61 protein-coding genes and 1 pseudogene (1 of these 62 running past the window's edge) are annotated in these 56255 nt (G+C 74.3%); 10 read left to right on the forward strand and 52 right to left on the reverse strand.

What is annotated here, in order from left to right; all coding sequences use genetic code 11:
* Positions 1-537: 537 nt before the first annotated feature.
* The 8 genes from dapB to QOZ88_RS10610 all read right to left on the reverse strand — a co-directional run bounded on the left by dapB (position 538) and on the right by QOZ88_RS10610 (position 8819).
* The gene (gene dapB / locus QOZ88_RS10575) at positions 538-1335 is read right to left on the reverse strand and encodes a 4-hydroxy-tetrahydrodipicolinate reductase (RefSeq protein WP_305999741.1); all 798 of its coding nucleotides are present in this window, start codon (positions 1333-1335) and stop codon (positions 538-540) included.
* A 48-nt stretch (positions 1336-1383) separates the two neighbouring features.
* Positions 1384-1731, reverse strand: a complete 348-nt coding sequence (locus QOZ88_RS10580; protein WP_305999742.1) for a VanZ family protein — start codon at positions 1729-1731, stop codon at positions 1384-1386.
* Between the two features lie 8 nt (positions 1732-1739).
* Complete coding sequence (locus QOZ88_RS10585; RefSeq protein ID WP_305999743.1) at positions 1740-3113, reverse strand: M16 family metallopeptidase; 1374 nt, start codon at positions 3111-3113, stop codon at positions 1740-1742.
* Between the two features lie 75 nt (positions 3114-3188).
* Entirely contained in the window at positions 3189-5462 is a 2274-nt protein-coding gene (locus tag QOZ88_RS10590) for a polyribonucleotide nucleotidyltransferase (RefSeq protein WP_305999744.1), read from the reverse strand.
* A 291-nt stretch (positions 5463-5753) separates the two neighbouring features.
* The gene (gene rpsO, locus QOZ88_RS10595) at positions 5754-6023 is read right to left on the reverse strand and encodes a 30S ribosomal protein S15 (protein ID WP_091933787.1); all 270 of its coding nucleotides are present in this window, start codon (positions 6021-6023) and stop codon (positions 5754-5756) included.
* Between the two features lie 255 nt (positions 6024-6278).
* Complete coding sequence (locus tag QOZ88_RS10600; protein ID WP_305999745.1) at positions 6279-7244, reverse strand: bifunctional riboflavin kinase/FAD synthetase; 966 nt, start codon at positions 7242-7244, stop codon at positions 6279-6281.
* Positions 7245-7264: 20 nt separating this feature from the next.
* Positions 7265-8404, reverse strand: coding sequence for a branched-chain amino acid aminotransferase (locus QOZ88_RS10605; RefSeq protein ID WP_305999746.1), 1140 nt, complete (start codon positions 8402-8404; stop codon positions 7265-7267).
* A gap of 76 nt (positions 8405-8480) precedes the next feature.
* Positions 8481-8819 (reverse strand): antibiotic biosynthesis monooxygenase family protein, encoded by a 339-nt coding sequence (locus QOZ88_RS10610; RefSeq protein ID WP_091933781.1) that lies wholly within the window; start codon positions 8817-8819, stop codon positions 8481-8483.
* Between the two features lie 71 nt (positions 8820-8890).
* Here QOZ88_RS10610 and larB point away from each other — a divergent pair, with 71 nt between their 5' ends.
* Entirely contained in the window at positions 8891-9568 is a 678-nt protein-coding gene (gene larB / locus QOZ88_RS10615; protein ID WP_305999747.1) for a nickel pincer cofactor biosynthesis protein LarB, read from the forward strand.
* Here larB and larE read toward each other — a convergent pair.
* The 12 genes and pseudogenes from larE to rimP all read right to left on the reverse strand — a co-directional run bounded on the left by larE (position 9559) and on the right by rimP (position 20202).
* Positions 9559-10395 (reverse strand): ATP-dependent sacrificial sulfur transferase LarE, encoded by an 837-nt coding sequence (gene larE, locus QOZ88_RS10620; RefSeq protein ID WP_305999748.1) that lies wholly within the window; start codon positions 10393-10395, stop codon positions 9559-9561. The genes larB and larE overlap by 10 nt on opposite strands.
* Before the next feature lie 21 nt (positions 10396-10416).
* Positions 10417-11334, reverse strand: a complete 918-nt coding sequence (gene truB / locus QOZ88_RS10625) for a tRNA pseudouridine(55) synthase TruB (RefSeq protein ID WP_305999749.1) — start codon at positions 11332-11334, stop codon at positions 10417-10419.
* Complete coding sequence (locus QOZ88_RS10630; protein WP_305999750.1) at positions 11331-12641, reverse strand: MATE family efflux transporter; 1311 nt, start codon at positions 12639-12641, stop codon at positions 11331-11333. The genes truB and QOZ88_RS10630 overlap by 4 nt, the downstream gene beginning before the upstream one ends.
* A gap of 61 nt (positions 12642-12702) precedes the next feature.
* Positions 12703-13773, reverse strand: coding sequence for a DHH family phosphoesterase (locus tag QOZ88_RS10635; protein WP_305999751.1), 1071 nt, complete (start codon positions 13771-13773; stop codon positions 12703-12705).
* Complete coding sequence (locus QOZ88_RS10640; RefSeq protein ID WP_305999752.1) at positions 13770-14012, reverse strand: hypothetical protein; 243 nt, start codon at positions 14010-14012, stop codon at positions 13770-13772. The genes QOZ88_RS10635 and QOZ88_RS10640 overlap by 4 nt, the downstream gene beginning before the upstream one ends.
* A complete protein-coding gene (gene rbfA / locus QOZ88_RS10645) occupies positions 14009-14530 on the reverse strand; it encodes a 30S ribosome-binding factor RbfA (RefSeq protein WP_305999753.1) in 522 nt (173 codons plus the stop codon). The genes QOZ88_RS10640 and rbfA overlap by 4 nt, the downstream gene beginning before the upstream one ends.
* A 75-nt stretch (positions 14531-14605) precedes the next feature.
* Positions 14606-14899 carry a DUF503 domain-containing protein gene (locus QOZ88_RS10650; protein WP_091933759.1) on the reverse strand — a complete coding sequence of 98 codons (294 nt, stop codon included), beginning with the start codon at positions 14897-14899 and terminating at the stop codon, positions 14606-14608.
* A 153-nt stretch (positions 14900-15052) separates the two neighbouring features.
* Positions 15053-16888, reverse strand: a complete 1836-nt coding sequence (gene infB, locus QOZ88_RS10655) for a translation initiation factor IF-2 (protein WP_305999898.1) — start codon at positions 16886-16888, stop codon at positions 15053-15055.
* A 939-nt stretch (positions 16889-17827) separates the two neighbouring features.
* A pseudogene (locus QOZ88_RS10660) lies at positions 17828-17971 on the reverse strand (translation initiation factor IF-2 N-terminal domain-containing protein); the annotation flags it as partial.
* A gap of 61 nt (positions 17972-18032) precedes the next feature.
* On the reverse strand, positions 18033-18416 hold the full coding sequence (locus QOZ88_RS10665) for a YlxR family protein (protein WP_305999754.1): 384 nt from the start codon (positions 18414-18416) through the stop codon (positions 18033-18035).
* Between the two features lie 8 nt (positions 18417-18424).
* Positions 18425-19576: a transcription termination factor NusA gene (gene nusA / locus QOZ88_RS10670; protein ID WP_305999755.1), complete on the reverse strand. Its 1152-nt coding sequence runs from the start codon at positions 19574-19576 to the stop codon at positions 18425-18427.
* The gene (gene rimP, locus QOZ88_RS10675) at positions 19573-20202 is read right to left on the reverse strand and encodes a ribosome maturation factor RimP (RefSeq protein ID WP_305999756.1); all 630 of its coding nucleotides are present in this window, start codon (positions 20200-20202) and stop codon (positions 19573-19575) included. Before rimP ends, nusA begins: the two co-directional genes overlap by 4 nt.
* 269 nt (positions 20203-20471) lie before the next feature.
* On the opposite strand from rimP, the gene QOZ88_RS10680 reads away from it, so the two are divergent.
* Positions 20472-20960: a hypothetical protein gene (locus QOZ88_RS10680; RefSeq protein ID WP_305999757.1), complete on the forward strand. Its 489-nt coding sequence runs from the start codon at positions 20472-20474 to the stop codon at positions 20958-20960.
* Positions 20961-20972: 12 nt separating this feature from the next.
* Positions 20973-21434 (forward strand): ferritin-like domain-containing protein, encoded by a 462-nt coding sequence (locus QOZ88_RS10685; RefSeq protein ID WP_305999758.1) that lies wholly within the window; start codon positions 20973-20975, stop codon positions 21432-21434.
* Between the two features lie 10 nt (positions 21435-21444).
* On the opposite strand, the gene QOZ88_RS10690 is transcribed toward QOZ88_RS10685, so the two are convergent.
* The 4 genes from QOZ88_RS10690 to QOZ88_RS10705 all read right to left on the reverse strand — a co-directional run bounded on the left by QOZ88_RS10690 (position 21445) and on the right by QOZ88_RS10705 (position 26406).
* A complete protein-coding gene (locus QOZ88_RS10690; RefSeq protein WP_305999759.1) occupies positions 21445-23334 on the reverse strand; it encodes a penicillin-binding transpeptidase domain-containing protein in 1890 nt (629 codons plus the stop codon).
* Between the two features lie 30 nt (positions 23335-23364).
* Complete coding sequence (locus QOZ88_RS10695) at positions 23365-24216, reverse strand: GNAT family N-acetyltransferase (protein ID WP_305999760.1); 852 nt, start codon at positions 24214-24216, stop codon at positions 23365-23367.
* A 3-nt stretch (positions 24217-24219) separates the two neighbouring features.
* Positions 24220-25380, reverse strand: coding sequence for a flavodoxin-dependent (E)-4-hydroxy-3-methylbut-2-enyl-diphosphate synthase (ispG, locus tag QOZ88_RS10700; RefSeq protein WP_305999761.1), 1161 nt, complete (start codon positions 25378-25380; stop codon positions 24220-24222).
* Between the two features lie 87 nt (positions 25381-25467).
* The gene (locus QOZ88_RS10705) at positions 25468-26406 is read right to left on the reverse strand and encodes a LysR family transcriptional regulator (protein ID WP_305999762.1); all 939 of its coding nucleotides are present in this window, start codon (positions 26404-26406) and stop codon (positions 25468-25470) included.
* A gap of 71 nt (positions 26407-26477) precedes the next feature.
* Here QOZ88_RS10705 and QOZ88_RS10710 point away from each other — a divergent pair, with 71 nt between their 5' ends.
* Complete coding sequence (locus QOZ88_RS10710) at positions 26478-27383, forward strand: EamA family transporter (RefSeq protein ID WP_305999763.1); 906 nt, start codon at positions 26478-26480, stop codon at positions 27381-27383.
* Here QOZ88_RS10710 and QOZ88_RS10715 read toward each other — a convergent pair.
* Complete coding sequence (locus QOZ88_RS10715) at positions 27367-28758, reverse strand: M50 family metallopeptidase (RefSeq protein WP_305999764.1); 1392 nt, start codon at positions 28756-28758, stop codon at positions 27367-27369. The two genes, QOZ88_RS10710 and QOZ88_RS10715, sit on opposite strands and share 17 nt — an antisense overlap.
* Entirely contained in the window at positions 28739-29935 is a 1197-nt protein-coding gene (gene dxr / locus QOZ88_RS10720) for a 1-deoxy-D-xylulose-5-phosphate reductoisomerase (protein WP_305999765.1), read from the reverse strand. The genes QOZ88_RS10715 and dxr overlap by 20 nt, the downstream gene beginning before the upstream one ends.
* Before the next feature lie 144 nt (positions 29936-30079).
* Between dxr and QOZ88_RS10725 the strand changes: the two genes are divergently transcribed.
* On the forward strand, positions 30080-30382 hold the full coding sequence (locus QOZ88_RS10725; RefSeq protein WP_305999766.1) for a DUF2631 domain-containing protein: 303 nt from the start codon (positions 30080-30082) through the stop codon (positions 30380-30382).
* Positions 30383-30410: 28 nt separating this feature from the next.
* On the opposite strand, the gene QOZ88_RS10730 is transcribed toward QOZ88_RS10725, so the two are convergent.
* Complete coding sequence (locus QOZ88_RS10730; protein ID WP_305999767.1) at positions 30411-31127, reverse strand: VIT1/CCC1 transporter family protein; 717 nt, start codon at positions 31125-31127, stop codon at positions 30411-30413.
* Positions 31124-32302, reverse strand: a complete 1179-nt coding sequence (gene rlmN / locus QOZ88_RS10735) for a 23S rRNA (adenine(2503)-C(2))-methyltransferase RlmN (protein ID WP_305999768.1) — start codon at positions 32300-32302, stop codon at positions 31124-31126. Before rlmN ends, QOZ88_RS10730 begins: the two co-directional genes overlap by 4 nt.
* 94 nt (positions 32303-32396) lie before the next feature.
* Here rlmN and QOZ88_RS10740 point away from each other — a divergent pair, with 94 nt between their 5' ends.
* Positions 32397-33167: a polyphosphate kinase 2 family protein gene (locus QOZ88_RS10740; RefSeq protein WP_305999769.1), complete on the forward strand. Its 771-nt coding sequence runs from the start codon at positions 32397-32399 to the stop codon at positions 33165-33167.
* 178 nt (positions 33168-33345) lie between these two features.
* Here QOZ88_RS10740 and QOZ88_RS10745 read toward each other — a convergent pair whose 3' ends face one another.
* Positions 33346-33996: a TrmH family RNA methyltransferase gene (locus QOZ88_RS10745; protein ID WP_305999770.1), complete on the reverse strand. Its 651-nt coding sequence runs from the start codon at positions 33994-33996 to the stop codon at positions 33346-33348.
* Positions 33997-34013: 17 nt separating this feature from the next.
* Between QOZ88_RS10745 and QOZ88_RS10750 the strand changes: the two genes are divergently transcribed.
* On the forward strand, positions 34014-35117 hold the full coding sequence (locus tag QOZ88_RS10750) for a GNAT family N-acetyltransferase (RefSeq protein ID WP_305999771.1): 1104 nt from the start codon (positions 34014-34016) through the stop codon (positions 35115-35117).
* Here QOZ88_RS10750 and QOZ88_RS10755 read toward each other — a convergent pair.
* The 5 genes from QOZ88_RS10755 to rpsB form a co-directional block, all read right to left on the reverse strand.
* Complete coding sequence (locus QOZ88_RS10755; RefSeq protein WP_305999772.1) at positions 35114-35971, reverse strand: phosphatidate cytidylyltransferase; 858 nt, start codon at positions 35969-35971, stop codon at positions 35114-35116. The two genes, QOZ88_RS10750 and QOZ88_RS10755, sit on opposite strands and share 4 nt — an antisense overlap.
* A gap of 244 nt (positions 35972-36215) precedes the next feature.
* Positions 36216-36773, reverse strand: coding sequence for a ribosome recycling factor (gene frr, locus QOZ88_RS10760; protein ID WP_091933723.1), 558 nt, complete (start codon positions 36771-36773; stop codon positions 36216-36218).
* Between the two features lie 70 nt (positions 36774-36843).
* Positions 36844-37614, reverse strand: coding sequence for a UMP kinase (gene pyrH / locus QOZ88_RS10765; RefSeq protein ID WP_454970716.1), 771 nt, complete (start codon positions 37612-37614; stop codon positions 36844-36846).
* Between the two features lie 155 nt (positions 37615-37769).
* On the reverse strand, positions 37770-38585 hold the full coding sequence (tsf, locus tag QOZ88_RS10770) for a translation elongation factor Ts (protein ID WP_305999773.1): 816 nt from the start codon (positions 38583-38585) through the stop codon (positions 37770-37772).
* A gap of 86 nt (positions 38586-38671) precedes the next feature.
* A complete protein-coding gene (gene rpsB, locus QOZ88_RS10775; RefSeq protein ID WP_305999774.1) occupies positions 38672-39589 on the reverse strand; it encodes a 30S ribosomal protein S2 in 918 nt (305 codons plus the stop codon).
* A gap of 303 nt (positions 39590-39892) precedes the next feature.
* On the opposite strand from rpsB, the gene QOZ88_RS10780 reads away from it, so the two are divergent.
* From QOZ88_RS10780 to QOZ88_RS10790, 3 genes are all read left to right on the forward strand, one after another.
* Positions 39893-40486 (forward strand): hypothetical protein, encoded by a 594-nt coding sequence (locus QOZ88_RS10780; RefSeq protein WP_305999775.1) that lies wholly within the window; start codon positions 39893-39895, stop codon positions 40484-40486.
* 86 nt (positions 40487-40572) lie between these two features.
* Positions 40573-41133: a M23 family metallopeptidase gene (locus QOZ88_RS10785; protein WP_305999776.1), complete on the forward strand. Its 561-nt coding sequence runs from the start codon at positions 40573-40575 to the stop codon at positions 41131-41133.
* A 66-nt stretch (positions 41134-41199) separates the two neighbouring features.
* Positions 41200-41883, forward strand: coding sequence for a DUF4262 domain-containing protein (locus QOZ88_RS10790; RefSeq protein ID WP_305999777.1), 684 nt, complete (start codon positions 41200-41202; stop codon positions 41881-41883).
* Positions 41884-41916: 33 nt separating this feature from the next.
* On the opposite strand, the gene whiG is transcribed toward QOZ88_RS10790, so the two are convergent.
* The 18 genes from whiG to QOZ88_RS10880 form a co-directional block, all read right to left on the reverse strand.
* Positions 41917-42717: an RNA polymerase sigma factor WhiG gene (gene whiG, locus QOZ88_RS10795; protein WP_091933709.1), complete on the reverse strand. Its 801-nt coding sequence runs from the start codon at positions 42715-42717 to the stop codon at positions 41917-41919.
* Positions 42718-42809: 92 nt separating this feature from the next.
* On the reverse strand, positions 42810-43748 hold the full coding sequence (locus QOZ88_RS10800; RefSeq protein WP_305999778.1) for a tyrosine recombinase XerC: 939 nt from the start codon (positions 43746-43748) through the stop codon (positions 42810-42812).
* Positions 43749-43779: 31 nt separating this feature from the next.
* Positions 43780-45030 carry a DNA-processing protein DprA gene (gene dprA / locus QOZ88_RS10805; RefSeq protein WP_305999779.1) on the reverse strand — a complete coding sequence of 417 codons (1251 nt, stop codon included), beginning with the start codon at positions 45028-45030 and terminating at the stop codon, positions 43780-43782.
* Entirely contained in the window at positions 45027-46547 is a 1521-nt protein-coding gene (locus QOZ88_RS10810; protein WP_305999780.1) for a YifB family Mg chelatase-like AAA ATPase, read from the reverse strand. The genes dprA and QOZ88_RS10810 overlap by 4 nt, the downstream gene beginning before the upstream one ends.
* Positions 46544-46903 carry a YraN family protein gene (locus tag QOZ88_RS10815; protein WP_305999781.1) on the reverse strand — a complete coding sequence of 120 codons (360 nt, stop codon included), beginning with the start codon at positions 46901-46903 and terminating at the stop codon, positions 46544-46546. The genes QOZ88_RS10810 and QOZ88_RS10815 overlap by 4 nt, the downstream gene beginning before the upstream one ends.
* Before the next feature lie 78 nt (positions 46904-46981).
* Positions 46982-47302 carry a DUF2469 domain-containing protein gene (locus QOZ88_RS10820; RefSeq protein WP_029432918.1) on the reverse strand — a complete coding sequence of 107 codons (321 nt, stop codon included), beginning with the start codon at positions 47300-47302 and terminating at the stop codon, positions 46982-46984.
* Positions 47299-48087 carry a ribonuclease HII gene (locus QOZ88_RS10825; RefSeq protein WP_305999782.1) on the reverse strand — a complete coding sequence of 263 codons (789 nt, stop codon included), beginning with the start codon at positions 48085-48087 and terminating at the stop codon, positions 47299-47301. The genes QOZ88_RS10820 and QOZ88_RS10825 overlap by 4 nt, the downstream gene beginning before the upstream one ends.
* A gap of 109 nt (positions 48088-48196) precedes the next feature.
* Positions 48197-48919, reverse strand: a complete 723-nt coding sequence (locus QOZ88_RS10830) for a response regulator transcription factor (RefSeq protein ID WP_305999783.1) — start codon at positions 48917-48919, stop codon at positions 48197-48199.
* A gap of 147 nt (positions 48920-49066) precedes the next feature.
* A complete protein-coding gene (lepB, locus tag QOZ88_RS10835; protein WP_305999784.1) occupies positions 49067-50014 on the reverse strand; it encodes a signal peptidase I in 948 nt (315 codons plus the stop codon).
* A 79-nt stretch (positions 50015-50093) separates the two neighbouring features.
* Entirely contained in the window at positions 50094-50450 is a 357-nt protein-coding gene (rplS, locus tag QOZ88_RS10840) for a 50S ribosomal protein L19 (protein ID WP_091933693.1), read from the reverse strand.
* Positions 50451-50596: 146 nt separating this feature from the next.
* A complete protein-coding gene (locus QOZ88_RS10845; RefSeq protein ID WP_305999785.1) occupies positions 50597-51094 on the reverse strand; it encodes an NUDIX hydrolase in 498 nt (165 codons plus the stop codon).
* A complete protein-coding gene (gene trmD / locus QOZ88_RS10850) occupies positions 51087-51824 on the reverse strand; it encodes a tRNA (guanosine(37)-N1)-methyltransferase TrmD (protein ID WP_305999786.1) in 738 nt (245 codons plus the stop codon). The genes QOZ88_RS10845 and trmD overlap by 8 nt, the downstream gene beginning before the upstream one ends.
* Positions 51821-52366 (reverse strand): ribosome maturation factor RimM, encoded by a 546-nt coding sequence (gene rimM / locus QOZ88_RS10855; protein WP_305999787.1) that lies wholly within the window; start codon positions 52364-52366, stop codon positions 51821-51823. The genes trmD and rimM overlap by 4 nt, the downstream gene beginning before the upstream one ends.
* Positions 52367-52378: 12 nt before the next feature.
* A complete protein-coding gene (locus tag QOZ88_RS10860) occupies positions 52379-52615 on the reverse strand; it encodes an RNA-binding protein (protein WP_091933685.1) in 237 nt (78 codons plus the stop codon).
* A 3-nt stretch (positions 52616-52618) separates the two neighbouring features.
* Positions 52619-53086, reverse strand: coding sequence for a 30S ribosomal protein S16 (gene rpsP, locus QOZ88_RS10865; RefSeq protein ID WP_305999788.1), 468 nt, complete (start codon positions 53084-53086; stop codon positions 52619-52621).
* A 293-nt stretch (positions 53087-53379) separates the two neighbouring features.
* Positions 53380-55128 (reverse strand): proline--tRNA ligase, encoded by a 1749-nt coding sequence (locus QOZ88_RS10870; protein ID WP_305999789.1) that lies wholly within the window; start codon positions 55126-55128, stop codon positions 53380-53382.
* A gap of 180 nt (positions 55129-55308) precedes the next feature.
* Positions 55309-55599, reverse strand: a complete 291-nt coding sequence (locus QOZ88_RS10875) for a hypothetical protein (protein ID WP_091933677.1) — start codon at positions 55597-55599, stop codon at positions 55309-55311.
* Position 55600: 1 nt separating this feature from the next.
* Positions 55601-56255 carry the 3' end of an RHS repeat-associated core domain-containing protein gene (locus QOZ88_RS10880; RefSeq protein WP_305999790.1) on the reverse strand. Its footprint extends 2315 nt past the window's final position, so only the last 655 of its 2970 coding nucleotides appear in the window; the start codon falls outside the window, past its right edge; it ends in the stop codon at positions 55601-55603.

Consider the following 56255-nt stretch of genomic DNA (forward strand, 5'->3'; position numbering starts at 1 on the left):
GAACCGAGAGCTGACACTCTCGATATCAATCAACCAAAGGAATCCCAGCCGATCCGAAGACCGGCACGGGGTATTACTTGGCACTGACTTTCGGCACGCTGTTGAGTTCTCAAGGAGCGGACGCGCAGAAACTCGACCCTTCCGGGCTTCGTCCCTGGCTGGATGTCCAACTCTACGCCGGTTTCCAGCAGCCCGTCTAGCGGGGGCTGGTCCGGCGGCCCTCCCGGGCCGCGCGGCGCATGGAGAAACATACACGACCTCGCGGGCCCGTGCGCAAGTCCCCGGAGAGCGGTCCGCGTCACACCGCCGGGTCGTCCCGCGCAGCCCGCCGGCCGAACCCGGTCCTGCGCTGGGCGAGGACCCGCGTCGAACCCCGTGCCAGCGCTGGTGGCTGCCCTGCGGGGTCCCGCGCCGGACCCCGCGCCGGTCCCGGGCGGCCGCCTTGCCAGGGCTCACGCCGAGCGCAGGACGTGCGGGAACGGCCCTGCTCTGCAGGGGCGCGTCGGGGCTCACGCGCGGCGGGGGGAGCAGGTCCTCCTAGAGCCCCAGGAACCCTTCGATGCCGACGGTGAGACCGGGGCGCCGGCTGATCTCCCGAACCGCCAGGAGCACGCCGGGCATGAAGGACGCGCGGTCGAACGAGTCGTGCCGCAGGGTCAGCGACTCCCCCGCGGCTCCGAGCAGCACCTCCTGGTGGGCGACGAGGCCGGCCAGCCGGACCGCGTGCACGCGCACGCCCTCGACGTCGGTGCCCCGGGCGCCGGGCAGCTCGTCGGTGGTGGCGTCCGGCACCGGCGGCAGGCCGGCCGCCCGCCGGGCCGACGCCACGAGGCGCGCGGTGCGCACCGCCGTCCCCGAGGGCGCGTCCACCTTGTTCGGGTGGTGGAGCTCGACGACCTCGACCGACGGGAAGAAGCGCGCCGCCTCCTGGGCGAAGCGCATGAGCAGGATCGCCCCGATGCCGAAGTTGGGGGCGATCACGACGCCCAGCTCGGGCTTGGGCTCGAGCCATTCGGCGACGGTGGCCAGGCGGGCCTCGTCGAAGCCGGTCGTCCCGACGACGCAGTGGATGTTGTTGTCGATGCAGAACCGGATGTTGTCCATCACCACGTCGGGGCGGGTGAAGTCGACGACGACCTGCGCGCCGGCGTCGGCCACGTTGAACAGCCAGTCGCCGTCGTCGACCATGGCCACGAGCTCCAGGTCGTCGGCGTCGTTCACCGCCTTGACCACCTCGGTCCCCATCCGGCCGCGGGCGCCGAGCACCCCCACCGGGATGAGGAGGGACTCCCGATCGGCGGGGGCGGGCTGCTGGTCGGTCGCGGTCGTCGTCACGCGGTCAGGTTTCCCGGCCCGGCGCCCGGACGCAAGACAGGCGCCGGGTCAGCGCGCCCGCCGGCTGAGGGCTGCCCACGCGAGCAGTCCCAGCAGGATGCCCGCGATGTCGGCCACCACGTCGGCGAGGGACATCGACCGGCCCAGCGGGGTCAGCCCCTGCACCAGCTCGCTGCCCAGGGCGTAGACCGCGAGACCGGCCCCGAGCGGCAGGTGGGGCAGGCCGGCCCACCGCCCGGCCACCGCCAGGGCGGCGAAGACGAGCAGGTGGACCGCCTTGTCGGTGCCCGGGGGTGCGGTCGGCACCCCCGAGGCCGGCAGGAACAGGACGACGACGGAGACCAGCAGCGCGACCGCGAAAGCCGCCTGCGGCAGCCCGGTCCGCGTCGTCCGCATCCGTCGGGTCAGAGCCGGTCGAGGTCGGACTCGCGGTAGGGGCCCACCACGGCCAGGCAGGTCTCCTGGCCGAACAGCTCCCCCGCCACCGACCGCACCTGGGTCTCGTCGACGGACTCGATGCGCGCCAGCACGTCGCGCACCGGCACGTACTCGCCGTAGGACAGCTCGCTCTTGCCGAGCCGGCTCATGCGCGAGCCGGTGTCCTCCAGGCCGAGCACCAGCCCGCCCTTCAGCTGGCCGCGCGCCCGGGCCACCTCCTCGGAGGTCAGCCCGTCGGCGGCGACCCGCCCCAGTTCCTCGCGGACCAGGCGGAGCACCTCGGGCACGCGCTTCTTCGAGCAGCCGGCGTACACCGAGAAGGCGCCCGCGCCGGCGTAGTGGGTCAGCGCTGACCCGACGCTGTACACCAGGCCGCGCTTCTCCCGGATCTCCTGGAACAGCCGGGAGCTCATGCCACCACCGACGGCGGCGTCCAGGACGGCGGCGACGTAGCGGCGCTCGTCGAGCCGGCCCATCGCGGGCGTGCCGAGCAGCAGGTGGGTCTGCTCGGTACGGCGGGAGATCAGCCCCGTGCTGCGTGCCGGCCGGACGAGGTCCACGTCACCGGTCCGCAGCGGTGCGGGGCGAGCGGTGCCGGAGAGCCGGTCGCCGAACGCCGCCGTCACCAGGTCGAGCACCTGCCGGTGGTCCACCCGCCCGGCCGCCGTCACGACGATCGACGGGGCGGCGTAGCGGGAGCGGTACCAGCCGTCGACGTCGTCGCGGGTGAGTCCCTCGATCGACTCGACGGTCCCCAGCACGGAGCGACCCAGCGAGGTGTCGCCGTAGAGCGTCTCGGCGAACAGGTCGTGCACGGCGTCCGAAGGCTCGTCGTCGCGCATGGCGATCTCCTCGAGCACCACCGTCCGCTCGGACTCCAGGTCCGCCGCCGTGTTGGTCGCCTCGGTGACCAGGTCAGCCAGCAGCGTCACCGCGAGCGGGAGGTCGCTGGCGAGCACGTTCGCGTAGTAGCAGGTGTGCTCCTTGGCGGTGAACGCGTTCATCTCACCGCCGACGGCGTCCATGGCGGTCGCGATCTCCAGCGCCCCGCGCGACGTCGTCCCCTTGAACAGCAGGTGCTCGAGGAAGTGCGACGCCCCGGCGACGTCCGGAGTCTCGTCGCGCGAGCCCACGGCCACCCAGATGCCGAGGGTCGCCGACAGCACGCCCGGCATCGTCTCGGTGAGCACGCGGAGCCCCCCGGGGAGCTCCGTGCGTTCCACCCGGCCGCCGACCTCGTCGAGGTCGAGCAGCGCGGTCGTCCCGACGGGAACCGGGGTGGGGGCCGCTCCCGGAGAAGCGGCGCCCACCCCGGCCCGGATCAGATCGGTCGTGGTCACGGAGCCTTCCTCGCTGGCGCTCGTCAACTCCGTGCCCACAGGTGCTGCATCCTCGGAGTGACCTCGCAAGCTCGGTCACTCACCCGCAGGGGCGGCCTCGGCCGGGGCGTCGGCGGGGGCCTCGGCACCGTCGGCACCCTCGGCGGCGACCGGCGCGAGGCTGATCTTGCCGCGGGCGTCGATGTCGGTGATCTCGACCTGCATCTTGTCGCCGACGTTCGCGACGTCCTCGACCTTGCCGATGCGCTTGCCGCCACCGAGCTTGCTGATGTGGACCAGGCCGTCCTTGCCCGGGAGCAGGGAGACGAAGGCGCCGAACGGCGTGGTCTTGACGACCGTGCCGAGGAAGCGCTCGCCGACCTTGGGCATCTGCGGGTTGGCGATGGCGTTGATCCGGTCCACCGCGGCCTGGGCCGAGGGGCCGTCGGAGGCGCCGACGTAGATCGTGCCGTCGTCCTCGATGGTGATGTCGGCGCCGGTCTCGTCCTGGATCGCGTTGATCATCTGGCCCTTGGGGCCGATGACCGCGCCGATCTTGTCGACCGGGATGCGCACCGTGGTCACGCGCGGGGCGTACGGGCTCATCTCGTCCGGGGCGTCGATCGCCTCGTTCATCACGTCGAGGATGTGCAGCCGGGCGGCGCGGGCCTGGGTCAGCGCCTGGGCGAGCACGTCGGACGGGATGCCGTCGAGCTTGGTGTCCAGCTGCAGCGCGGTGACGAACTCCCGCGTGCCGGCGACCTTGAAGTCCATGTCACCGAACGCGTCCTCGGCACCGAGGATGTCGGTCAGCGCCACGTACTCCGTCTTGCCGTCGACCTGGTCGGAGACCAGGCCCATCGCGATGCCCGCGACCGGCGCCCGCAGCGGCACACCGGCGTTGAGCAGGGCCAGCGTCGAGGCGCAGACGGAGCCCATCGAGGTGGAGCCGTTGGAGCCCAGCGCCTCGGAGACCTGCCGGATCGCGTAGGGGAACTCCTCGCGGTCGGGCAGCACCGGCAGCAGGGCGCGCTCGGCGAGCGCGCCGTGGCCGATCTCGCGCCGCTTGGGCGAGCCCACGCGGCCGGTCTCGCCGGTGGAGTACGGCGGGAAGTTGTAGTTGTGCATGTAGCGCTTGCGGTTGTCCGGCGACAGCGTGTCCAGCTGCTGCTCCATGCGGAGCATGTTCAGCGTGGTGATGCCCAGGATCTGGGTCTCGCCGCGCTCGAACAGCGCCGAGCCGTGCACGCGGGGCACGACCTCGACCTCGGCCGACAGCGGCCGGATGTCGGTGACGCCACGGCCGTCGATGCGGACCTTGTCACGCAGGATCCGCTGCCGGACGACCTTCTTGGTGACGGCGCGGAAGGCGGCGGAGACCTCCTTCTCACGACCCTCGAACTGGTCGGCGAGCGCAGCCTTGACCTCGTCCTTGAGCGCCTCGGTGGCGTCCTCGCGCTCCTGCTTGCCGGCGATGGCCTGCACCTCGCCGAGGCGGGTCAGCGCGGCGGACTCCACGGCGGCGTACACGTCGTCCTGGTAGTCCAGGAAGCGCGGGAACTCCGCGACCGGCTTGGCGGCCTTGGCGGCCATCGCGCTCTGCGCCTCGCACAGCGCCTTGATGAAGGGCTTGGCGGCCTCGAGGCCCTGGGCCACGACCTCCTCGGTCGGGGCGCTGGCGCCACCGGCGACGAGCTCGATCGTCTTCTCGGTGGCCTCGGCCTCGACCATCATGATCGCGACGTCGCCGTCCGGCAGGAGGCGGCCGGCGACGACCATGTCGAAGACGGCCTCCTCGAGCTCCGCGTGGGTCGGGAAGGCGACCCACTGGCCGCGGATGAGCGCGACGCGGGTGCCGCCGACGGGGCCGGAGAACGGCAGGCCCGACAGCTGGGTGGAGGCCGACGCGCCGTTGATGGCCATGACGTCGTAGAGGTGCTCGGGGTCCAGGGCCATGACGGTGATGACGACCTGGACCTCGTTGCGCAGGCCCTTGGCGAAGGTCGGCCGCAGCGGGCGGTCGATCAGCCGGCAGGTGAGGATCGCGTCCTCCGACGGCCGGCCCTCGCGGCGGAAGAACGAGCCGGGGATGCGACCCGCGGCGTACATCCGCTCCTCGACGTCGACGGTCAGCGGGAAGAAGTCGAAGTGCTCCTTGGGCTGACGGCCGGCCGTGGTGGCCGACAGCAGCATGCTGTCGCCCATCGTCACGACGACGGAGCCGGCGGCCTGCTTGGCCAGCCGGCCGGTCTCGAAGGTGATGCTGCGGCTGCCGAAGCTGCCGTTGTCGATGACCGCGGTGGCGGTGGTGACCCCGTCCTCGGGGTCGAACTCGGCGGCGATCGGGCCGCTGGTGGTGGGTGCGGACACGCTGTCCTTCTCTCGTCTGGTCGCAGCCGGCCCCTTGCCAGGTGCGACTTCCTCGTACGGCGGTGCACGCCGTCGGCGTCCGGGGCGACCGGTCTTCGATCGAAGCCCTCGGGCGGTGCTGGTTCCCCGTCGGGCGGAGGACCACTCCCCGTGCTCGGGGTGTCCCGGGGGCCACTACCGAGGACCGGCCCTCTGCGACGGACGCGTCGGGCTGCTCACCGTGGCCCGTGCGGCGGGTGCCGCACGAGAGAGGGGACCGTCCCGGTTACCCGGAGCGGTCCCCTCGACGTGCTATCGGCGCAGGCCGAGCCGCTCGATCAGCGACCGGTAGCGGTTGATGTCGGTCTTCGCCAGGTAGTTCAGCAGCCGGCGGCGCCGGCCGACCAGCAGGAGCAGGCCCCGCCGGCTGTGGTGGTCGTGCTTGTGGTGCCGGAGGTGCTCGGTGAGGTCGCTGATCCGGCGGGACAGCATCGCGACCTGCACCTCGGGCGAACCGGTGTCCTTGTCGACCGTCGCGTACTCGGTCATGATCTGCTGCTTCGTCGCGCTGTCGAGCGCCATGGTTCGCCTCCTGGGCGGGTCACGTGTGGCCCCCGGTCTGACTCACGAGGGCAGCTCTCACACAGCCGTGCATGCACGGCTGGCGACGAGACTACCAGCGGTGATCGGCCGGTCGGACCGAGTGGGGGCCGGAGGCCATGTCCGGCGTCGTCCTCCGGACTCCGACCGCCACCAGATGCCGTCCCCACGGTGCTTAGCCGCTGCGTCGTCCCTGCGCGGAACCCTCCGGGTCCCACTCGGTGCGACCTGCTCCCGTCAGTTCGTCAACCCCAGGACGTGGCGGGTGTCCTCGACGTCCTTGGCCATGGCGGCGAGCAGGCCCTCCACGTCGGCGAAGGCGGCCATGGGCCGGAGCCGCAGGGCGAACTCGACGCCGACGTGCTCGCCGTAGAGGTCGCCGTCGTAGTCCAGCACGTAGGCCTCCACCGTGCGGCGGCTGCCTTGGAAGGTGGGGTTGGTGCCCACCGAGATCGCCGCCGGGAACCGCTCGCGGCTGGCCCCGCTGCGCGGGTCGCGGGTGACCAGGTGCCCGGCGTAGACACCGTCGGCGGGGATCGCGGTGTACGGCGGCGTCTCGACGTTCGCCGTCGGGTAGCCGAGGTCGCGGCCGCGGCGGTCCCCCCGCACCACCACGCCGTCGACCCGGTGCGGCCGGCCGAGCGCACGGGCCGCGGGCACCAGGTCGCCGGCGGCGACGCAGGCGCGGACGTAGGTCGAGGAGATGGTCACCTCGCCGTCCTCCGAGGCGTCCTGGGCCAGGGACACCCCCTCGACGGCGAAGCCGAAGCGGCGCCCCTCCGCGGTCAGCGTGGTGACGGTGCCGGCGGCGCGGTGCCCGTAGGTGAAGTTCTCCCCCACCACCACCTGCGCGGCGTGCAGCCGTTCGACGAGCACGGTGTGGGTGAACGTCTCCGGCGGGAGCTTCATGAACTCCGCGGTGAAGGGCAGCACGCACATGGCGTCCACCCCGAGCTCCGCGACGAGCTCCGCCTTGCGGTCCAGGGAGGTCAGGATCGCCGGGTGCGATCCCGGCCGCACGACCTCGGCCGGGTGCGGGTCGAAGGTCAGCAGGAGGCAGGGACGCCGCATCGCCCGGGCCCGCGCGACGGCCGCCCCGATGAGCTTCTGGTGCCCGCGGTGCACGCCGTCGTACATCCCGACGGTGACCACGGTCCGCCCGAGGTCACCGGGGGTGGCCTCCAGCCCCCGCCAGCGCAGCACGCGACCGTCCCCCGCCGCGGTCAGGAGACCTGGTGCAGCCAGCCGTGGGTGTCGGCCACCCGCCCGTGCTGGATGTCGAGCAGCGTCTCGCGCAGCCGCATGGTGACCGGCCCGGGCTCGCCGTCGCCCACGGTGAAGTCACCGGTGCGGGCACGGATCTGGCCGACCGGCGTGATGACGGCGGCCGTCCCGCAGGCGAAGGTCTCGGTGATCGAGCCGTCGAGCGCGCCGCTGCGCCACTCGTCGAGGGTCACCTTCCGCTCGGTCACGCGGTGCCCGAGCTCGCGGGCGACGGTGATCAGCGAGTCACGGGTGATGCCCGGCAGCAGCGTGCCGGAGAGCTCGGGGGTGACCAGCTCGGCGTCCTCGCCGGACCCCAGGACGAAGAACAGGTTCATCCCGCCCAGCTCCTCGATGGAGCGCCGCTCCACGGCGTCGAGGTAGACGACCTGGTCGCAGCCGAGCTCGCTGGCCTGCTGCTGGGGCCGCAGGCTGGCGGCGTAGTTGCCGGCGCACTTGACGTCGCCGGTCCCGCCGGGCGCGGCCCGCACGTAGTCCTCGGAGACGAAGACCGAGACGGGGTGCACGCCGCGCGGGAAGTAGGCGCCGGCCGGGCTGGCGATGACCAGGAAGAGGTACTCGTGCGCCGGCCGGACGCCGAGGAAGGACTCGCTGGCCAGCTGGTACGGGCGCAGGTACAGCGTCTGGTCCGGCCCGGTGGGCACCCAGGCGCGGTCGGCGTCGACGAGCGCGTCGACGGCGGCGAGGAAGGCCTGCTCGGGCACCGGTGGCATCGCCAGCCGCTCGGCGCTGCGGACGAAGCGCGCGGCGTTGGCCTCGGGGCGGAAGGTGGCCACGCTGCCGTCGGGCTGCGCGTAGGCCTTGAGCCCCTCGAAGATCGACTGCGCGTAGTGCAGCGCGGCGGTGCCGGGGTCCATCGGCAGCGGGCCGTACTGCGTGAGCCGGGCGTCGTACCAGCCGCGGCCGACCTGGTACCGGGCCACGAACATGTGGTCGGTGAAGTAGCGGCCGAAGCCGGGGTCGGCGAGCAGTTCCTCGCGCTCGGTGGTGGAACGGCGCTGCACGTCCTCCACGACCACCGGCACGCCGTCGACGAACGTCCGGGACGAGGTGCGGCTGTCGGCGAGCGTGTCGGTCATGGCTCCTACCCGGGCGTGCGAGGGATCGGCACCGGCCCGCGGGCGTGCGGGGCCGGTGCCGTCACACTAACCCGGCTCAGGCCTGCCCCTGGTGCTCGCCCTTCGGCCCGGCGGTCTCGAGCACCTCGTAGGTCCAGACGTGCGCCGAGTGCGGGGCGGCGGAGGCGAGGGTGTCGCCGCCGCCGTCGTGGGCGCGGTCGAAGTCCTGGCTGGACTGCCACGCCTCGTAGGCCTCCACGCTGCTCCACCGCGTGTAGACGAGGTACTGGTCGGTGCCCTCGACCGGACGGAGCAGCTCGAACCACTCGAAGCCCGGCGTGCTCTCCACGGCTCCGGCGCGCCCGCGGAACCGCTCCTCGAAGCGCTCCTGCTTGTCCTTCGGCACGGTGATCGCGTTGATCTTGACGACGCTCATGGTCGGTCCCCTTCCCGGACGGCGTCCGCGCCAACCGCCCGACCGGCCGCGCGTGCGGCACGCTGGTGCGGGTGAGCGCACCCCGCACCGCAGACCTGGGCTTCGCCCGCCTGGACCTGGACCGCGAGGCCCGTACGGGCACCCCGGAGGTGATCTTCGCGGCCGGCAAGACCGCCGACCAGACCGTGGCGTGCCTGGCCGCGCTGCTCGAGGGGTCCCCGACGCCGTTCGCCTGGGCGAGCCGGGTCGACGGCGCCACCGCGGCGGCGATCCGCGAGCGGTGGCCGGACGCCGTCGTCGACGAGGAGGCGGGGTGCGCCTTCGTGGGGGCGGTGCCGGACCCGGTCGGCGAGGTGCTCGTGCTCACCGCGGGCACCTCCGACGGTCCGGTGGCCGCGGAGGTCGCCGCCACGCTGCGCGCGTGTGGCGTGGGCTGCCGGCGGGTCGACGACGTCGGGGTGGCGGGGATCCACCGGGTCCTCGCCGTCGCACCGGACCTGGGCGCGGCCGACGCCGTGGTCGTGGTCGCCGGGATGGACGGTGCGCTGCCCAGCGTCGTCGCCGGGCTGACCGACCGCCTCGTCGTCGCCGTCCCCACGTCGGTGGGCTACGGCGCCGCCTTCGAGGGGCTGGCCGCGCTGCTCACCATGCTCACGGCCTGCGCGCCCGGCGTGCTCGTCGTCAACATCGACAACGGGTTCGGAGCCGGGGTCGCCGCCGCCCGGATCGCCCGCTCGGCTCAGCGGTAGCGGACGGGATCGGGCAGCAGCTCGTTCATCGAGCCGGACCGGAAACCGCGCGGGTCCACCTCCACGGCGGCGAACCCGGCGACCGCCGACAGGAGCTCCGGCCGCGCCGCCACGTCGGCCACCAGCGCGGCGTCGACCTCCACGCGGGCGCGGTCCTCCCCCAGGTCCCGCACCCGGAGGTCGCGCACCGGCAGCCCCGCGCCCGCGAGCGCGGCCCGGAGCGCCGCCTCGGCGTGCTCCACCCGTGCCAGCCCCGCGGCCGACACCGGCACCCCGTACGCGATCCGGCTGGCCAAGCAGGCCGCAGCGGGCTTGTCGGCCAGCGGCAGCCCCCAGCGGCGGGCGGCGGCGCGGACGTCGTCCTTGCCCAGCCCGGCCCGCGCCAGCGGCGTCCAGGCGCCCCGCTCGGCCGCCGCGCGGATGCCCGGCCGGAAGCCGGCCACGACGTCGTCGGCGTTGGTCCCGGTGACGACGTCGTCGATGCCCAGCCGGTCGGCCAGCGGGCGGAGCACCTCGACCAGCTCGGTCTTGCAGAAGGCGCACCGGTCCCCGGCGTTGGCGCGGTACCCGGGACGGGACAGCTCGTCGGTGCGGGGCCGCTCGTGCCGGACGCCGAGCGACGCCGCGAACTCCCCCGCACCCGCGAGCTCGCCGGCCGGCAGGCTGGCCGAGACGGCGGTGGCCGCGACCACCCGGCCGGTCCCGAGCGCGCGCACCGCGGCGGCGAGGAGCACGCCGGAGTCCACGCCTCCGGAGAACGCGACGAGCACCCCGGGCAGCGGGCGCAGCAGCGCGTCGAGGTCGGCCAGCCGGGCGTCGAGGGTCACGGTCGCCAGGCTGCCACCGGCTCAGGCCGGCGGGAAGCCGACGACGACACGCGCCGTGCGACCGGCGTCCTCGACCAGGGCCGACAGCCGGCCATCGGGGTCCACGGCGGCGTGCAGGCCGGCCGCACCGGTGGCGGGGATGCGCTGGCCGTAGCCCAGCGCCCGCGCCTCCTCGGCGGTGAGCGGGCGCTCGGGGAAGACCAGCCGGGCGGCCTCGGTGAGACCCAGGAACCCGGGACCGCCGCCGGCGACCAGCGAGGCGGCGGCGTCCTCGACGGTTCCCGCCTGCGCGATCGCGAACGGGCCCGACGCGGTGCGGCGCAGCACGGTCAGGTGGCCGCCGACGCTCAGCGCCGCACCGGCGTCGCGGGCGATGGCGCGGATGTAGGTGCCGGCGGTGCAGTCGACCGTGACGTCGACGTCGAGCACGTCGTCCTCGGGACGGGCGGTGCGGTGGACCTCGAGCCGGTGCACGGTGACCGAACGCGGGGCGAGCTCCACGGCCTCCCCCGCCCGCACGCGGTCGTAGGACCGGCGACCGTCGACCTTGACCGCGCTCACCGCCGACGGCACCTGCTGCAGCGGCCCGGTCTGCGCGGCCAGGGCCGCCCGGACGTCGTCGTCCCCGAGGTGCGCCGCGGAGGTGGAGCTCAGCACCTCGCCCTCGCGGTCGTCGGTGACCGTCGCCTGCCCGAGCCGGATCGTGGCCTCGTAGGTCTTGTCGTGGCCGCCGACGTACCCGAGCAGCCGGGTCGCGGTGCCGACGCCCAGGACCAGCAGCCCGGTGGCCATGGGGTCGAGCGTGCCGGCGTGCCCGATCTTGCGCACCGACAGCGCCCGGCGGGCGCGGGCGACGACGTCGTGGGAGGTCATGCCGCCGGGCTTGTCCACGAGCAGCAGACCGGGCGGCACGTCGGCGTCAGGGCGTCGGGGGCTCACGTCCTCACCGTCTCAGGTGCCCCCAGCCACCGGTCACCCGCCACCCGCACCAGGACGGCGAGCAGCCGCAGCGCGATGAACAGCGTGAGGCCGGTCCAGATGCCGGCGAGGCCCAGCCCGAGCGGCCCGGCGAGCAGCGACAGCGGCAGGAAGCCGACCAGCGCGGCCGCGATCGTGACCGTCCGCAGGTACCCGACGTCGCCGGCGCCCATCAGCACGCCGTCCAGGGCGAACACCACGCCCGCCAGCGGCTGGAAGCACGCGAGGAACCACCAGACGACGGCGGCCTGCGCGAGGACCGCGGGGTCGTCGGTGAACAGCGGCGGCAGCACGTCGCGGAGCGCGAGCAGCACGACCGCCACGAGGCAGCCGGTGCTCAGGCCCCACAGGACCACCCGGCGCGCGGTGGCACGGGCCTCGTCGGGGCGTCCGCCGCCGAGCGCGTGACCGACGAGCGTCTGCGCGGCGATCGCGTATGCGTCCAGGACCAGCGCGAGGAAGAAGAACAGCTGCAGGGCGATCTGGTGCGCCGCCAGGGCGGCGGTCCCGGCGCGCGCGGCGACACCGGCGGCGACGAGGAACGACAGCTGGAGCACCGCGGCCCGCAGCAGCAGGTCCCGGCCGATGACCAGCTGCCGGACGATGGCGCGCGGACGCGCCCCCCAGGTGGCGCCCTCGCGCAGCAGCGCGCGCACGAACAGGGCGGCGGTGAGCGCCTGCCCGGCCACGTTCGCCACCGCGGAGCCGACGAGGCCCAGCCCTGCCGGGTGCACCAGCAGGGGGCACAGGACGAGGCTCAGTAGGCTCCCCGCGACGACGTAGCGCACCGGGCGGCGCAGCTCCTGCACCCCGCGCAGCCAGCCGTTCCCGGCCAGCGAGACCAGCAGCAGGGGAGCTCCGAGCGCGGCGACCCGCAGCCACTCCTCCCCCGCCGTGGCGACCGGTCCCGCCCCACCGGCGAGCGCCCGGGTCAGCGGCCCGGCCAGCACCTGGAACAGGGCCAGCACGAGCACCCCGAGGCCGAGCGCGAGCCAGGTCGCCTGCACGCCCTCCTCGACGGCGCCGGCCCGATCACCGGCGCCGGCGCGGCGGGCTGCGCGCGCGGTGGTGCCGTAGGCCAGGAAGTTCAGCAGCGCGGCGGCCCACGCCAGCAACCCGCCCCCGACGGCGAGCCCGCCGAGCGCGACGGTCCCGAGGTTGCCGACGACCGCGGTGTCCACCAGCAGGTACAGCGGCTCGGCCGCGAGCACGACCAGCGCCGGCAGCGCGAGGGAGAGGACGGACGCCGGCCGCGACGCCGTCCCCACCGGATCGCTGTCGTCGGTGCGCGGGCGCCGGAGGCTTCCCGACGCGGCGGCCGGGTCCGGCTCAGCGCCCGTCGGGGACGGCACCTGGTCGCGGGGGGAGGCCGGAGGCCGACAGGGAGAACAGCTCGGTGCGGAGTGCCTCCACGGTCTTCGCCCGGTCGAGGTGGGAGGTGTAGCCGGCCGCCGCGCGGTGGCCGCCCCCGCCGAGCGCCGTGGCCACCCGGGACACGTCGGTGGCGCCCCGGGAGCGCAGCGACACCGACCACGACCCGTCGTCCTGCCCCTTCAGCACGCAGGCGACGTCGGCCTCCGCGGTGGAGCGGACGACGTCGACGAGCGCCTCGAGCTGCTCCCCGGGGAGGCCGTGCTCGGCCGCCTCGGCGGTGCTGGACCAGGTCCAGACCAGCCCGGCGCCCACCTCCCGCTCGAGCGCTGCGCGGCCGGCGACGACCGAGAGCAGCCCGAGCCAGCCGAAGGGGGCGGTGTCGAACAGCCGGCGGCTGATCGCGGCGTGGTCGATGCCCGTGGCGAGCAGGCGGGCGGCGAGCTCGTGGGTCTCCGGCCGGGTGCTGCCGAACCGGAAGGAGCCGGTGTCGGCGGCGAGCCCGGCGTAGAGGCAGGTGGCCAGCCGGGCGTCCAGCGCCACGCCCAGGCCGTCGAGCAGGTCGGCGACGAGCGTGACCGTGGCGGGGGCGGCCGGGTCCACCAGGCGCACCCGCCCGAAGCCGGGGTTGCTGGCGTGGTGGTCGACGACCACGGAGGTACCGGCGCGGTCGAGCAGCGGGGCCAGCTCGCCGAGGCGTCCGGGCGAGGCCGCGTCGAGGCTGACGAAGACGTCCGGGGACGACGGGACGGCGTCGGCGGGCACCAGGCCCTCGGCACCGGGGATCCACCCGAGCGAGGCGGGCAGGGTGAACGGACCGGGGAAGGTGGCGAGCACCCGGGCACCGCGCCGGCGCAGCCCCTCGGCCAGCGCGAGGGTGCTCCCGAGGGCGTCGGCGTCGGGCTGGACGTGCCCGGAGAGCACCACGGTCGCCCGTTCCCGGGCCGCCTCGGCGAGCACCGCGGCGGCCGACCGCGTGGCGGTGGCGAGGTCCTCGGCCGCGCCACCGATCGGGAGCCGGGGGGTCACTCGGTGGGGTCGGGGTCGGCGACCCGGCCGCCCTGCCGTTCGGTGATGTCGCCGCCGCCCACCGGGTATCCCGGGCCGCCGTCGTCCGGCTCGTCCCGGGCGATGCTCGGCACGTCACCGATCTGGCCGCGCTGGCCGCCCTGGGTCGGGTCGCCCGCATCGGGCGCCGGCCGGCCACCCAGCTCGGAGCGGCCCTGACCCTCGTCGGGCAGGTTCGGGTCGGGATCGATCTCGCTCACAGGGTGCTCCTCGTCCGGGGCGTCAGGTCCTCGCCGCCGTCATCGGCAGGTCCGCGGTCGGCCGGGGCGTCCACGTCGTGCTCGTCGTCGTCCTCGTCCTCCGCGGGCCGCCGGTAGGGGTCGGCCTCGCCGGCGTAGCTGGCGCCCTCCCGGGCGCGGGCGAGCTCTGCGTCGGCGTGCCGGGCCCGCTCGAGCGCCTCCTCGAGCTCGCGCGCCGTGTCGGGCACGATGTCGGCGACGAACGTCAGCGACGGGACGAACTTGATGCCGGTCTGCCGACCCACGGTGGACCGCAGCACCCCGGTGGCGCTGGTGAGCGCCTTCGCCGAGTCGGCGACCTGGGTCTCGTCGCCGTACACGGTGTAGAACACCGTGGCCTCGCGCAGGTCGCTCGTCACCCGGGCGTCGGTGACGGTGACCATGCCCAGGCGGGGGTCCTTGATCTGCGACTCGATCGCCGCGGAGACGATCTGCCGGATGCGCACCGCCAGCTTGCGTGCACGGGCCGGATCGGCCATCGGGACCTCCAAGGTTCGTGGGTGGAACGGCCCCCTCGCAGGGTCCCGCGGCGAGCCGTGGGGAGAGGGCGTCCTTCAATCGCTGTCGCTGAACAGCTGCCGGTGGGTCGACAGCAGCGTCACCTCCGGCCGCTCCGCCAGCAACCGCTCGCAGGCGTCGAGGACGTCGGTGACCTGGCCGGCCTCCCCCGCGACGGTGGCGATCCCGATCTGCACCCGGCGGTGCAGGTCCTGGTCGCCGACCTCCGCCGCGGCGACGGCGAACCGGCGCCGGAGCTCGGCCACGATCGGCCGCACCACGGCGCGCTTGCCCTTGAGCGAGTGGACGTCGCCCAGCAGCAGGTCCGCGATCAGCGTCCCGGTGAACACGGCGATCGTCCTCTTCCTCCGGGAGCCGCCGAACGCACTCCGCGGCCGAGACGGGCCTCCTGGCTCAGCTGGTGGGGTCCTGGCTCACCGCCGACGGTGAGCCAGGTCCCCTGATGATCAGGTGACCTGATCATCAGGGGACCGCGGGGCCGATCAGTCGCGCGGCTTGTCGCGCAGCTCGAAGGTCTCGATCACGTCGTCGACCTTGATGTCGTTGTACGACCCCAGGCCGATACCGCACTCGTACCCCTCGCGGACCTCGGTCGCGTCGTCCTTGAACCGGCGGAGGGAGTCCACCGACAGGTTGTCGGCGACCACGGCACCGTCACGGATCAGGCGCGCCTTCGAGTTGCGCACGATCGTGCCGCTGCGGACCAGCGAACCGGCGACGTTGCCCACCTTGGGCACCCGGAAGACCTCGCGGACCTCCGCCGTCCCGAGCTGGACCTCCTCGTAGACCGGCTTGAGCATGCCCTTGAGCGCGGCCTCGATCTCGTCGATCGCCTGGTAGATGACCGTGTAGTACCGGACGTCCACCCCTTCGCGGTTGGCGAGCTCGGTGGCCTGGCCCTCGGCCCGGACGTTGAAGCCCAGGACGATGACGTCGTCGGCCAGCGCCAGGTCGATGTCGCTCTTGGTGATCCCGCCGACGCCGCGGTGGATGACCCGCAGCGAGATCTCGTCGTCGACCTCGATCTTCATCAGCGCCTCTTCGAGCGCCTCGACGGTGCCCGAGTTGTCGCCCTTGATGATCAGGTTGAGCTGACGGTTCTCCTTGAGCGCCGCGTCGAGGTCCTCCAGGCTGATCCGCTTGCGCATCGAGGCGTTCTGCGCATTGCGGATGCGGGCCTGGCGGCGGTCGGCGATCTGCCGGGCGACGCGGTCCTCGTCGACGACGAGGAAGGTGTCACCGGCACGGGGCACCGAGGTGAGGCCCACGACCTGCACGGGGCGGGCCGGCAGGGCCTCCTTCAGCTTGTTGCCGTGCTCGTCGAGCAGCGACCGGACGCGACCGTAGGCGTCGCCGGCCACGATCGAGTCGCCCTGGCGCAGCGTGCCGCGCTGGACGAGCACCGTGGCGACGGGGCCGCGGCCCTTGTCCAGCTTGCCCTCGATGACCACACCCTGCGGGTCCTGCTCGGTGTTCGCACGCAGGTCCAGCGAGGCGTCGGCGGTCAGCAGGATCGCCGCGAGCAGGTTGTCGAGACCCTGCCGGGTGATCGCCGAGACGTCGACGAACATCGTCTCGCCGCCGTACTCCTCGGCGACCAGGCCGTACTCGGTGAGCTGCTGGCGGATCTTGGCGGGGTTGGCCCCCTCCTTGTCCACCTTGTTCACCGCGACCACGATCGGCACCTCGGCGGCCTGGGCGTGGTTGAGCGCCTCGACCGTCTGCGGCATGACGCCGTCGTCGGCGGCGACCACGAGGACGACGATGTCGGTGACCTTCGCGCCGCGGGCACGCATCGCGGTGAACGACTCGTGACCCGGGGTGTCGATGAAGGTGACCGGACGCTCGTTGCCGTCGAGCTCGGTGACGATCTGGTAGGCGCCGATGTGCTGGGTGATGCCGCCGGCCTCGCGGGCCACCACGTTGGCGTCGCGCAGAGCGTCGAGCAGCTTCGTCTTCCCGTGGTCGACGTGACCCATGACGGTCACCACCGGCGGACGGGCGGACCAGTCCTCCTCGTCACCCTCCTCGTCACCGAAGGTGAGGTCGAAGGTCTCGAGCAGCTCGCGGTCCTCGTCCTCGGGGCTGACGACCTGGATGACCCAGCCGATCTCGGCACCGAGCAGCTGCAGCGTCTCGTCGTTCACCGACTGCGTCGCGGTGACCATCTCGCCCAGGTGGAACAGGGCGGTGACCAGCGCGGCCGGCTGGGCGTTGATGCGCTCGGCAAGGTCGGTCAGCGAGGCGCCGCGGGGCAGCCGGACGGTCTGCCCGTTGCCGCGCGGCAGGCTGACGCCGCCCATGCTGGGGGCCGCCATGGAGTCGAACTCCTGACGCCGCTGCTTCTTGCTCTTGCGCCCGCGGACCGGACCCCGGCCACCGGGACGCCCGAAGGCACCGGCCGTACCGGCACCGGAGCCGCCGCGACCACGGCCACGGCCACCGCCGCCACCGCGGAAACCACCGCCTGCGGGGGCACCGGCACCGCCGCCGCCACCGGGACGGAAGCCACCGCCGCCGGCACCGGGACCACCCGGCCGGCCGCGGCCGGCACCGCCGGGCCCACCGCCCGGTCGGCCGCCACCGGCGGGACGGGGCGGCATCATGCCGGGCGAAGGACGCTGCGGCATCATGCCCGGGTTCGGGCGCGGGCCACCGGGACCGGCCGCCGGACGGGGACCGCCGGGACCGGCGCCGGGACGGGGACCGCCCGGACCGGGGCGCGGACCGCCCGCACCGGGCGCCGGACGGGGACCGCCCGCGCCGGGCGCGGGGCGGGGCCCACCGGACGGGCCCGGACGGGAGCCACCGGCCGCGGGGCCGGGGCGGGGCGTGCTGCTGAAGGGGTTGTTGCCCGGACGGGGAGCAGGCCGCGGACCGGGACGCGGACCGCCGGGGGCACCGCCACCGGCCGGGGCCGGACGGGACGCACCGGGGCGGGGCGCGGACGGCTGCTGCGGCGGCGCCGCGGGAGCCTGGGCGGCAGGCGCCTGCGGAGCCGGGGCATGCGGAGCCGGGGCCTGCGGAGCCGGGGCCTGGGCGGCCGGCGCCTGCGGAGCGGGCGCAGTCGGGCGCGGACCCGGACGAGGTCCGGGGCCGGCCGGGCGGGCCGGAGCCGACGCGGCCGGGGCCTGCGGAGCAGCCGGCGCCTGGGGGGCGGCCTGCGGCGCCGGGGCGGCCGGTCGGGGCGCGGGTGCGCTCGGGCGCGGGGCGGCGGCCCCGTCGTTGCCGCCGCCGGTGGCGGCGCCGAGCGCCTCGCGCAGCCGCCGGGCCACGGGGGCCTCGACGGTGGAGGACGCGGACTTCACGAACTCGCCCTGCTCCTTGAGCTTGGCGAGCACGGTCTTGCTGTCGACACCGAACTCCTTGGCGAGTTCGTGTACGCGGGCTTTGCCTGGCACGGGTCTCCTCTTGGTGAGGCCGGCGGCTTGCCCGCTCGACCTCGTCGTTAGTGGCGCATGGTCATCGTGAGAACTTCACGGCTGAGTCATCCGACGGTGTCCTGTCGACGTGCGGACCGGCCTGGTGCCGGCCCGACTGGGTACTGCTCCCGCCCTCTCCCGGCCCGGTCCCGGCGGCCCCCGGAGAGGCGCCCAGGACGTGGGCCCGGAGCGGACCGACCTCCACCGGGGCGCTGCTGCGCAGCGCCCGCGGGAAGGCCCGGCGTCGCTCCGCTGCGCGCAGACACCCCGCGGTCGGGTGCAGCGAGGCACCACGACCGGGGAGGCGCCGCCGCGGATCGGGAACCACGTTCCCGGCCACGACGACGACGCGCAGCAGGTCGTCGACCGACGCGCGCTTCCGGCACCCCACGCAGGTGCGGACCGGATTCGACGTTTCGGCCATCCGCAACTCTAGCGCGTGGCCGGTCCGCGTTGTTCCGCGCGGCGGGGAGCCGAGCGCGAACCGCCCGCGGGAGCCTGCGATCGGCCCCCCGGGGCACCGCCGCGCCCCCCGCCCGGGTGAGGGGGCAGGCCGGAGCGCAGCGGCGGGCGGCCCACCCCCGGCGAGGGGGTCGCGCCGGCGTCGTCGTCCTGGGCGTCGCTGCGGATGTCGATCCGGCAGCCGGTCAGCCGCGCGGCCAGGCGGGCGTTCTGCCCCTCCTTGCCGATCGCCAGCGACAGCTGGTAATCGGGGACCACCACGCGCACCGCCTTGGCCTGCGGGTCGACCAGCTGGGCGTTGGACACCCGGGCCGGGCTGAGCGCGGAGGCGACGAACGATGCCGGGTCGTCCGTCCAGTCGACGATGTCGATCTTCTCGCCGTGCAGCTCGCTCATGACGTTGCGCACCCGCTGGCCCATCGGGCCGATGCAGGCCCCCTTGGCGTTCAGCCCTGGCACGGAGGTGCGCACCGCGATCTTCGACCGGTGCCCCGCCTCGCGGGCGACCGCGACGATCTCGACGCTGCCGTCGGCGATCTCGGGCACCTCGAGCGCGAAAAGCTTGCGCACCAGGTTGGGATGGGTGCGCGACACCGTGACCTGCGGGCCGCGGTAGGTGCGGGACACGGCGACGACGTAGGCCTTGATCCGGCTGCCGTGGGCGTAGGACTCGCCCGGCACCTGCTCGGCGGAGGGCAGCACGGCCTCGACCTTGCCGATGTCGATCATCACGATGCCGCTGGCGTTGCGCCGCTGGTCGGCCTGGACGATGCCGCTGACGATGTCGCCTTCCTTGCCGGCGTACTCGCCGAAGGTCTGCTCGTGCTCGGCATCGCGCAGCCGCTGGACGATGACCTGCTTGGCGGTGCTGGCGGCGATCCGGCCGAAGTCCGAGGGGGTGTCGTCCCACTCGCGGACGACCTCGCCGTCGGGGCCGATCTCCTGCGCGAGCACGGCGACCTCGCCGCTCTTGCGGTCGACGTGCACGCGCACGTGCTTGGCCGCGCCGTCGGCGTGCCGGTAGGCGGTCACCAGGGCGGTCTCGAGCGCCTCGATGACCGTGTCGACCGGGATGCCCTTCTCCCGCTCCACCGCCTTCAGCGCGGTGACGTCGATGTTCACTTCTCTCCTCCGTCGTCGTCCGCGAGCCCGGCCTGGTCCAGGTCGTCGTGCTCGGCGGCGTCGTGCTCCGCGATGTCGTCCGTGCTGTCGTCGAGGGGGTCGGCCCGGCCGAACTCCACCTGCACCCGCCCGGCCCCGAGCTCGGCCCAGGGCACCCGGCGCGGCTGCGGGGGGCGCTTCTTCGCGCCCGGCTTGCCCTTCGCCTCGACGGCCAGGATGACGCCGTCCTCGTCCACCGCGGTGATCCGCCCGGTGAGCTGCTCGGTGGCCCCGGCCGGGCCGACGCCCACCGCCACGAGCCGCCCGGTGTTCCGGTGCCAGTGGCGCGGCTCGGTGAGCGGCCGGTCCACCCCGGGGCTGGTCACCTCGAGCACGTAGGGGGTGCGGCCCATGCCGTCGTCGTTGCGGTCCAGCACGTCGGAGACCGCCCGGCTGACCTCGGCGATGTCGTCGAGGGTGATCCCCGCGTCGCGGTCGACGACGACGCGGACGACGCTGCGCCGGCCGGCCGGGGTGACGACGAGCTCCTCGAGGTCGTACCCCGCCTCGGTGACGACCGGCCGGATCCAGCCGGTCAGCCGATCGGTGGCGGGATCGCTCCGCTGGGTTCCGCGAGAGGCGGACACGCTGGCCTCCTCAGGCTCGTCGGCGGCACGGTGCCGTGCGCGCAGTTCTGCGGCCCGGCGCCGCGGACCTGCGTCGCTGGCCGGGCCCGGTGTCGAGAGGAAGTGCTCAGGCTACCGCCCGCCCCGGCCCCCCGGCCCGGCGCGGGGCGGCCGGACCGGGGGGACAGGGGCCGGGGGGCGCTGGCGTGCGGCGGACGTCACGACGACGCGGCACGCCCGGCCGCCCGGAGGACCGCGTGCCGGCGCCCCCGGCTGCGAGGATGGGGGTGATGTCTCCCACCACCCGTCCCGGCCCGCGGACGCTCACCCGCCGGACGCTGCTGGCGGCGTCCGCCGCCGGTCTCGCCGCCGCGGCCGCCGGGTGCACCTCCTCCCCGCCGGTGGATGAGCGCGACACCGTGACCAGCGCCCAGGCCGACGAGCTGGCCGCGCAGGTCGGCGTCCAGGAGACCCTGGTCCGGGCGTACGAGACCGCCTTCGACGCCGACCCCGCCCTCGCCGCGGCGGCCGGCGTCCTCGCGACCCAGGCCGAGGAGCAGCTGGACCGCCTGCGGGCGGCCGCCCCCGGGAGCAGCCGCTCGGCCGCCCCGCCGGCCGATGCTCCGCCACCCGGTGAGGGCCAGGCCTGGCTGCGTGCGCAGGTCGCCGCCGCCGCCTCCTCCCACGCCGCCGCCGCCCTGGGGCAGTCCGGCGCCCGGGCGGCGCTGCTGGGCTCCATCGCCGCGGGCCTGCGCGGCCACGAGGCACGACTGGCATGACGGAGGACCGCGATGGCTGACGACGAGACCACCGGCACCTCCGCCGAGGACGCCGCCCTGAACGCCGCGCTGGCCGCCGAGCACGCCGCCGTGTGGGGGTACGGCGCGGTCGGTGCAGCGCTCGGCGCGGACGGGCGCGCCGCCGCCGCGGCCGCCGAGGCCGGCCACCGCGAGGTGCGGGACCGGTTGATCACGCTGCTCGACGGGCGCGGCGCCGAGCCGGTGCTCCCCGAGGCCGGTTACGAGCTGCCCTTCCCGGTGCTGTCGCCGGTGGACGCCGCCGCCCTCGCCGTCGTCCTGGAGGAGGGCGTCACGGCCGCCTGGGTGCGGGTCCTGGACCAGGCGGCGGAGCGGACCACGCGGGCGCTGGCGGTGGAGGTGCTCGGCCCCGCCGAGGTGCGGGCCGTCGGCTGGCGCGAGGCCGCGGGGCGGACGCCGGTCACCAGCGCCCTGCCGGGGCTCCCCGCGACGTAGCCGCGGCGGGTCAGCCCAGGGCGCCGAGGAAGGCGTCGGTGACGGCGACGGCGGCGCTGCTGGACTGCCCCGCCTCCACGAGGGTCGCGAAGGCGATGTCGCCCTGCGGGCCGCCCAGCTGGTAGCCCGCGAACCAGCCGTGCGACTCCGGCGGGCTGGCGGTGCCGAACTCGGCCGTGCCGGTCTTGCCGTAGACCTCGCCCCGGTCGGCCAGCGCCTGCGCCGTGCCCGACAGCACGACCTGCCGCATCATCGGCCGCAGGGCGTCGAGCACCCCGGCCGCCGGTCCGGCCGGCGCCGGCCCCGCCGCCGCGGCCCCCACGACCTCCACCGGCGCGACGGGGGTGCCCCCGGCGATCCCCGCGGCGACCAGGGCCAGCTGGGCGGGGCTCATCAGCACCTCCCCCTGCCCGATCGCGTTCGCCGCCCTGGTCGTCCCGGTGCTGTCGCGCGGGACGCTGCCCCCGAAGACGTCGACCGGCAGCTCCCAGTCGGTGCCGACGCCGTAGGCGGCCGCCGCGTCGGCGAGGGCGGCCTCCGGCAGCTCCAGCGCCTGCTGGATGAACGTGGTGTTGCAGGACTGCGCGAAGGCCTCGGTGAACGGGACGGTGCCCAGGTCGAACTGGTCCTGGTTCTCGAACTCGCGCCCCTCGACGACCGTCGTCGCCGGGCAGGGCACCGGCGTCTGCGGGGTGAGGCCGCCGTCGCCCAGCAGCGCGGTCGCGGTCACCGCCTTCATGCTCGACCCCGGCGGGAACTGCCCGGTGAGCGCGTTGCCGGGGTTGGCCGGCTCGTTGGAGGCGACGGCCAGGATCTCCCCCGTCCCGGGGCGCACGACGACGAGGTGGGCGGGCAGTGGCTGCGTGGCGACGGCGGCCTCGGCGGCCGTCTGGATCGCGGGCACCAGCGGGGTCTGGACCGGCTCGCCGGCGACCGGGGGCACCGCGGCGATCTCGCGGCCGGTGTCCCCCGTCGCCTCGTCCGTGCTGACCACCGCGATGGTGAAACCCGCGGTACCGCTCAGCTGCTCCTGGTACGCGCGCTGCAGCCCGGAGAGCCCGAGCTGGTCACCGGCTGCGTAGCGCGGCTCCCCGTCGACCGCGGTCTCCTCGAGGAGCTCCGCCGTCGCCGGGCCGACCCGGCCCAGGAGCGCGACGGCGAACCGCGACGACGGGGCGAGCAGCCGGGTGTCGGTCGGGAAGACGGCCCCGGGCAGGTCGAACACCTGGGCGCGGATCTGCTCGAACTGCGGCCGGCGGAGGTCGATGACCGGGACGAACTGCCCCTCCGGTGCGGCCTGGACGGCGGCGACGATCTCCTCCGCGGCGATCCCCGTCGCCGCCGACAGCGCCGCGGCCAGCGCCGGCAGGTCGGTGACCTGGGCGGGGTCGACGCCGACCCGGACCACCTCGGTGGGGGCGAACAGCGGGGCGCCGGAGGCGTCGGTGATCGGCGCCCGCTCCGGCAGCTGCCGGTCGAGCTCCAGGTGCTGGCCCTCCCCCAGCTCGGGGTGGACGAGGGCCGGCTCGGCGACCACCTGCCAGGCGTCGTCACCCTCGCGCAGCCGCAGGGTGCCCTCGTAGGTCCACTCGGGTGCCGCCTCGAGGTCCCAGGTCGCGGTCCAGCCGACGGTGGCGACGTCGTCCTCGACGGTCACCTCGCCGATGTCGGCGGCCAGCCCGGCGCCGGGCAGGTCGCCGGCGATCTGCTCGAGCAGGGCGGTGGCCGACGCGGGGTCGGTGGTCGCACCGGCCGCGGCGGCGAGGTCACCGGCCGACCAGTCGTCGAGGAACGCCTCCGCGGCCGCGCGCACCTCGTCCTCGCTGCCCGAGCAGCCGGCCAGCACGGGCACGGCGAGCAGGAGCGAGGCCAGCACGACGGGGGTGGGGCGGGTGCGCACCGGCACAGGTTCTCAGACGGGGGCGACGGTCTAGAACAGGACGCTGGCGTACTCGCCGACCTCGCGGAAACCCACCCGGCGGTAGGAGGCGCGGGCCCGGGCGTTGTAGTCGTTGACGTAGAGGCTGACCACCGGGGCGATGACCGCGCGGGCGTACTCGACGACCGCGGCGGTGCAGGCCGTACCGATGCCCTGCCCCCGCAGCGGCGGCGCGACCCAGACGCCCTGCACCTGGCAGGTCGCCCGGCAGACCGCACCGATCTCCGCCTTGAACAGGACGCGCCCGTCCTCGATCCAAGCCAGCGACTGCCCGGCCCGCACCAGTTCGTCGACCCGCGCCCGGTAGCCGGCACCGCCGTCGACCCGGAGCGGACTCACGCCCACCTCCTCGGTGAACATCGCGACGGCGGCCGGGAGCAGCACGTCGAGCTCCCCGGGGCGCACCGGCCGCACCCGCGGCTCGGGGGCGACGGCGGGCGGGCCGTCGATCGCCATGAGCGGCTGCCGGGGCCGGTGGTCCCGGGCCGGCCCCCACGCGGGCGCCAGCAGGTCCCACAGCGGCGCCACGGCGGCGGAGGGGCCCACGATGGTGGAGCAGCGACGCCCCGCCCGGCGGGCCCGCTCGGCGAAGGCGACGGCGGCGGCGCGCTCGCTGCCGGGCAGGGCGAAGGGGATGAGGTTCGCGCCGGCCAGGCAGATCGCGTCCAGCTCCCGGCCGCTGCCGATGCCCCAGAGCGGGGCGCCCAGCGAGACCGCCGCCGTGCCCGCGGCCTCCACCCGGCCCGCGATCACGCAGGCCGCGACCGGGTCCGTCGCGAGCAGCCGGTGCACGGCCGGCTCGTCGGCCTCGTCGAGGACGCGGGCCGCAGGCGTACGGAGCACGGCTCAGCCGACGGAGACGACCGGCGGCCCGGAGGGCTCGCCGGCGGCCGCCTGCTCACCGGCGATCTTCAGCGCCTCCTCGATCAGCGTCTCGACGATCTGCGACTCGGGCACGGTCTTGATGACCTCGCCCTTGACGAAGATCTGGCCCTTGCCGTTGCCGGAGGCCACGCCGAGATCGGCCTCGCGGGCCTCACCGGGGCCGTTGACGACGCAGCCCATGACGGCGACCCGGAGGGGAACCTCCATGCCCTCGAGCCCGGCGGTGACCTCGTCGGCGAGCTTGTAGACGTCGACCTGGGCGCGCCCGCACGAGGGGCAGCTGACGATCTCCAGGCCGCGCTGCTTGAGGTTCAGCGACTCCAGGATCTGGTTGCCGACCTTGACCTCCTCGGCCGGCGGGGCCGAGAGGGAGACGCGGATGGTGTCGCCGATGCCCTGGGAGAGCAGGGCGCCGAACGCGACGGCGGACTTGATGGTGCCCTGGAACGCGGGGCCCGCCTCGGTGACGCCGAGGTGCAGCGGGTAGTCGCACTGCGCGGCGAGCAGCTCGTAGGCGCGCACCATGACCACCGGGTCGTTGTGCTTGACCGAGATCTTGATGTCGCGGAAGTCGTGCTCCTCGAACAGCGAGCACTCCCAGAGCGCCGACTCGACGAGCGCCTCCGGCGTCGCCTTGCCGTACTTGGCGAGCAGCCGCTTGTCCAGCGAGCCGGCGTTGACGCCGATGCGGATCGGGATGCCGGCGCCCTTGGCCGCCTTGGCGATCTCGCCGACCTTGTCGTCGAACTTCTTGATGTTGCCCGGGTTCACGCGGACGGCGGCGCAGCCGGCGTCGATCGCGGCGAACACGTACCGCGGCTGGAAGTGGATGTCGGCGATCACCGGGATCTGCGACTTCTTGGCGATGATCGGCAGCGCCTCGACGTCGTCGGTGTCGGGCACCGCGACCCGCACGATCTGGCAGCCCGAGGCGGTGAGCTCGGCGATCTGCTGGAGCGTGGCGTTGATGTCGGCGGTCTTGGTCGTGCACATCGACTGGACGCTGACCGGGAAGTCGCTGCCGACACCGACCCCGCCGACGTCCAGCTGCCGGGTCTTGCGGCGCGGGGCCAGCACGGGCGGAGGAGCAGCGGGCATGCCGAGGCCGACGGGGATCGCCATGGGCCCAGTATCCCCCGCCGGGGCGTCGGCGCCGGTGGAGCCGCTGTGACGTGCGCGTCCGGGGACGCGACGGGTCCGCGGAGCCCGTCAGCCGGGGTAGGCGGCGGCCTCGGCGACGAGCGCGTCGACCACCGTCCGCACCGCCCGCCGGGCCGCCTTGTCCGGGCGCATGAGCGCCTCGACGATCCGCCCGGCACGCAGGTCGGCCAGGGGCACGAGCGCCAGCCGGCCCGCGGTGCGTTCCCGGGTGGTGTGCCGGGGCAGCAGCGCGACGCCGTGCCCGTGGCTGACCAGCTTCTCCATGAGCGGCAGGTGCGTGGTGCGGCGGACGACGCGCACCGGGGCGCCGGCCCGGGCCGCGATGGCGGTGAGCACCCGGTCGATCGGGAACTCCGCCGGCGGGGCGATCCACTGCTCGCCGATCACGTCCTGCGGGCTCACCCGGTCGCGCCGGGCCAGCGGGTGGTCGAGGGGCAGGGCGACGTCCAGCGGCTCCCGCAGGAGCAGCCGCACCTCGACCTGCGGGCGGGCCGGGGGCACCACGTCGTCGGACCGGTGCGCGACCACCACGTCGTAGTCGGCCGTGAGCGCGGCGAAGTCGTCCTGGGACACGTCCTCGTCGTGGGTCTCCAGGGTGATCTGCGGCGCCGCGGCCAGCCGGTCGAGCAGCCCGGGCACGAGCAGTTCGCCGGCCGAGTGGAACACCGCGAGCCGCACCGTCCCGCCGGCGCCGCCGCGGTACCCCTCCCAGTCGGCCTCGGCCACGGCCAGGGCGGTGGCGACGCCGGTGGCGATGCCGGCGAGCGCCCGGCCGGCGTCGGTCAGCCGCACGCCGCGACCGGCCCGCTCGACCAGCGGCACGCCCACCCGCCGCTGGAGCACCTTGAGCTGCTGGGAGACCGCGGACGGCGTGCGCGTCGTGGCCCGGGCGACGGCGGTCACCGACCCGTGCTCGGCCAGCTCCCGCAGCAGGAGGAGCTGGGCGGGGTCCACCCGCTGCCACAGCCCGGCCGGCTCGCCAATCATGAAGGCAACCTACAGTCACCGTTCACGATGTTGCGCTTGTCCTTCACGTTCGGCCGCCGCAGGCTTCCGGTGTGCCGCTCCGCGACCGCCTCCTCGCCTGCTTCGTAGCGGTGTGCTGGGGGCTCAACTTCCCCGCCACCGCCCTCGCCCTCGAGCAGTTCCCGCCGCTGTTCATGGTCGCCCTGCGCTTCGCGCTCGTGGGCCTGCCCGCGCTCCTGCTGATCCCCCGGCCGCCGGTCCCGCTGCGCTGGCTGGTCGGCGTCGGGGTGGGCATCGGGATCCTGCAGTTCGCCTTCCTCTACGCGGGGATGGCCGCCGGCATGCCCAGCGGCCTGGCGTCCCTGGTCCTGCAGGCGTCGGCGCCGTTCACCGTCCTCATCGCCGGCTTCTGGCTGCACGAGCGGCTGTCCGCGCGGCAGCTCGGCGGGGTGCTCCTCGCCGTCCTCGGCCTCGCCGCGATCGCGGTCCACCGGGCGCAGACGGCCGCCTGGCTGCCCGTCGTCCTCACCCTCTGCGGGGCGCTCGGCTGGGCGATCGGCAACGTCTGCAGCCGCCGGGCCCAGGCGCCGAACGCGTTCCACCTGACGCTCTGGACGGCGGCGATCCCGCCCGTGCCGATGCTCGTCCTGGCGCTGGTCGTCGAAGGGCCCGACCGCATCCTGCGCTCCCTGGCGACCGCGGCCACGGCCGAGGCGCTGCCGTCGGTGCTCGGGCTGCTCTACGTCGTCGTCGTGGCCACGCTGGTCGGCTACGGGATCTGGAACACGCTGCTCTCCCGCCACCCGTCGAACGTGGTCGCGCCGTTCTCCATGCTCGTGCCGGTGGTCGGCGTCCTCGCGTCGTGGCTGGCCTTCGGCGAGGTGCTCGACCCCGTGGAGCTGGTCGCCGGCGTGCTCGTGGTGGCCGGCGTCCTCGTCGCCTCGCGCCCGGCCCGCAGCCGCGCGACGCCGGCCGCGCCGCTCACCCAGCCAGCGTGACCGGGTTGACGACGTCGGCGATGAGTAGCAGCAGCGACAGCCCCAGGAACAGGCCCGCGACGGCGTAGGCCACCGGCATCAGCCGGGCGATGTCGAACGGCCCGGGGTCGGGCCGCCCGCGCAGGCGGGCGACCGTCGAGCGCACCTTCTCGTACAGCGCACCGGCGACGTGCCCGCCGTCGAGCGGGTAGATCGGCAGCAGGTTGAACAGGAACAGCACCAGGTTCAGCCCGGCCAGCAGCTGGATGAAGTAGCCGATCTTCTGCACCGGGGAAAGCTGCTCGAGGGCGAAGACCTCCCCGGAGATGCGGCTGACGCCGACCACGCCGATCGGCCCGAGCGGGTCGCGCTCCTCGCCGAGGAAGGTGGCGCGGAACAGCTGCGGGATCCGTTCCGGGATCTCCACCAGCCGGTCCACCGAGCGCACCAGGATGTCCCCGAAGTGACCGGGCACCTCCGTCACCGACTGGCGCACCTCGCGCTGGAGCGGGCTGATGCCGACGAAGCCGACGACCTGCGTCGCCTCGCCGTCCTCGTCGGCGTAGACCACGTTCTCGATCGGCGTGACGGTGAGGTCGCGCCGCTCCCCGTCGCGCTCGACGGTGAACACGACCGGCTCGTCGGCGCTGGCGCGGATCGCGTCCTGCACCTGCTGCCAGCCGACGTCGGTCTCCTGCGAGACGGGCTCGCCGTCGAGCGCGAGCACGGTGTCCCCGGGCTGCAGACCGGCCCGCGCGGCCGGGCTGCGTGCCGGCAGGGCGCAGCCCGCGGCGCCGGCCTCGCACAGCTCCCCCTCGGGCGTGAGGGGGATGGCGCAGGGGTCCTCCGCACCGGCGCTCGCGGCGCCCGCGGGGAGCACGCAGTCGGGCACCTGGCGGATCGTCGTGGTGATCTCCGGGATGCCGAAGCCCATCAGCACGACCGCGAAGAAGACGACGGCGAGCACCAGGTTGTGGAACGGCCCCGCGAACATCACGATGACCCGCTGCCACCACGGCTTCTTGTAGAAGACGCGATCGCCGTCGCTGGGCAGGACGTCGTTGAGCGCCTGCCCGCGGACCTCGGCGATGAAGCTGCGCATGCGCGTGGCGCGCTTGCTCTCGTTCTCCTCGGCCGGCGGGATCATGCCGACGATGCGGATGTAGCCGCCGAGCGGGACGGCCTTGATGCCGTACTCGGTCTCCCCGCGGCGCCGGGAGAACACGGTGGGCCCGAAGCCGACCATGAACTGCGGCACCCGCATGCCGAACTTCCGGGCCCAGTAGAAGTGCCCCGCCTCGTGGAAGGCGATGGAGAACATCAGGCCGAGGGCGAACAGGACGATCCCCAGGACCGTCAGCAGGAATCCGCTCAGCTCAGCCTCCGCCGATGACACCCCGGGCGTGCTCCCGGGCCCACTTCTCCGCCGCCAGGACGTCCTCGACGCAGGTGGGGGCACCGAGGTCCGGCGCGGCGTCGAGGGTACGCGCGACGAGCTGGACGATCCCTGGGAACGAGAGCCGACCCGCCGTGAACGCGCCGACCGCCTCCTCGTTCGCGGCGTTGTACATGGCCGGGACCACGCCGCCGGCCTCGCCGGCCGCGCGGGCCAGCCGCACCGCGGGGAACGCCTCCTCGTCGAGCGGGAGGAACTCCCACGTGCTCGCCGCCGACCAGTCCAGCGCCGGTTGCACGTCCGGCAGCCGGTCGGGCCAGGCCAGCCCCAGGGCGATCGGCAGCCGCATGTCCGGCGGGCTGGCCTGGGCGATCGTCGCGCCGTCGGCGAAGGTCACCATCGAGTGCACGATCGACTGGGGGTGCACGACGACGTCGATGTCGGCGTAGGGGACGCCGAAGAGCAGGTGGGCCTCGATCAGCTCGAGCCCCTTGTTGACCAGCGTCGCCGAGTTGATCGTGACGACGGGCCCCATGGCCCAGGTCGGGTGGGCCAGCGCCTGCTCGACGGTGACCCCCGCCAGCTCGGCGGCGGTGCGCCCGCGGAACGGCCCGCCGCTGGCCGTCAGCACCAGCCGGGCGACCTCGTCGCGGGACCCGCCGCGCAGGCATTGGGCGAGGGCCGAGTGCTCGGAGTCCACCGGCACGAGCTGGCCCGGTGCGGCCGCGGCGAGCACCAGGTCGCCGCCGGCGACCAGCGACTCCTTGTTGGCCAGGGCGACGGTGCGCCCGGCCCGCAGCGCCGACAGCGTCGGCCCCAGCCCGATGGAACCGGTGATCCCGTTGAGGACGACGTCGGCCGGGCGGGCGGCCAGCTCCTCGGCGGCGCGCGGGCCGGCCAGGATCTCGGGCAGCGCGAACTCGCCCTTCGCCCAGCCGCGCTGCTGCGCCGCGGCGTAGAAGGCCAGCTGCAGGTCCTGCGCGGCGGTGGCCCGCGCGACGGCGACGGTGCGCACGCCCAGCGCCAGCGCCTGCTCCGCCAGCAGGGCGACGTCGCCGCCCCCGGCCGCCAGGCCGGTGACGCGCAGCCGCCCGGGGTTCTGCGCGGCGACCGCGAGCGCCTGCCGGCCGATGGAGCCGGTGGAGCCCAGGACCGTGACCTCGCGCGGCTCGCTCATGCGGGCATCCTGCCAAGAACCCGGACGACGGCCCCACTCCCGGCGTACCTCGGCGCCGAGGCCGGGCTCTCCTGCGACCGCTGACGACCCGCCGGTCCACCACCTCGGAGCGTGCGCGGCGCCGGCTCCTGCAAGAATGGCCGGGTGACCGAGGCACTGCACTCCCCGTCGACCCAGCGGGTCAACCAGCCCGGCCGTGAAGAGGCCGTCGTCCGCGCCGGCGAGCACCCCGTCGAGCACGAGCAGCCCGAGGACTGGGGCTGGCACGGCGAGACCGGCAAGTGGGGCCAGATCGGCGGCTGGTTCTCGACCGCGGTGATCCTGCTGTACCTGGTCGGCAACCACGAGGGCCGGGTCGAGGACATCTGGCTGCTCGCCCTGGCCGGCGTGATGGCGCTCGTCCTCATCTGGGACCTGCGTCGCAAGAGGACCGCCTGGCGCCGCTGACGGCGGGCTCTGCAACGGCGGACGCGGCTCAGCTGACGCTGACGCCGATCGCCGCGCCGATCAGGTAGGTCGCACCGGCCGCCGCCGCACCGAACAGGAGCTGCCGCAGCCCGGCGTGCCACCACGGCCGCGGCGTGAAGCGTGACGACAGCGCCCCGGCCAGCAGGAGCCCCAGCCCCCCGCAGAGCAGGGCGACCCACAGGACCGGCACGCCGAGGAAGTACGGCAGCAGCGGCAGCACGGCGCCGGCTCCGAAGGTGAGGAACGACGAGACCGCCGCCACCCGCGGCGAGGGCTTGTCCTCCGGGCTCAGGCCGAGCTCCGCGACCACGTGCAGCCGCAGCGCCGTCTCGGGGTCGCGCGACAGTTGCACGGCCACCGTGCGGGCGAGGCGGTCGTCGACGCCACGGACCCGCAGCATCTCGATCAGCTCCGCGAGCTCCCCCTCCGGGTTCCGCTCGAGTTCCCGGCGCTCCTTCTCGACCTCGAGGTCCAGCTGCTCGTTCTGCGTCTTGACCGAGGTGTACTCGCCGAGCGCCATCGAGATCGCGCCGGCGACGAGGCTCGCGACCCCGGCGAGCACGATGGCCCGTGGGGCGGCGCCACCGCCGCCGACCCCGGCGACCAGGGCGGTGTTGGTGACCAGGCCGTCCATCGCCCCGAAGACGGCGGCCCGCAGCCAGCCGCCGGAGACGTCGGCGTGGGTGTGCTCGTGGGCCTCGGCGTCGGGCGGCGCACCGCTCACCCCTGGTCGGCCTCCGCGCCGAGGGGGACGGGCGCCTCGACGGCCGGCGTGGGCAGCGCCACGGCCGGCACACCCTCGACCCGGTCGGCGGCGGCGAGCTGCCCGCAGGCGCCGTCGATGTCCTGACCGCGGGTGTCGCGCACCGTCGTCGCCACCCCGGCGGCCCGCAGGCGGGCGACGAACTCCCGCTGGGCCGGCAGCGGGCTGGCGTCCCAGGGGCTACCCGGCGTCGGGTTGAGCGGGATCAGGTTGACGTGCGCGAGCTTGCCGGCCAGCAGCTTGCCGAGCATGTCGGCGCGGAACGGCTGGTCGTTCACGTCGCGGATGAGGGCGTACTCCACCGAGTAGCGGCGCCCGGTGCGCCGCGCGTAGGCGTCCGCGGCGTCGATCACCTCGCCGACCTTCCAGCGGGTGTTGATCGGCACCAGGGTGTCGCGCAGCTCGTCGTCGGGCGCGTGCAGGCTGACGGCGAGGGTGACGTTGCGCCCCTCCTCGGTGAGCCGGCGGATGGCCGGCACGAGGCCCACGGTGGAGACCGTCACCGACCGCTGGGAGAGGCCGAGCCCGTAGGGGGCGGTGCCGAGCAGCGCGTCGAGGGTGGCGCGCACCCGGGCGTAGTTGGCCAGCGGCTCCCCCATGCCCATGAAGACCACGTTGGACAGCCGTCCCGGCCCGCCGGCGACCTCGCCGTCCGCCATCGCCGCGGCGGCGGCCACCGCCTGGCCGATGATCTCGGCGGCGGAGAGGTTCCGGGTCAGCCCGGCCTGGCCGGTGGCGCAGAAGGGGCAGGCCATGCCGCAGCCGGCCTGGCTGGAGATGCAGACGGTGGCGCGGTCGGGGTAGCGCATGAGCACGCTCTCCACGAGCGCGCCGTCGTGCAGCCGCCACAGCGTCTTGCGGGTGCGGCCGTTGTCGGCCGTCTGGTGCCGCACCACCGTGAGCAGCTCGGGCAGCAGCGCCTCGCGCAGGGCCTCGCGGGCGGCGGCCGGGATGTCGGTCATCTGCGCGGGGTCGGTGGTCCCGCGGTAGTAGTGCCGGGCGAGCTGGTCGGCGCGGAACGCCGGCTGGCCGAGCTCCGTGACCGCCGCGCGGGCCTCCTCGCGGGTGAGGTCGGCGAGGTGGCGCGGCGGCTTGCCGCGGCGGGGGGCATCGAAGACCAGGGGCAGGGCAGTCATGGCGCCCTCCATGCTCCCACTCCCCCGGCCCGTGGTCCCGGGCCGGAGACCCAACTCACGCGGACGGGCCGGATCCCTGGCAGTCTCGGTGCGCATGAGCCGGCTGGACGACGTCGACCTGAGCCTCTCCCTGGACAAGAAGGAGGGCAAGAAGCAGCTGTCCGCCGCCCAGGACCGGCTGGTCCACCTGCGGCTGCTGCTCGGCGGCCAGATCGGGCCCGGTGAGCTCGGCCCGCCGCTGCTGGTGCTCTTCGAGGGCTGGGACGCCTCGGGCAAGGGCGGGGCGATCCAGCGGCTGGTCGGCGAGCTCGACCCCCGGCACGTCCGGGTGGCCCAGTTCGCCGCCCCCACCCACGACGAGAAGCGGCACCACTTCCTGTGGCGGTTCTGGCCGGTGCTGCCGGGCTGGGGCGGCATGGCCGTGCTCGACCGCTCCTGGTACGGCCGGGTCCTGGTCGAGCGGGTGGAGGGGTTCGCCCCCGAGGAGGCGTGGCAGCGGGCCTACCAGGAGATCGTCGACCTCGAGACGACGCTGGCCGCCGAGGGCACGGTGCTGGTGAAGTTCTGGATGCACGTCTCACCCGAGGAGCAGCTGGACCGGTTCGAGTCGCGCCGGGCGGACCCGTACAAGGCCTGGAAGCTCACCGACGAGGACTGGCGCAACCGGGAGAAGCGCGACGAGTACGAGGCGGCTGTCGAGGAGATGCTCGAGCGCACCGATACCCCCGTGGCCCCCTGGCACGTGATCCCGGCCGACGACAAGCGGTGGGCACGGGCGGCCGTCGTCCGGACGGTCTGCGAGGCCGTCGAGGCGGCGCTGCGGGCCCGCGGCATCGACCCCGACCCGCCGCTGGACGGCCGCTAGTACCGCGTCACGCAACCTTCGACTGGTCCAAGCTGGGCCGACTAGCGCTTCGCGTCAGGACAGTGCGCGCAGACGCGCCATTCCCGTGCCGAAAATTGACCATCTGCGCACTCCGTCGCCATCCGCGGCGGTCTCGGGACGGCAGCCGCCAGGCAGGCGAAGGTTGCCGGTCGCGGTACTAGCCCGAGGCACCGAGGTCGGCGTGCCGGCGCACCCAGGCGTGCATGGCGATGCCGGCGGCGACACCGGCGTTGATGGAGCGGGTGGAGCCGAACTGGGCGATCGAGACGGTGAGCGCCGCGCCGGCGCGCGCCTCCTCGGTGAGGCCCGGCCCCTCCTGCCCGAAGAGCAGCACGCACCGCTGCGGCAGCTCGGCAGTCTCCAGGGGGACGGCGCCGGGCCCGTTGTCGACGGCGACGACGGTCAGGTCCCGCTCCGCCGCGAAGGCCAGCAGCCCGCCGACGTCGGGGTGGTGGCGCAGGTGCTGGTACCGGTCGGTGACCATCGCCCCGCGCCGGTTCCACCGCCGCCGGCCGACCACGTGCACCTCGGCGGCGAGGAAGGCGTTGGCGGTGCGCACCACCGTCCCGATGTTGAGGTCGTGGCCGAAGTTCTCGATGGCGACGTGGAAGGGGTGCCGGCGCCGGTCGAGGTCGGCGACGATCGCCTCGACCGCCCAGTAGCGGTAGCGGTCGACGACGTTGCGCCGGTCGCCCTCGGCGAGCAGCTGCGGGTCGTACCAGGGATCGTCCGGCCACGGCCCCTCCCACGGGCCGACGCCGATCGTCGCGCCCCAGTCGGTGGGGCCGGGCTGTTCGTCCTCGAGCACCCAGGGAGGATCGCAGGGTGACCGATGACGTCCTCCTGCACCTGGTCGAGCCGGCCGCGTGGCGGGCCGCGCTGAGCGCGGGCTCGATCGCCCCTGCGCCGGAGGGGTTCGTGCACCTCTCCGCGCCCGGGCAGGTGCACCTCCCCGCGCAGCGGCTGTTCCCCGGCCGCCGCGACCTGGCGCTGCTCGTCATCGACCCCGCGCGGCTCCCCGACCCGGTGCGGTGGGAACCCGGGCACCCCGACGACCCGGCGGGATCGCGCTTCCCCCACCTCTACGGCCCGCTGCCGACGTCATCGGTCGTGGCGGTCCTCCCCTACCGGCCACCGACGCCGGCCGAACTGCCCGCACCCGGCGACGCGCTCGCCCGCGCGGTGGCCCTGTACACCTCGGTACCGGTCCGGCGTGCGGTCGGGGTGGGCGACGTCCCCGGCGGGGTGGCCGTGCTGGACCCCGACTTCCCGCACTCGCGGGACAACAACCGGCTGGTCCTCACCCGGCCGGTGACCGCCGCGGCCGTCGAGACCGCCGCCGAGGAGGTCGGGGGCAACGCCGGCTGGCCGCACCTGGCCGCCCTCCTCACCTGGCCGGGTGCCGGGACCGTGGCCGCCGAGCTCGCCACCCGCGGCTGGACCGCCGAGGAGCTCGTCCTCATGGGCCGGCCCACGGCGCTCCCCGTGCCGGGGACCACCGTCCGCGCCGAGGTGGTCGACCAGCGGGAGGTACAGGACCTGTGGGACCGGGGCTGGCGCCGCGACCTCGCCTCCCTCGGCGACCGGCTGGAGCCGGTGGCGCGGCAGCTGGTCGGCCGCGAGCAGCTCAACGACCGGGTGGTCGCGGTGACCGACGTGGTGGTGCGCGAGCACGGCCGCGTGGTGGCCGCGGCGCAGCTGCGGGTGGACGGCGCGACCGCGGCGGTGGAGTCGGTCATGACCGATCCGGACGTCCGCGGGCGCGGGTACGGCGACGCGGTGCTCGCCCGCGTGCTGGAGCTGGCCGCGGCCGCCGGCTGCGACCTGGTCGTGCTGGAGGCCGCGGGCGAGGACTGGCCGCGGCACTGGTACGCCCGGCGGGGGTTCACCGTGCTCGGGTCGACCTGGTCGGTCGACCGGCCTGCCTAGACCGGCGCGAGCACCGTCAGCAGCAGGTAGGCCGCGGCCGCGGACGGCAGCAGCGAGTCCAGCCGGTCCATGATCCCGCCGTGGCCGGGGAGCAGGTCGCCCATGTCCTTGATGCCGAGGTCGCGCTTGATGAGCGACTCGGCGAGGTCACCGATGGTCGCGGAGACGGCGAGCGAGGCGCCGAACACCAGCCCGCCCCACCACGGTGTGTCCAGGCCGAGGACCAGGACCGGCGTGGCCACCAGCATGCAGGCGAGCACGGAGCCGGCCATGCCCTCCCAGGACTTCTTGGGGCTGATCGAGGGCGCCATCGGGTGCTTGCCGAACAGCACACCGGCCGCGTAGCCGCCGACGTCGCTGGCGATGACGGTGGCGATGAAGGCGAGCACCCGCAGGGCGCCGTCGTCGGGCACCAGCAGCAGGACGGCGAAGCCGGCCAGGAACGGCACGTAGAGGGCGGTGAGCACGCCGGCGGCGGCGTCCCGGCGGTAGCCGACCGGGCCGGCGGCCAGCCGCCACAGCAGCACGGCGAGCGCGGTGAGGAAGAAGCCGGTCAGCAGCCCGGTGGGGCCGCGCGTCCACGCGAGCGCCTCCATGGCGAAGGCACCGACGAGCAGCGGGACCAGCGGTGCGGAGAACCCGCCCCTGCCCAGGGCGCGGGTGAGCTCGACGACGGCGACGAGGATCGCCGCGACCAGCACGCCCAGGAACGCCGGACGCCAGACGAACAGCGACAACAGGATGACCGCGACCAGCCCGACGCCGACGCCGATGGCCGCGCGCAGGTTGCGCCCGGCCCGGCTCACCGGCTGTTCCGTGGTGGGCAGCTGCGCGACCGCCTCGGGCACCGGCATGGCCGTCGCCGTGGGGACGTCGTCATCGGCGGGTTCGGGGTCGTCGGGGACCGGGACCGGCGGGCGCGACGGGAGCGGTGGCAGCGGGCGGGAGGCCGCGACCGGGACCGGCCCGGTGTCGTCGCCCCGCCGTCGCCCGCCCGGTCCCGGCTCGCCCACCCGCGGGAACGGCTGACCCCCCGGGCGGAGGGAGCCCGGGCGGTCGGCGGGAGGAGGTGTCATGGGAGCGGCGGCCGAGCTGAGGTCAGACCTCGAGCAGCTCGGTCTCCTTGTTCTTCATCGCCTCGTCGACGTGCGTCACGTGCTGCGCGGTGAGGTCGTCCAGCTCCTTCTCGGCGCGACGCACGTCGTCCTCGCCGGCCTCGCCGTCCTTGGCGATGCGGTCGAGCTCCTCCTTGGCTCGGCGGCGGATGTTGCGGATCGCGACCTTGGCGTCCTCGCCCTTGGCGCGGGCCTGCTTCACCAGGTCGCGGCGGCGCTCCTCGGTGAGCTGCGGGAAGATCACCCGCAGGATCTGGCCGTCGTTGGTCGGGTTGACGCCGAGGTCGCTGTCGCGGATGGCCCGCTCGATGGCCGTCAGCTGGCTCATGTCGTAGGGCTTGATGACCGCCATGCGCGCCTCGGGCACGGTGATCGAGGCCATCTGCGGCACCGGGGTGTACGCCCCGTAGTAGTCGACCATGATCTTGCTGAACATCGAGGGCGTGGCCCGGCCGGTGCGGACCGAGCCCAGGTCCTCCCGCGCCACCGAGAGGGCCTTGTCCATCCGTTCCTCGGCGTCGAGCAGGGTGTCGTCGATCACGGGTTGTCCCTCCTGCGGCGGTTCTCGTCCCGCCGGCGTCCTCGTCTGTGCCCGATCGGTGCGGCCGGCGTCAGGCCGGCTGGCTGATCAGCGTGCCGATCCTCTCACCTGCGGTGGCGCGGGCGATGTTGCCGCCGCTCAGCAGGTCGAACACCACGATCGGCATCCGGTTGTCCATGCAGAGGCTGATCGCGGTCGCATCCGCGACCTTGAGCTGCTTGGCCAGCACCGTCGCGTAGTCCAGGTCGTCGTACATGACGGCGTCGGGGTTGGTGCGCGGGTCGTCGTCGTAGACGCCGTCGACTCCGTTCTTGCCCATGAGGAGCACCTGGCACTCGATCTCCAGGGCGCGCTGGGCGGCGACGGTGTCGGTGGAGAAGTACGGCATCCCGGCGCCGGCGCCGAAGATGACCAGACGGCCCTTCTCCAGGTGCCGGATCGCCTTGCGCGGGATGTAGGGCTCGGCGACCTGGCCCATCGTGATGGCCGACTGCACCCGCGTCTCCAGCCCGGCCTTCTCGCAGAAGTCCTGCAGCGCCAGGCAGTTCATGACCGTGCCGAGCATGCCCATGTAGTCGGCCTTGGTGCGGTCCATCCCGGCCTGGGAGAGCTCCGCCCCGCGGAAGAAGTTGCCGCCACCCATGACGACGGCGACCTGCGTGCCGCGCGCGACGACCTCCGCGAGCTGCTCCGCGATGCCCTTGACGATGTCGGCGTCGACACCGACCTTGCCGCCGCCGAAGGACTCACCGGAGAGCTTGAGCAGCACGCGCTGGTAACCGCTCCCGTCGGCGGGCTGGAAGGCGGTGGGGGCGGACAGCGGCGCGGTGGTGTCGGTCAACGGTTCATCCCTGGGGTGGTGTCGATGGGGCTGCCGGTGGGGTGATCCTGCCGCATGGGCGGATCTGGCTCCTGCCGGGCGAGGGCGCCGGCCGGACAGACGACCGGCCCCGTCCCACGAGGGGAACGGGGCCGGTCATCGGTACCGGGTGCGGCTCAGGCCTGGCCGACCTCGAAGCGCGCGAAGCGCTCCACGGTCAGGCCGGCCTCGTCGACGACCTGCTTGACCGTGCGCTTGGGCTCGGTGATCGACGGCTGCTCGAGCAGGACGAAGTCCTTGTAGTAGGCGTTGACCCGACCCTCGACGATCTTGGAGATCGCCTGCTCGGGCTTGCCCTCCTCCTTGGCCGTCTGCTCGGCGACGCGGCGCTCGGTCTCGACCGCCTCGGCCGGGACCTCCTCGCGGGTGAGGTAGCGCGGCCGGGCGGCGGCGATGTGCATCGCCAGGCTGCGGGCGGCGTCCTCGCTGCCACCGGAGTACTGCACCGCGACACCGATGGCCGGGGGCAGGTCGGTGGCCCGCTTGTGCAGGTAGGTGGCGGTGGTGCCCTCGAACGCGGCGAACCGGCTGAGGACCAGCTTCTCGCCGATGCGGGCCGACTCGGCCTCGATCAGCGCGGCGACGGTCCGGCCGTTGTCCTCGGTGGCCAGCAGCGCCTCGGCGTCGGCCGGCTTGCTCTGCAGGCCGATCTCGAGCAGCCGCTCGGCCAGCGCGACGAAGTCGGCGTTCTTGGCGACGAAGTCCGTCTCGCAGTCGAGCTCGAGCAGCGCGCCGTCCTTGCTGACGACGACGCCGTTGGTCGTCGAGCGCTCCAGGCGCTTGCCGACGTCCTTGGCGCCCTTGACGCGCAGCAGCTCGACGGCCTTGTCGTAGTCGCCGTCGGCCTCGGTCAGGGCCTTCTTGCAGTCCATCATGCCGGCGCCGGTGGCGTCGCGGAGACGCTTGACGTCGGCTGCGGTGAACTCAGCCATGTCACTTCCTCTGGGTGTGTCGAATCTGCGGGAACCGCGGCAGCGCCGCCCCTGCCGCCCGTGCGGCAGGGACGGCGGGCTGTCGATCAGACCTCGGGGGTCTCCTTGCCACCGGTGGTGGCGGGCACGCCCTCGACCGGGGCGACCTCGCCGGCGGTGGCGTCGGCCGGCTGGGCCGGGGTCTCGGGCAGCGGCGTGGCGGCGGCCTGCTCGTCGGCGGTGCCGCCGGTCAGCAGCTCGCGCTCCCAGTCGGCCAGCGGCTCGCCGGCGCCGACGGCCTCCTCGCCGGCCTCGCGGCCGGCGTTGGCCTGCGCGGCCGACCGGGCCATGAGGCCCTCGGCGACGGCGTCGGCGATGACGCGGGTCAGCACCGTGATGCTGCGGATCGCGTCGTCGTTGCCGGGGATCTTGTAGTCGACCTCGTCGGGGTCGCAGTTGGTGTCGAGGATTGCGACGACCGGGATGTTGAGCTTGCGGGCCTCGCCGACGGCGATGTGCTCCTTCTTGGTGTCCACGATCCAGATGGCGCTGGGCACCTTCTGCATGTCGCGGATACCGCCGAGGGAGCGGTCGAGCTTGGCCTTCTCGCGGCTGAGGACCAGCTGCTCCTTCTTGGAGAGGCTGACCAGCACACCGGTCTGCTCCATGTCCTCGATCTCCTTGAGACGCTGGAGACGCTTGTGCACGGTCTGGAAGTTGGTGAGCATGCCGCCCAGCCAGCGCTGGTTGACGTAGGGCATCCCGACGCGCTGCGCCTGCTCGGCGACGACCTCCTGCGCCTGGCGCTTCGTGCCGACGAACAGGATCGAGCCGCCGTGGGCCACGGTCTGCTTGACGAACTCGTAGGCCGAGTCGATGTACCCGAGCGTCTGCTGCAGGTCGATAATGTAGATGCCGTTGCGCTCGGTGAAGATGAAGCGCTTCATCTTCGGGTTCCAGCGACGGGTCTGGTGCCCGAAGTGGACGCCGCTGTCGAGCAGCTGCTTCATGCTGACGACTGCCATATCGCAGCCTCTCTGCTTCCGCGCGCGACCGGGGCCGCGCGGATTCCGGTTGTCGCGGGCACCGGGTGGTGCACCGCCCTGGCGTCCTGCGGCGCCACTCACCCGGCTGGGCCGGGACCGAGGAGGCGAGCGCCCCGCCGATCGGCGGGAAGAGGACGCGCGAAGTCGACCCGCTCGCACGGGCCGCACCGGACAGCATACGCGTCCACAGGCAGCCGCCATCCCGCCGGTCGGCGGGCCGCCCGCGTGGCAGGCTGCCCCTCCCGGACCGGCCGCTCGGGCCGACGAGGAGAGGAGTCGTCCGTGACGGATGCGCCGGCGGACGCGGCAACGTGGCAGCGCTCCCCCCAGCAACTGAGGCGGCTCTCGCTGCTGGTCGGCCTCTCCGTGATGTCCGCCGCCGCGGGGGCGTTGTGGCTGAGCGACCTCGACGTGCTGGCGCGGGCGCTGGAGCGTCTGATGCCGACGGGGGCCGGCCAGGTCCTGGGCGCCGCCGCGCTCCCGCTGCTCGCGGCGCTCCTCGCCGTGGCCGGTGAACGACGGCCGGCGCAGGGACGCTCCTACCCGGAGTGGCTGAAGGGGCTGGCCGTCGGCCCCGCGCTGGCCATGCTGCTGCTCGCGGCGCCCCCGGGGCGCAACGATCCAGGCTCGGTGGTGCGCGATGCCGTGCCGGTGTTCGTCACCTGCACATGGGTGGGGCTCGCGGTGCTGGCTGCCGGCTGGTTCGCCACCGTGCTGCGCCGGAGCCACCGCGAGGCAGAGGCTCTCCGCTTGGGCCGGCCGGATTTGGTGCCGCCGCCCGAGCCGCACGCCGGCGCACGCGCGATCCTGGTCCGCGTCGCGGTGGCCTACGCCGTGGCACTCTGCGTGGTGGCCGCGGTCCTCGCGCTCGGGTAGGTCAGCGGCCGTCCACAGCCGGCCCGGGCGTCCACAGTTCCCGGCCGGCCCTCTCGCGGGACGCGGCCCGCGACGAGCATCAGGGGATGCCGCTCCGAGCCCGTCCGCTCGCCGCCCTGCTCCTCGGTCTGGTGGTGCTGGCGGGCGTCGCCCCTGCGACGGCGGCGCCGACCACCGCCGTCGCGCCCCGCCCGGAGGCGCCCTGGAGCGCTCCGCTTCCTGGCGATCCGGTGGTGACCCGCCCGTTCGACCCACCACCGCACCCGTACGGGCCCGGGCACCGCGGGGTCGACCTGGCGGCGGCCGCCGGCTCCCCGGTGCTGGCGGCCGGCGAGGGTGTCGTCGTCTTCGCCGGGATGGTCGCCGGACGGCCGGTGGTCAGCGTCGACCACCCCGGCGGGTTGCGGACGACGTACGAACCGGTGACGCCGTCGGTGGGCGCCGGCCGGGCCGTCATCCGGGGCGATCCGCTGGGCGTGCTGGATGCCGGCCACGGCGGGTGCCCGGTCGCCGCCTGCCTGCACTGGGGAGCGCGCCGCGGCGAGGTCTACCTCGACCCGATGACGCTGCTCCGGCCCTCACGGGTGCGGCTGCTTCCCCTCGCCGGGGATGCCGACGATGCACCACACCGAGCCAGCATCCCGTGACAGGCCGTACGCACCGTTCGTGCGGGGATCCTGGGCGACCCGGCACCCCGGCGCTACCGTCCAGGTGTGCGATTCCGACGCAAGCGAGCCGCGAAGCCGGGCTCCGGCGAGCCCACCGGTGTCGAGCAGGCCGGTGCCGGGACGACCGGCGTGGAGCCGGTCGAGGGCGGGCCGGTCGAGGGCGGGCCGGTCGAGGGCGGGCCGGTCGAGGGCGGGCCGGTCGAGGCCCAGGCGGCCGAAGCCGCGCCGGTCGAGGCCCAGGCGGCCGAGACCGCGCCGGTCGAGGGCGAGCAGGACGCCGACCAGGGGCTGGGCGGCCTGCGCCGGGTGATCGACGAATTCGGCTGGGCGGTGCTGCACGGTGGCGGCACCCCGGGCGAGCCGCGCTACTCCTACACGGTGGGGTTGTCCGCGTGGCAGCACCCCGAGGTCGTCGTGGTGGGGCTCCCCTTCCCCGCCGCCGAGAAGTACCTGAACCTCGTGGGCGAGGCCGTCCGTGCCGGTGCCCGGTTCGCGCCGGGTACCGCCACGACGGCGCTGACCGACGAGGACTCACCCGTGGTCTTCCTCCGCGTCGAGGACACCGCACGCCTCGCCGTGGTCGAGGAGCTCCACGGCACCGTGGACGCCCTGCAGCTCATCTGGCCGGACTCCGCCGGCCGGCTGCCCTGGCAGGAGGGGCACCGCAACCCCCCGGGCACGCAGCCGCTACTGGGTCCCCTCCCGGGCGACCAGCCGACCGGCGGCTGAGCCGCCTCCCCCGACGAGGCCTGGTACGCGACGTCAGGCGATGTCGGCGAGCTTGGTGCGCAGGTGCAGGACCGCCTTGGTGTGCAGCTGGCAGATCCGGCTCTCGGTCACCCCCAGCACGCGGCCGATGTCGGCGAGCGTCAGGCCCTCGAAGTAGTAGAGCGAGACGACGACCTTCTCCCGCTCGGGCAGCTGCTCGACGGCGCGGGCCAGGAGCTGCCGGGCCTCGCCGTGCTCGGCCATCGCCTGCGGGTCCAGCGCGCTGGGGTCCTGCAGGGTGTCCCCGAGGCGCGGGGAACCGCCCTCGTCGTCGGTCAGCAGCTCGTCGAGGGCGACGACGTTGACCAGCGACAGCTGACCCAGGAACTTCCGGATGTCCTCGACGTCCATCTCCATGGCGTCGGCGACCTCTTCGTCGGTCGGCGTCCGGTGCAGCTTGCTCTCCAGCTCCGCGACGGTGCGCTCGAAAGCGCGTGCCTTGACGCGCACCGACCGCGGGATCCAGTCGGTGTTGCGCAGCTCGTCGATGATCGCGCCGCGGATGCGCGCCATGGCATAGCTCTCGAACTTCACCTCACGGGTGGGCTCGTAGCGGGTGATGGCGTCGATGAGCCCGAACGTGCCGTAGGAGATGAGGTCGGCCTGCTCGACGTGCGCGGGCAGACCGCTGCCCACCCGGCCGGCGACGTACTTCACCAGCGGCGCGTAGTGGAGGATCAACCGGTCGCGCAGGCCGGCGTCCCGGCCCTCGACGTACCGCGCCCACAGGTCGGCCAGCAGGGCATCGGCGTCCTCGCCGGACCCGCCGATGCGGTGGATGGTTGCCTCAGACACGGTCGCGCTCCTCGGTCGTGCTGCGCGGGCACCGTCCGTGGTCCCGCGTGGTCCTGACTGCCGCCGCAGGTCCCGCCACCCGGCCGCGCGCCTCAGGCACGGGGGTGCGCCTGGGCGTGGACCGCACGGAGCCGCTCGACCGTCACGTGCGTGTAGATCTGTGTCGTCGCGAGGCTAGCGTGGCCGAGCAGCTCCTGTACGGAACGCAGGTCCGCGCCGCCCTCGAGGACGTGCGTGGCGGCGGAGTGCCGCAACCCGTGCGGGCCGATGTCCGGGGCGCCCGGGACGTCGGTCGTCGCCGCGTGCACCGTGCGGCGGGCCTCGCGCGCGTCGAGCCGGCCACCTCGCAGGCCCAGCAGCAGCGCGGGCCCCGAGTCCGGGCGGGCCAGGGCCGGCCGCCCGCGGGTCAGCCACGCCTCCAGCGCCCGCTCGGCGGGCACGCCGTAGGGCACGCTGCGCTCCTTGCGTCCCTTGCCCAGGACGCGCAGCAGCCGTCGTCCGCGGTCGACGTCGTCGACGTCCAGGCCCACGAGCTCGCTCACCCGGATGCCGCTGGCGTAGAGCAGCTCCAGCACCACCGCGTCCCGGAGGCGCACCGGCTCCTCGGCTCCCGCCGCCGTCTCCACCAGCGCCCGCGCCTGCTCGGGCGCCAGCACGTCGGGCAGGGTGCGGTGCGCCTTGGGGCTCACCAGGCGCTGACCGACGTCCTCGGGCGTGAGCGCGGTCCGGCGCAGCCAGGCGGTGAACGACCGCGCGGCCGAGGCGTGCCGGGCAGTCGTCGACCGGCTGTGCCCGCGGGTCCGGCCCTGGGCGAGCCAGCTGCGCAGGGTGGCGAGATCGAGGTCGTGCGGCTGGGTGCCGCTGCGCCGGGCCAGGTGGTCCAGCAGCCGCGCGACGTCGCCGACGTAGCTGCGGACGGTGTTCGCCGACAGGTCCCGCTGCCCGGTCAGGTGCTCCTCGTAGCCGGCCAGCGCCTCGGCCAGCGCGGGCGGCAGCCCGGCGCGGACCTCGTCGGTGCTGGGGGTGGCCACGGGGGCACCGTCCGTCGGCTCCGGCCGCCGGTCAAGCCGCCGCGCCGGGTGGCTTGGGCGGCGGGGCCAACCGCCAGCCGGTGCCCGTCCACTCGACGAGCTGGGCCAGCTCCAGCGACGGCAGCACCCGGAGCACGTCCAGGACGTCGCACCCCGCGCTCCTCGCGAGCCGCTCGGGGCTGACGCCGGTGCGCACCGGGCAGGCGTCGAGCACGCGGGCGGCGACGTCGGAGAGCCCGTCGCGGGGCGAGCCCGGGCGCTCGATCGGCGGGGCGAGGTCGTCGCCGATGCGGCCGACGGCCTCGATGACCTGGGCCGCGGTCGTCACCAGGACGGCGCCGACGTGCTCGTCGCGCAGCAACTCGTGGCAGCCCACGGACAGCGCGCTGGTCACCGGTCCCGGCACCACCATGACCGGGCGGCCGAGCTTCTGCGCGCGGTGCGCCGTGGCCTGCGCGCCCGACCGGGCAGCTGCCTCCACGACCACCGTCCCCCGCGTCAGGGCCGCGATGAGGCGGTTGCGGACGAGGAAGCGGTGCCGCAGCGGGGCGCAGCCGGGCGGCCACTCGCTCACCAGCAGGCCGTCCTCCGCGATCCGGTGGAACAGGGCACCGTTGCCGGCCGGGTAGGAGCGGTCCACGCCGCAGGCGAGCACCGCGATGGTCGGCGCCTCCGCTGCCAGCGCCCCGCGGTGGGCGGCCCCGTCGATGCCGAAGGCGCCCCCGGAGACGACGGTCCAGCCCCGCTCGCCGAGCTGGTGACCCAGCTCCCCGGCCACGTGCTCGCCGTAGGCGCTGGACGCGCGGGCACCCACCACGGCGACCGAGCGCTCCGTCAGCTCGTCGAGACGGGCCGGCCCCCGCACCCACAGCGCCATCGGGGGGACCAGCGCCTGCGTGCGCTTGCTCTGGTCCCTCCGCACGAGCGGTTCGTCGGCGACCGCGACCGTCAGCGCGTGCAGCTGGTACGCGGGCCACTCGCCGTCCTCGGGCACCACCAGCCGGGCGCCGCAGGCCTCGGCGCGGCGGAGGTCGGGGAGGGTGGCATCCTCCGCCACCCGTGCACCGACCAGCGACCGGATGCCGGCCGGCGCGCTCCCCGCCCGCAGCCGCCGCACGGCCTCGACCGGGCCGACCTCCTCGACGTAGCGCCAGAGGTCGACGGTGCCCGGTTCCACCGCGCGGCTCAGCCACGCCCGCGCCCGGCGCACCCCCGGGTGCACCGCGCCGGCCCCCCGCGGCGCCGCTGCGGCGTCCTCCAGGTCCTCCTCGAGAGTGGTCATGCCGCGGCCCGCTGCAGCCGCATGCCGAGGGCCTCGGCGACGTCGTCGGCACACGGCACGGTCCGGCCGGCCAGGTCGGCGACGGTCCACGCCACGCGCACCACCCGGTCGAACCCGCGCACCGAGATCGACCCGCGCTCCAGCGCCCGCTCCGCCAGCCGGAGCGACGCGCGCGGGACGGCGAACCGGTCGCGCAGCAGGCGACCCGGCACCTCGCTGTTGAGGGAGAGACCGGTGCCGGCCAGCCGAGCCCCCGCCACCGCCCGTGCCCGCGCCACCCGGGCGGCGACCACGGCGGTGGACTCCGGGGCCGGGAGCCCGTCGAGCCAGGCCGCCCGGGTGACCGGCGGTAGCTCGACCCGCAGGTCCACCCGGTCCAGCAGCGGCCCGGACAGCCGCGCCTGGTAGCGCCGCCGCTCCAGCGGGCTGCAGGTGCAGGCGGTGTCGCCTGCGGCGGTCGCGCACGGGCAGGGGTTCGCGGCCAGCACGAGCTGCGCCCGGCACGGGAACGTTGCGGCACCCGCGGCCCGCTGGATTGTGACCTGGCCCCGCTCCAGCGGCTGGCGGAGGGTGTCGAGCACGGCCCGGGGGAACTCGGGCGCCTCGTCGAGGAAGAGCACGCCGCGGTGGGCCCGGCAGAGCGCGCCGGGCCGGATCTGGCCCGAGCCGCCGCCGATCAGCGCGGCCATGGTCGCCGAGTGGTGCGGCGCCTCGAAGGTCGGCCGGGTGACCAGCGGCGCCTCGGGCGGCAGGGTGCCCGCGACGGAGTGGATGGCGGTGACCTCGAGCGCCGCCTCGTCGTCCAGCGGTGGCAGCAGCCCGGGGAGCCGCTCGGCGAGCATCGTCTTCCCTGCCCCGGGCGGTCCGGCGAGGTAGAGGTGGTGCCCACCGGCGGCGGCGATCTCCACCGCCCGGCGGCCTGCGGCCTGCCCGACGACGTCCCCGAGCTCGGGGACCGGCGGGAGGGCCGGCTCGGCTCCTCGGAGGTGCGCGGTCAGCCGCTCCGCGCCTCTCAGGTGGGCGACGAGCTGGGTGAGGGTGGCGACGGCGAGCACCTCGACCCGGTCGACCAGGGCGGCCTCGGCCGCGTTGGCCGCCGGGACGACGACCTGGCCGTGCCCGGCCCGCGCCGCGGCGAGCACCGCGGGCAGGACACCGCGGATCGCCCGCACCGAGCCGTCCAGCCCGAGCTCCCCCAGGAGCACCAGCCGGTCGACGGCCGCCTCGGGCACCGCTCCCGCGGCGGCCAGCACGGCGGCGGCCAGGGCGAGGTCGAAGCCGCTCCCCTGCTTGGGCATCGACGCCGGCGAGAGACCGATGGTCACGCGGCGGACGGGGAACTCCCCGCCGGCGTTGGCGATCGCGGCGCGCACCCGGTCGACCGACTGGCGGACCACGGCGTCGGGCAACCCGACGAGCACCACACCGGGCAGCCCGGCGGCGATGTCCACCTCCACCTCCACCATGGCGCCGCGGACGCCGGCGAGCCCGACCGACCACGTGCGGGCGAGCGTCACGAGAACGCCCCCCGCAGGTGCGTGACGACCGCCGGGCGCTCCGGGTGCACGAGCACGCCCACCACGTCGAAGCGCACCACCGGTGCGTGGTCGTCGTGCGCGGCCAGCCAGCGCTGCGCCAGCACCCGGATCCGCCGCCGCTTGGCGGGCGTGACCGCCTCCACGGGGTGGCCGTAGCCGGTTCCCCTCCGCGTCTTCACCTCGCAGAAGACGAGGGCGTCGCCGTCCCGCGCGACGAGGTCGAGCTCGCCCTCGCGGCAGCGCCAGTTGCGGTCGAGGACGCGCAGGCCGGCGTCGGTCAGGTAGGCGACGGCGATGCGTTCACCGCGGGCGCCGAGTTCGGTGGTGGGAGGCACCCCCCGACCGTGCCGCCGCGGATCCGGCCGGCCCAGCCCCGGTGGCGATCTGTGGACGGCGCCGGGGCGTGTGGACGGCTACGGCAGCCGGGGCCCGTCCGGCAGCTCGAGGTCGGGCTTGTCGAGCTCCTCGACGTTGACGTCCTTGAACGTCAGCACCCGCACGTTGCGCACGAAGCGGGCGGGCCGGTACATGTCCCACACCCAGGCGTCGGAGAGCTTCAGCTCGAAGAAGACCTCTCCCCCGGCCTCGCGCACCTGCAGGTCCACGGAGTTGGCCAGGTAGAACCGGCGCTCGGTCTCCACCACGTAGGTGAACTGCCGGACGATGTCCCGGTACTCGCGATAGAGCTGCAGCTCCATCTCGGTCTCGTACTTCTCGAGGTCTTCGGTGCTCATCGGTCCTCGGTGCTCGTCAGGGCGAAGGACACAGGGCGCATGGGCCCATCATCGACCATGACGCCGGAACCGGTCAGGTGGGTGGTCCGCGCGGCGTGCGCGTCGCGGGCACTGCGCACGTTGACGAAGCGCATCCGGTGCTCGGGGCAGGGCCCGTGGCGCTCCAGCGCGGCGGTGTGCACGTCGGTGATGTAGCCCTTGTGGCCGGCGAAGTCGTACTCCGGCCAGCGTTCGTGCAGCTCGCACATGATGCGGTCGCGCGTCACCTTGGCCAGCACCGAGGCGGCGGCGACGCAGGCGGCCACCCGGTCCCCCTTCCACACGGCCAGCCCCGGGCGGGCGAGCCCGGGCACCGGGAAGCCGTCGGTCAGCACGTAGTCCGGGCCGGGGTCGAGCGTGCAGACCGCGCGGCGCAGCGCTTCGATGTTCGTGACGTGCATGCCCCGGGCGTCGAGGTCCTCCACGGGCAGGACGACGACCGACCACGCCACCGCCCGGTCGACGATCTCGTCGTACGCGCGCTCCCGGGCGGCCGCGGTGAGCAGCTTGGAATCGGCCAGCCCCGGCACCCGGCCCCGGCGTCCGGCGGGGAGGATGCAGGCCGCGGCGACCAGCGGGCCGGCGCAGGCACCGCGCCCGGCTTCGTCGGCTCCGGCGATCGCCTCGAACCCCCGCCGGCGCAGCGCGCGCTCCATGTCCCAGAGCGCGTCGGGCCGGTCATCGGCGAGGGTGCGCCGGACGCGGAGCGCCGGCGTGGAACGGGTGGAGGTGGGACGAGCGGCCATCGCCGCACGACAGTACGACGGCGCTGTGACAGCACGACCGCCCCCCGGACGCCCCGCAGGCCGGCTCCCGGGAACGGGAACCGGCCTGCGGAGCCGACGGAGGATCGGGTCAGAGGTCGGCGATCGCCTCGGGCGACTCGGCCGGCGCCGGGTGCACGCCGCAGCCGCAGCCGGGGGTGCGGTTGGACAGGACCAGGGAGACCGCGTGCGCCCGGTCACGGGCACCCAGCTTGCGCAGGATGGCCTTGACGTGGGACTTGACGGTGTCCTCGCTGATGAAGAGGTTGTGGCCGATCTGCCGGTTCGACTGGCCCTGGAGCAGCTCGTCGAGGACGTCCTGCTCGCGGCGGGTCAGCGGCACCTCGGGGGTGAACGGCTTGGCCGCGGGCACCGCGGAGGGCTCCACCCGGCGGATCTGCGGGTCGACGACGGTGCGCCCGGCGCGGGCCGCCAGGATCGCCCAGCCGAGCAGCGTCGGGGACGTGTTGATCATGAGGTAGCCGCGGATGCCGGCGGCCAGGGCCTCGTTGACCACGGCCGGGTCCTCCGAGGTGGCCAGCGCGACGATCGCGACCCGGGGGAAGCGGCGCCGCAGGTCGCGGCAGGCGTTCAGCGTGGCCGCCCGGCCGGAGCCCAGCTCCACCACGACGGCGTCGGGGCGGGCGGTCTCGACCAGCGTGAGGGCCCGCCGCAGCTCGCCGGGGGTGCCGACCGCCTGCATGCCGGCGGTCTCGTTGATCATGCTCACCAGCCCCCGGCGCAGGACGGGCGCGTCGGCGAGGAGGAGCACGCGGGTGATGCCGCGCGCGGTGCTCGCCATGGGTGCAGACACAACTGACTCCGTTTCACTTCCGGGAAGGTGCAATCACTCCATCGGAAGGGTGAAACGGTTGCTTGAATGCTTTTCCAGCAATTCTTTCCGCACTTTTCCGCACCATTGGCGGCGCACGTCCGGATCACTCCGGTAACGGCTCGACCATCACCGCGAGGGCGGGACCTCCCGCGACCGCCGGCGTCGGCGCCAGGCGGTGATCGGCACCGCGCCGGCCAGCCCGACCGCGTAGGGCAGCACCGCCACCGCACCGACCGGGCTCACCGCACCCGCGGGAGCGACCGGCGGCACGGCCCCGCTCGCCTCGACGCCCTGGATGTCCGGTGAGTCCAGCAGCCCGAACCGGTCCAGCGGCCACACGATGACCGCGGCCTTGCCGATGACGTCGTCGACGCCGATGGTGCCCGCGTACTGGTCACCCACGTGCGAGCGGGAGTCCGCCGACGCCGACCGGTGGTCACCCATCACCCACAGCCGCCCCTCGGGCACCGTCACCGGGCCGAACGGCCGGGTCTCGATGGGCGTGTCCTCGAAGATGTAGGGCTCCTCGAGCGGTTCGCCGTCGACGGTGACCCGGCCCTCGATGTCGCAGCACTGCACGGTCTGGCCCTCGGTGGCGATGACGCGCTTGACGAAGTCGTCCTCGCTCGGCGGTGCGACGCCGATCGTGCGGCCCAGCCACAGCAGCGCGCCGGTGAACCAGTTGTCCGGCTCCTCGACCCTGATCTCCGGCGTCCAGGTGTCGGGGCCGCGGAAGACGACGATGTCGCCGGGCTCGGGCTCGCCGAACCAGTAGGGCACCTTGTTGACCAGCACCCGGTCGCCGGTGCACCCGGTGCAGCCGTGCAGCGTCTGCTCCATCGAGCCGGACGGGATGAAGAACGCCTGCACGAAGAACGTCTTGACGACGAGGGCGAGCACGAAGGCGATCAGCAGCAGGACGGGCAGCTCGCGCAGCAGCGAGCCCTTCTTCGCGTCGTCCTTCCGGCGCCGCCGTGTGGCGTCGGCCGCCGGCGCGGCTCCCGTGGTGTCGTCGGGTTCGTCGGGTTCGCCCGGGACGACGTCGGCGGGCCCCCCGGGCCGGTCGCTGCTCATCAGGAGCCAGCGTACGGCGCGGGAGACCCGCCGAGTTCCAGCCGGTCGGGCCGGCTGCAGGCGTGTCCTCGGGGAGAGGTCAGCGCGCGACGGTCTCGCGCTTCTCCTTGATCTTGGCGGCCTTGCCGCGCAGCTCGCGGAGGTAGTACAGCTTGGCGCGGCGCACGTCACCGCGGGTCAGCACCTCGATCTTCTCGACGACCGGGGTGTGCACCGGGAAGGTGCGCTCGACCCCGACACCGAAGCTGACCTTGCGCACGGTGAAGGTCTCGCGGATGCCCCCGCCCTGACGGCGGATGACGACGCCCTGGAAGACCTGGATGCGCGAGCGGTTGCCCTCGATGACGCGGACGTGCACCTTGACGGTGTCACCCGGGCGGAACGAGGGGATGTCGTCGCGCAACGAGTCGGCGTCGAGTGCGTCCAGGGTGTTCATCTCGGCAGTCCTCAGTCTCAGGTGGCTCGTTCTCGGTTCGGACAGCGGAACGCCCCGGCTGTCCGATCCGGGGAGCTGCGGCTCCGGTGCGGAGCTCCCGACAGCCCGGCCGTCGGTCAGCAGCGACTCTCTACTGTGCCACATCGTCAGGCGACGATGCGCGGCGGCCCCGTCCACGGTCCCGCCCGCAGCTCCGCCACCAGCGCCGGGAGATCGGCCGGGACGAGAGCCCCGCCCGCCGCCAGCTCGCCCGTCGACCACCACCGGTGCGGCTCGTCGGCGAGCAGCTCCAGCTCGGTCAGCGCGCCGGGGACCACGTCGTGGACGACGTCGCGCAGCACGAAGAACGTCTCGCGGGTGTCGAAGACCTGCTCGCCGAACGGCCCGACGTGCCTGCGCAGCCACACCGGGCCCTCGAGTGCGGCGGGCTCGACGCGCAGCCCGATCTCCTCGGCCAGCTTCCGGACGGCGGCCGCGCGGAGCGTCTCGCCGTCCTCCACTCCCCCGCCGGGCGTGTACCAGAACAGCACCTCACCGGGCGGCACGGAGGGGTCGGGCAGCCGGGCGCCGAGCAGCAGCACCCGGCCGTCCGGGTCGAGGACGACGACGCGCGCCGTCGTCCGCTGGACCGGCCGCTCACCCACCGGCCGGCGCCGCCCGCTCCGCGTCGGTGAGCGAGCCCTCGGGCAGGGCGGCCAGCAGGTCGGGACGGCGGGCGGCGGTGCGGCGCAGCGACTCGGCCCGCCGCCAGCGCGCGATCGCCGCGTGGTCGCCCGACAGCAGCACCGGCGGCACCTCGTGGCCCCGCCAGTTGGCCGGACGCGTGTAGGAGGGGCCCTCGAGCAGCCCGTCGGCGTGCGAGTCGAGCTCGGCGGACTCCCGGTTGCCGAGCACACCGGGGATGAGCCGGGTGACGGCCTCGGTCATCACCAGCACGGCGGACTCCCCGCCGGCGAGCACGTAGTCGCCGATGGAGACCTCGGAGACCGGTCCGGCGCCGGCCGCCCAGTCGGCGACGCGCTGGTCGATGCCTTCGTAGCGGCCGCAGGCGAACACCAGCCCGGGCTCGGACGCCCACTCCACCGCCATCGCGTGGGTGAACGGCCGGCCCGCGGGGGTCGGGACCACCAGCCGGGTGCCGGGCGGGCGGACGGCGTCGAGCGCGCGCCCCCACGGCTCGGGCTTCATGACCATGCCGGGGCCGCCGCCGTAGGGAGCGTCGTCGACGGTGCGGTGCACGTCGTCGGTCCACTGGCGCAGGTCGTGCACGCCGACGGTGACCAGGCCGCGCTCGATGGCCTTGCCCAGCAGCGACTGCCGCAGCGGCGCCAGGTACTCCGGGAAGATCGTGACGACGTCGATCCGGAAACTCACAGGTCGAGCAGCCCCTCGGGCGGGTCGACGACGACGAAGCCGCCGGCGACGTCGACGGTCGGCACGATCGCCGTGACGAACGGGATCAGCGCGTCCCCGCCCTCCGCGCGGCGGACGACCAGCAGGTCCTGCGCCTCGTGGCGGACGGCGGTGACCTCGCCGAGCACCGTGCCGTCGGGGAGCCGGGCGGCCAGGCCGACGAGCTGGTGGTCGTAGTAGGACTCGGGGTCGTCGAGCTCGGGGAGGTCGGCGACCCGGACCAGGAGCAGGGTGTTGCGCAACTCGTCGACGGCCTCGCGGACGTCGTAGACGGCGCCGTCCGGCGCGGCGAGCTGGAGCAGCAGGGTTCCGCTGTGCCACCGCCGGTCAACGACGGTCAGCGGGCCGCGCTCGGCCGGCTCGGTCAGCAGCACCGTCCCCGGGGCGAAGCGCCCCTCGGGGTCGTCGGTGCGCACCTCGACGGTGGCCAGACCACGGACACCGTGGGGTCGGCCGATGCGGCCGACCACCACGGTGTCGGTGGGTTCGTTCTCGGTGCTCAAAGGAGCGGGTGCTCAGCGCCCGTCGGTGTCGACGACGTCGACCCGCAGGCCCCGTCCGCCGACCCCGGTCATCACCTGGCGCAGCGCCTTGGCGGTGCGCCCGCCGCGGCCGATGACCTTGCCGAGGTCGTCCGGGTGGACGCGGACCTCGAGGGTCTTGCCGCGGCGGTTGGTGAGCAGGTCGACGGTGACGTCGTCGGGGTTGTCGACGATGCCCCTGACCAGGTGCTCGAGCGCTTCTTCGAGCACGTCTTACCCGGCCGGCGTCTCGGCCGGAGCAGCCTCGGCCGCGGGAGCCTCGGCGGCGTCCGCCTTGGGAGCCTCGGCCTTGGGGGCGGCCTTCTTCTTCGGGGTGGTGGCGCCGGCGGCCGGCTCCTCGCCCATGCCCGCGCGGACGGCCTCCTCGTAGAGGGCCTTCTTGTCCGGCTTCGGGGCGGCGACCTTCATGGGCGGCGGCGCGGCCTCGCCCTTGAACTTCTGCCAGTCACCGGTCACTCGGAAGATGGCGGCGACGGCCTCGGTCGGCTGCGCGCCGACACCCAGCCAGTACTGCGCCCGCTCGCTGTCGACCTCGATGAAGGAGGGGTCCTCCTTCGGGTGGTACTTGCCGATCGTCTCGATCGAGCGGCCGTCCCGCTTGGTGCGGGCGTCGGCGACGACGATGCGGTAGTACGGGGCGCGCATCTTGCCCAGGCGCATGAGCTTGATCTTGGTGGCCACGGTGTGTGGTGTTCTCCTCGAACGCGTTTCGGGTGCTCGCCGGGCGACGTGTGGGGGTACGCCGGGGCGGAGCCAGGGACACGCACGTCACCGGTGAGAGGGCCGCCGACGCCGTGTTCGACCGACCATGATGCCAGACGGCCGGATGGGGCAGGCACGCAGCCGGGTCGGCCCCGGCGACCACCCCGACCGCAGCCGCCGGTCGCCGTCCTCCCCCACCGCGGCGCGTCCTCCCTCACCGCACACCGTGAGGGAGGACGCTCGATGATCAGGTTCCCTGATCGTGGCGGCGGTCAGGGGCGGACGGCGGCCAGCACGCGGGATGCGGCGTCGGCCACGGGGATCTCCTCGCGCTCACCCGTAACGCGATCGCGCAGCTCCAGGACGCCCTCGGCCAGGCCGCGCCCCACGGTGACGATCGTCGGCATCCCGAGCAGCTCGGCGTCCTTGAACTTCACGCCGGGGCTCACCTTCGGCCGGTCGTCGTAGAGCACGGTGAGGCCGGCGGCGACCAGTTCGGCGGCGAGGGACTCGCCGGCCTCGAAGATGGCGGCGTCCTTGCCGGTGGCCACGATGTGCACGTCGGCCGGGGCGACCTCGCGCGGCCAGACCAGCCCGAGCTCGTCGTGGGTGGACTCGGCGATGGCGGCGACGGCGCGGGAGACGCCGATGCCGTAGGAGCCCATCGTGACGGTGACGAGCTTGCCGTTCTCGTCGAGGACCTTGAGCTCCAGCGCCTCGGCGTACTTGCGGCCCAGCTGGAAGATGTGGCCGATCTCCACGCCGCGGGCGAGCTCCAGCGGGCCGGAGCCGTCGGGCGCGGGGTCGCCGGCGAGCACCTCGGCGGCCTCGATGACGCCGTCCCAGGTGAAGTCCCGCCCGGCGACCAGGTCGAACACGTGCTTGCCGGGCTCGTTGGCACCGGTGATCCAACGGGTGCCGGTGACCACGCGCGGGTCGACCAGGTAGCGGATCCCCGACTCGCTCTCGCTGCCGAGCGCCTGTGGGCCGATGTAGCCCCTGACCAGCGCCGGGTGCTTGTCGAACTCGGTGAACGGCTCCACCTCGGCCGGGGCGAGCTGCGCCTCCAGCCGCTTGGCGTCGACGTCGCGGTCGCCGGGGATGCCGATGACCAGCGGCTCGCGGGTGCCGTCGGGGTGCACCAGCGTGACGACGACGTTCTTGAGCGTCGAGGCCGCGGTGTAGCCGGCGTCGGGGAACATCTGCTGGGCGACGGCGACGAGCGTCTCGATGGTCGGGGTGTCGGGGGTGTCCTCGACGTGCGCCTCGGGCAGGCCCTCCAGCGGGATCTCGTCGGGGACGACGGTGGTGACCGCCTCGACGTTGGCCGCGTAGCCGCCGGCCGAGCGGACGAAAGTGTCCTCCCCGATCTCGGTCGGGTGCAGGAACTCCTCGCTCTTCGAGCCACCCATGGCGCCCGACATCGCCGAGACGATGGCGTACTCCAGGCCGAGCCGGTCGAAGATCCGGATGTAGGCGTCCCGGTGTGCGGCGTAGGACGTGTCCAGCCCGGCGTCGTCGACGTCGAAGGAGTAGCTGTCCTTCATCGTGAACTCGCGGCCGCGCAGCAACCCGGCCCGGGGCCGCGCCTCGTCCCGGAACTTGGTCTGGATCTGGTAGAGCGAGAGCGGCAGGTCCTTGTACGACGAGTACAGGTCCTTCACCAGGAGCGTGAACATCTCCTCGTGCGTGGGACCGAGCAGGTGGTCCACGCCGCGGCGGTCCTTGAGCCGGAAGAGGTTGTCGCCGTACTCGGTCCAGCGACCGGTGGCCTCGTAGGGCTCCTTGGGCAGCAGCGAGGGGAAGTGCACCTCCTGCGCGCCCATCGCATCCATCTCCTCGCGGATGATGCGCTCGACGTTGCGGAACACGCGGAAGCCCAGCGGCAGCCAGGTGAACCCGCCAGGCGCGGCCCGCCGGATGTAGCCGGCCCGCGCGAGCAGGCGGTGACTGGCGACCTCGGCGTCGGCCGGGTCGTCCCGAAGGGTCCGCAGGAACAGGGTCGACATCCGCAACAGCACGGGAGCAGTCTCCCAGGCAGGGCGAACACCTTCTCCAGAGCCCTCCGCCGACGGTCGGCCGCGCACCAACGGCGATTCCGTCACGCAGTCCGCATGTCCTAGCTAGTTGTGTCAAGATCAACTGGGCTACTACTTCGCAGCTGACTCCCCATCCGGCATCGCTCGTGGAGTCATTCGGGTCTAGCCGACAACTTTGTGGCCTACGGCCTTCAGCAGTTCACCAAGCCACACCATGTGATACGCGATTACGTCGTCGGGCTCGTTGACCAGGGATTCGATCTGCTGAAGACACTCGCTCAGTTGCCCCAAAGTCAGGTCGCCGGGCGGTTGGTCAATGTTGTAAAGCTCGTCCGCCGGGACGGACCAAAAGTAGTCATGCTCGATGTAGACACTGTCCCCCACGGTTTGGCGAACATGCTCAGCCACAAGAGCGAGAGCCTCTTCAAGTACGCGCATCGAGATAGTGGTCATTTTAGTTGTAGCCTCCGCGCCGCTGATAGATTTGCCTACGCCATTCCCGCATCTCGCCCCGGATGTGGTTGACGCGAGTGGAGACGATCGCCTGGCGCCTGGCCTCGTTGTTACCCGCACGAGACAGGTGCCCACGATTATCGTAACGTCCGGGGTTTGCCCTATAGTCTCGAAGCTTCAGTGTGTGCTCGTATACTCTGCTGTCCAAGCTGTTGATGCTGCGTTGTCGCGGCGTAGTTGCCGCACGCCGCATTGTTTCTGAACGGGTAGCGAACTGTGCGGCTGCTCGTTGAGTCGCTGTACGGGCGGCCTGTCGCGCTGCGAGATGGCCGCCCACACGGATCACTATGGCCGCGACGAGGAACCAAACAGCTCGACCGTCGAGGTCAACCTTGTTGATCGGATCGCCAACGGAGTACTCGTATGCGTTCGCGCTGCCGCCCTCAATGGGATCGACGGTGAGGAAGCGGCCGAGCGTGGGTGCGTAGAGGCGGACGCCCATCAGGGTGAGGCCGCCGATGGTGCTGGCGTCGCGTTGGTGGGTACCGAGCCAGCCGTAGCGGTTCTGGCTGGTGCCGGCGGCCGGCTTGGCCCACGGCAGGCCGTATTCGGTGGTCTCGGTCACCCGCAGATCCACCGGCGTCTCCGCGCCGGCG

The organism is Blastococcus carthaginiensis (genome assembly GCF_030731085.1).
GTDB classification, from domain to species: Bacteria; Actinomycetota; Actinomycetes; order Mycobacteriales; family Geodermatophilaceae; genus Blastococcus; species Blastococcus carthaginiensis.

Bases quoted from the DNA above. Each gene is read 5' to 3' on its own strand.
- QOZ88_RS10740 (WP_305999769.1), top strand. From the start codon at position 32,397: ATGAGCCGGCTGGACGACGTCGACCTGAGCCTCTCCCTGGACAAGAAG.
- QOZ88_RS10820 (WP_029432918.1), bottom strand. From the start codon at position 47,302: ATGAGCACCGAAGACCTCGAGAAGTACGAGACCGAGATGGAGCTGCAG.
- rlmN (WP_305999768.1), bottom strand. From the start codon at position 32,302: ATGACTGCCCTGCCCCTGGTCTTCGATGCCCCCCGCCGCGGCAAGCCG.
- QOZ88_RS10665 (WP_305999754.1), bottom strand. From the start codon at position 18,416: ATGGCCGAAACGTCGAATCCGGTCCGCACCTGCGTGGGGTGCCGGAAG.
- ispG (WP_305999761.1), bottom strand. From the start codon at position 25,380: ATGGCGATCCCCGTCGGCCTCGGCATGCCCGCTGCTCCTCCGCCCGTG.
- QOZ88_RS10605 (WP_305999746.1), bottom strand. From the start codon at position 8,404: ATGACCGACACGCTCGCCGACAGCCGCACCTCGTCCCGGACGTTCGTC.
- rpsB (WP_305999774.1), bottom strand. From the start codon at position 39,589: ATGGCAGTCGTCAGCATGAAGCAGCTGCTCGACAGCGGCGTCCACTTC.
- QOZ88_RS10875 (WP_091933677.1), bottom strand. From the start codon at position 55,599: ATGACCACTATCTCGATGCGCGTACTTGAAGAGGCTCTCGCTCTTGTG.
- QOZ88_RS10580 (WP_305999742.1), bottom strand. From the start codon at position 1,731: ATGCGGACGACGCGGACCGGGCTGCCGCAGGCGGCTTTCGCGGTCGCG.
- lepB (WP_305999784.1), bottom strand. From the start codon at position 50,014: ATGAGCAGCGACCGGCCCGGGGGGCCCGCCGACGTCGTCCCGGGCGAA.
- tsf (WP_305999773.1), bottom strand. From the start codon at position 38,585: ATGGCTGAGTTCACCGCAGCCGACGTCAAGCGTCTCCGCGACGCCACC.
- QOZ88_RS10680 (WP_305999757.1), top strand. From the start codon at position 20,472: ATGTCTCCCACCACCCGTCCCGGCCCGCGGACGCTCACCCGCCGGACG.
- QOZ88_RS10705 (WP_305999762.1), bottom strand. From the start codon at position 26,406: ATGATTGGCGAGCCGGCCGGGCTGTGGCAGCGGGTGGACCCCGCCCAG.
- QOZ88_RS10610 (WP_091933781.1), bottom strand. From the start codon at position 8,819: ATGAGCGTCGTCAAGATCAACGCGATCACCGTGCCGAAGGACAAGCAG.
- rpsO (WP_091933787.1), bottom strand. From the start codon at position 6,023: ATGGCGCTCGACAGCGCGACGAAGCAGCAGATCATGACCGAGTACGCG.
- QOZ88_RS10685 (WP_305999758.1), top strand. From the start codon at position 20,973: ATGGCTGACGACGAGACCACCGGCACCTCCGCCGAGGACGCCGCCCTG.
- dprA (WP_305999779.1), bottom strand. From the start codon at position 45,030: ATGACCACTCTCGAGGAGGACCTGGAGGACGCCGCAGCGGCGCCGCGG.
- infB (WP_305999898.1), bottom strand. From the start codon at position 16,888: ATGGCGGCCCCCAGCATGGGCGGCGTCAGCCTGCCGCGCGGCAACGGG.
- QOZ88_RS10755 (WP_305999772.1), bottom strand. From the start codon at position 35,971: ATGCCGGTGCCCGAGGCGGTCGCGCAGCTGCCCACCACGGAACAGCCG.
- rbfA (WP_305999753.1), bottom strand. From the start codon at position 14,530: ATGGCCGATCCGGCCCGTGCACGCAAGCTGGCGGTGCGCATCCGGCAG.
- rplS (WP_091933693.1), bottom strand. From the start codon at position 50,450: ATGAACACCCTGGACGCACTCGACGCCGACTCGTTGCGCGACGACATC.
- QOZ88_RS10825 (WP_305999782.1), bottom strand. From the start codon at position 48,087: ATGGCCGCTCGTCCCACCTCCACCCGTTCCACGCCGGCGCTCCGCGTC.
- dxr (WP_305999765.1), bottom strand. From the start codon at position 29,935: ATGAGCGAGCCGCGCGAGGTCACGGTCCTGGGCTCCACCGGCTCCATC.
- QOZ88_RS10785 (WP_305999776.1), top strand. From the start codon at position 40,573: ATGCCGCTCCGAGCCCGTCCGCTCGCCGCCCTGCTCCTCGGTCTGGTG.